Source organism: Pseudoalteromonas sp. 2CM39R, from assembly GCF_023161845.1.
Window position 1 is genome coordinate 154,411 of sequence record NZ_JALNTM010000006.1, and the last position, 52,981, is coordinate 207,391.

Here is a 52,981-nt window from a genome sequence, read left to right on the forward strand (position 1 = left end):
GTTCGAGGTTCGAGGTTCGAGGTTCGAGGTTCGAGGTTCGAGGTTCGAGGTTCGAGGTTCGAGGTTCGAGGTTCGAGGTTCGAGAAATTTAAAAACCTTGCGGTTAACATCGCAAGGTTTTTTTATACCTGTAGGCAATAAACCCGCTTAAAAAACCATATACACAAAGAGAAGCGAATGAGGAGTAAATGAGAAAACAGTAACCATTAGCCCAACTGATTAATTCGAGTCTCTAGGCCCGTAGCCCGTCGCTCGTGAGCCTTTCTAACCTTTAACCTTTAACCTTTAACCTTTAACCTTTAACCTAATATTTTCATACAAACATAAAAAAACCGCTTATTAAGCGGTTTTTTTTCTAACATTTACGAGCTATTTTATAACGCGTAAATGTGAGCCTTTTTTCTTTTCAGGCTTGGGAGCTGGCGTTTCATCAACTATTTCAGGTGATGAATCGACACTTTCAAGCTCTGGAGCAAAATCGTCTTCGTCCTCTAAAAACTCATCTGCAGTAAAGACCGTGCCTTCGCCATTTTCACGTGCATATATTGCAAGTACAGCCCCTAGAGGCACGTACACTTGCATTGGCTGGCCGCCAAAGCGCGCGTTAAAGCTAAGCTGAGTATTATCTAACGAAAACTGCGTAACCGCAGAAGGGCTTATGTTCAATACAATTTGACCATCTTGGACAAACTGTGTTGGCACTTGCACTGCAGGAAAGCCAGCATTAACCACTAAGTGTGGCGTGCATTCGTTATCAACAATCCAATCAAAAAAAGCGCGTAGTAAATAAGGACGGTTAGAAGTCATTATAAACGGATCTCACGCTCTGCTTCAGTTAAAGAAGCTTGGAATGATTCACGTTCAAATAAACGAATCATATACTCTTTAAGTTCTTTAGAGCCTGCACCATTTAGCTCAATACCAAACTCAGGTAAACGCCATAACAGTGGAGCTAAATAACAATCAACTAAGCTAAACTCTTCACTCATAAAGTAAGGCGCTTCACTAAAGATTGGTGCTATTGCAAGTAATGCTTCGGTAAGTTCTTTACGAGCTTGCGCCGCATCAGAGGTGTTGTTAATGATTTTTTCAGCTAGGCTGTACCAATCAGTATCAATACGGTGCATCATTAATCGACTACGACCACGCATGACCGGATATACAGGCATTAGTGGAGGATGAGGAAAACGTTCATCAAGGTATTCCATGATGATGTTTGCCTGATATAAACCAAGCTCACGGTCAATCAGTGTTGGCACTGTGCCGTAAGGGTTAATTTCGTGAAGTGCTTCTGGCAGGTTATCCTTTTCAGCCATATGAATATCTACACTTACACCTTTTTCAGCAAGTACAATGCGTACTTGGTGGCTATACATACAGTTAGCACCAGAAAAAAGGGTCATTACAGGGCGCTTATTGGCAGCTACGGCCATGCCTACCTCCATTAAATAACTAAAACAGCAATAGGGGCTTAAGCCCCTATTGCAAAATTACCTTTAAATATGTTCAAACTTAATGAACATCTCTCCAGTATTCTTTCTTCAGCATAAATGCCAAGATAAATAGAATCACTAAGAATCCAAGTACCTTAATACCCAGCGCTTCCGATTCGAGACGTGTAGGTTCACCTACATACTCTAGGAAATTCGTTAAATCACGAACTGCTTGGTCATATTCATCTACACTTAATTCGCCCGTACCATCTGTTTTTGTACCAGTAATATGAGTGGTTGTTTTACCATCTACTGTTACTTCTTCAGTAATTGCAGTAGGAACACCTTGCAACTCTTGAAGAACATGTGGCATACCCACCGATGGGAATAACGTATTATTTACGCCAAACGGACGAGAATCATCTTTGTAAAACGATTTTAAATAGGTGTAAATCCAATCGCTGCCACGCACACGCGCAACATTAGTTAGATCCGGCGGAGCCGCACCAAACCATTTTGCAGCATCTTCTTTTGCCATCGCGTTAAGGATATGACCACCCACTTTTGAACCATCAAAAATAAGTTGCTCTTGACCAATCTCTGTTGGAATACCAATGTCGCGGAAAGTACGTTCATAACGTTGATACTGCATTTGGTGACAACCAAGACAGTAGTTCATGAACAACTTTGCGCCACGCTGCAAAGAAGGTTGATCAGATATATCGTTACCCGCTTCCATTAGAGGAACTGACGGGCCTGCCGCCATTGCAGGTAACACGTTTACTGATAAAGCAAATAAACCTATTAATAGCTTTTTCATCATTTCGTTAACCTCTCAGGCAATGGCTTAGTTTTTTCATTCTTACTGTAAACAAATAACAGTACGAAGAACATAAAGTAAGTCACAGTACAGACTTGCGAAACAATCGTTTTAAAATCAGTTTGTGGTGTAGCACCAACCCAACCTAAAAGAACGAAAGTAACAACAAAACCTGCAATGTTCCATTTGTGGAAACCACAACGGTAACGAACTGAACGAACCGAACCACGGTCAATCCAAGGTAATAATGCTAGCACGACAATTGATGCACCCATTGCTGCAACACCCATTAGTTTGTCAGGGATTGCACGTAAGATTGCATAGAATGGCGTGAAGTACCAAACAGGGAAAATATGCTCTGGTGTTTTAAGTGGGTTAGCTGCTTCAAAGTTTGGCGCTTCTAAGAAGAAACCACCCATAGCAGGCATAAAGAACACAACCCAGCAGAACAAGATTAAGAAACCAACCACGCCCACAATATCTTTTACTGTGTAATAAGGGTGGAACGGAATCGCATCAATAATGTCTTTCTTATCTGTGTAGTATTCATGGAACTTAAATTTAGGCTTGTCTTCTTCAGCCACAGTTCCTTTTTTACGTTTGTTATCAATACCGTCTGGGTTATTAGAACCCACTTCATGTAGTGCAACAATGTGTAAAAATACTAAGATAACAATAACCAATGGCAGTGCAATTACGTGTAATGCAAAGAAGCGGTTAAGCGTTGCACCTGAAATTACATAGTCACCACGGATCCACAGTGTTAAGTCATCACCAATAACCGGGATAGCCCCGAATAATGAAATGATTACCTGTGCACCCCAGAACGACATTTGGCCCCATGGTAATAAGTAACCCATGAATGCTTCAGCCATTAGGGCTAAGAAAATGAACATACCGAATAACCACAGTAATTCACGTGGTTTCTGGTAAGAACCGTAGATCATGCCACGGAACATGTGCATGTAAACAACGATGAAAAACGCAGATGCACCCGTTGAATGCAAATAACGTAATAACCAACCGTACTCTACATCACGCATGATGTATTCTACTGATGCAAATGCACCTTCAGCAGATGGTACATAGTTCATCGTTAACCAAATACCGGTAAGTATTTGGTTTACTAGTACTAACATAGCTAGAGAGCCGAAGAAGTACCAGAAGTTAAAGTTTTTCGGTGCTGGATACTGTGCAATGTGCATGTTCCAAACACGTGTCATTGGGATACGGTCGTCTATCCACTCAACAATTTTACCAAACATTAGGCCACCCCTTGTTCTTCGCCCACTAAAATAGTGGTCTCATCAAGAAAAGTATATGGTGGAATTTCTAAATTTAATGGTGCAGGTACCGATTGGAATACACGGCCAGCCATATCAAACTTAGAACCGTGACATGGACAGTAAAAACCGTCATCAGTCCCTTCCACTTTCTCACCAAAGCCACCTTGTAAAAAGCTAGGTGAACAACCCAAATGCGTACAAATACCTACAGCGACAAAAATCTCTGGGCGTAATGAACGGAAATCATTGGTTGATGATTCTAATTGTTGTGGCTCTTGCGATTGCGGATCACGAAGTTGACCTTCATGTTCTTTCATCTGCTCAAGCATTTTTGGGGTCCGTGATACAACCCATACAGGTTTACCACGCCACTCGACACGTATTAATTGTCCTGGCTCAAGTTTGCTGATATCTACTTCTACAGGCGCACCCGCAGATTTAGCTCGCTCACTTGGATTCCAAGACGCAATAAAAGGAACAGCAGCCCCAGCCGCACCAACACCACCAACAACAGAGGTAGCTATGGTTAAAAAGCGACGTCGGCCATTGTCTACAGGCGCATTGCTCATCCACTTATCTCCACTATGATTCTCAACACTTGCTATATTGAGAACATCAGTTACAGCAGGTTAATTTTTCGAATTTTAAAAGAGAAACGATCATAATTAAAACCCTTGTTTAAAACAAGGTTATTCACAGCCTCCTGCTCGAATAAACCTGACTTGCTCAAATAGTTGATTAAGTAAGCTCGAGTATGAAACCAAATGACTATAGTATCGCTTCCGTAAAAACAATTTGTAAACAAGTACAATCTCACCAACTAAGTACAGTGACAACTGAATTTGGCGACATTAAACTCATTCACTTTATTTGCCCGCCAATTGTAGCAAAAAAATTCACCAATTAACTGATGGATTTAAACTAATTGCGATAATTATTTAACTTTTTTTGCGTTAGTCGGTCATTTTTAAGCTTTCGTTCAATAAATACGCATGCTTTGCCGATTATGATCAAGCTAATGTCGACATTAGTAGTAAAGGGAAAGGTTCGGGGTTCGGGGTTCGGGGTTCGGGGTTCGGGGTTATCGTGCACTTTTAATCATAGAGATTAATTTACCAAGCATTTTCCCAATGCTTTCACACTCATCTAAAGCGTATTCTGTTTGTTCATAATTAATATAACCTAACTCAAAAGCAATCATTAGCTGAGTTTTTAATTCACCGACAGACCCTTTAGCTACAGAAAGAAAGTAAGCTCTTTCTTTATCAGAGTAACGCTCATAACCCTCTGCAATATTGCTAGGCACTGAAACTGCGCTTCGACACATTTGATCTTTTAAGCCAAAATCCCTCAAAGCAGTAAAGGTTTGGTATACAAACAAACTTAATGAGAAAGACTTTTTCCATACATCTAAACTTTCATACCTCAAAACCATTCCTTAGCCTTAATCTCGCTTTCATCATAAATTATAGTAAACATATAATTTAACGCACGGAACTTAATCTCTTTAGCAGCTCGGTTCTCGTAGCCCGTTACTCGAAACTCATTATCTAAAAACAAAAAACCCAGCATAAGCTGGGTTTTTGAATTCTTGATAACGTAAAAATTAACGTTTTGAGAACTGTGGACGCTTACGCGCTTTCTTAAGACCCACTTTCTTACGTTCAACTTTACGTGCATCACGAGTAACGAAACCTGCTTTACGAAGTTGTGGACGTAGTGACTCGTCAAACTCCATAAGTGCACGAGTGATACCGTGACGGATAGCACCAGCTTGACCAGTAGTACCACCACCGGCAACGGTGATGTGAAGGTCAAATTTTTCAGTCATGTCTACAAGCTCAAGAGCTTGACGAACAACCATGCGTGCTGTTTCGCGACCAAAGTACTCTTCTAAAGAGCGCTTGTTGATTACGATGTTACCAGTGCCTGGGCGTAAGAATACGCGAGCACTTGAACTTTTACGACGACCTGTACCGTAGTATTGATTTGCCATGATAGTGCTCCTTAAATGTCTAGAACCTGAGGCTGTTGTGCAGCATGGTTATGCTCAGTACCCGCGTAAACTTTAAGTTTGCGGAACATAGCGCGGCCTAAAGGACCACGTGGCAACATGCCTTTAACAGCTTTTTCGATGATCATTTCAGGCTTTGCAGCTTGAAGTTTATCAAAAGTAGTAGACTTAAGACCACCTGGGAAACCAGAGTGAGCGTAGTACACTTTATCTTTGAATTTGTTACCAGTAACAGTAACTTTCTCAGCGTTGATAACGATGATGTAATCACCAGTATCTACGTGTGGTGTGTACTCAGCTTTATGCTTACCGCGTAGGCGATGAGCGATTTCAGTAGCGATGCGACCTAAAGTTTTATCTTCAGCGTCAACTACGTACCAGTCACGTTTTACTGTTTCTGGTTTAGCAACAAACGTTTTCATTTATAAAAATCCAATGTTTTTCAATTAAAACCACAGGTAGTTATTATTAACTACCGCTCTAAGTATGCTACAACCCCTTCGAGTTTTAGACTTTTTCGCCGCTCACAAGTGGCTAAACTATATGAGGACATAGAACGCAACGTGGCAGACGCGGGAGTATACCAGCACTTAAACTACATTGCTACCGGTCGGTTGTTTTTTCCGCAAAAAGTTTTAGGTTTTAGGTTTTAGGTTTTAGGTTTTATCAAAAATAACTATAAAATCGGTATGGGCAATTAAGAATAGCTTAAACAATTTAAATCTCTCAGATTCGTTCTTTAATTTTAGAGATTAGGCTCGATAGCATTTTTGATAACTCAGATGTTTCACACAACCAAAGTTGGCCGACATTCGAATCAATATAGTTTATATCAATACCTATATAAATTTGTGTTCTAGCTTCAGCTAAAGAAGAACGAGCAATATCTAAAAAACGCACTTTTTCTCTGTCACTATCTCGTGTCATTCCCTCAGCAATATTACTAGGTACAGACAATCCTGCGCGTGTTAACTGATCTCGAAAACCAAAATCTTTTGTTATTGTTGGATTTTTATATATATCTGCACTTAAACGAGCAGCTCGTTTCCATACCTCTAAACTTTCAAAATTCATCATATCTATTATCCTTAATGATATATTCTGAGCTTAGTTTTTATTTAATAAAATACAACCTAAATTTTGCTCTTAATCTCTACCTAACACCTAATGCGCGGCATAAAGCCCCGCATACGCTCAATCCTTGCAATGTACGTGGCTTAATATCTACCTAACACCTAAAACCTGCTCTTTTACCTTTAACCAAACACCTGCACGACATAAAGACCCACCTAAGTTTAATCCAAACACCGTGCTTGGCTTAATCTCTACCTAACACCTTTAAACTTTTGCGCCACAGAGTGCACAGAGGCGCCTCGCGGAAAGAGAGCGCCATAGGTTTGAGGTTTTCCTAGTACCTAACACCTAATACCTAACACCTAATTACTTCTGACACACCTCACAAAAAACGGTGCTGCGTTGCCCTAGACGAATTTCAGTTAGTTCGCTCTCGCAATTTACACAAGGCTGGCCTTTTCGGCCATACACTAATAGCTGCTGCGCAAAGTAGCCTGGCTTACCGTCACTTTGGGCAAAGTCTTTCAACGTTGTGCCGCCTTGAGTAATTGCTGCGGCTAGGGTGTCTTTTATAATTGGGATTAATGCTTGGTAGCGTTTAAGGCTTACTTTACCGGCTTCTTTTCGCGGATCGATACCCGCTTTAAATAATGATTCGTTAGCGTAAATATTACCAACCCCCACCACCACGGCGTTATTCATAATAAACTGTTTAACAGGCACTTTTTTATTGCGAGATTGCTCATAAACACGTTTAGCAAAAAAGTCATCGGTGAGTGGCTCTGGGCCTAATTTAGCAAGTAACTTATGCTCTTCATTGGGTGCTTGCCATAAACAGCAACCAAAGCGACGCGGGTCGTTTAAACGCAGCGCCTTATTATTCGCTAAAATAAACTCCACATGGTCGTGCTTTTTAAGTGGTTCATTGGCGTTTACAACCCGCAAGTTCCCCGACATACCTAAATGCAATATAGCCGAGCCTAACTCGCACTTTAACAATAAGTATTTAGCACGGCGCTCAATACTACTAACCACCAGCCCTTCAAGTTGATACACCTCATCTGGCACAGGCCAGCGCATACTGGCATTATGAATATTTACCTTAGTCACAACTTGGTTTAGCACATGGGGGGTAATGCCCATACGGCTAACCTCTACTTCTGGTAATTCAGGCATTAATAATACTCACTTATGAAAAGGTAAAACTTGGAAATAATTGTGTTGCAGTGGTTAAATCTAACAACAATAATCGCTGACTGGTTTTATCGAATAGATAATACTGACCATTCGCCTCAAATAATAAGTACACCCAAGGTAGGGGCTCACCGGCGAGTTCAAGCGTGGCTACCGATAGTGGCTTATTCATATCAAGTGCATCAGGTGTGGTGGTGGTCATCAGCGCGGTATTTTGCCATAAGTAAACTAGCTCACTAAGTTGCTGCTCTGAACCTTGCCAGCTAAGCGGTACATTTTTTTGCAAAGCAGTACTACGCCAACTAGTGCCAATACGCTCAATTTTTTGGTCGATAAATTTAAGTGTTAATACAAAACTTTGAGGAGGAAGTAGTGGCTGCAATTGCGCCTGTGTTTCATCATTCCCCATGTTTTTATGCAGTCCATTTAAAAAGAAGATCATAATCAACATCGAAAAAATAATAACATTGTTCCAACCTTTGCGGCCGAGTTGCATGTGGGTCTTCCAATTAATAATATCGATTTAAAGTGTAACCAAAACTTAATTACACTGTCTATATGTTAAAACCCAAAGACTTTGCTAGAATATCGGCAAATTTTAAGGAGTTTAGACATGTCAATGTATGTAGTGGGCCATAAAATCCCAGATTCAGATTCAATATGTGGTGCAATTGCACTGGCTTATTTAAAAAACCAAATTGATGAACCAGCAATCCCAACTCGCCTAGGTGAAGTGTCACCTGAAACACAATTTATTTTAGATAAATTCGGTTTTGAAGCACCTGATCTAAAACTTAGCTACGCTGGCGAAGACGTTTATATTGTAGACCACACAGAAAAAACCCAAGCACCTGACGATATTGATCAGGCTCGCGTAGTAGGCGTGGTTGATCACCATAAACTAGGTGATTTAACCTCATCGACACCGCTTGAGTGTTGGATCCGCCCTGTTGGTTGTTCAAACACCATTATTAAAATGATGTATGACTTCTACAACGTTGAGATCCCTAAAGACATTGCTGGCATTATGCTTTGCGCTATTTTAAGCGACACGGTTATTTTTAAGTCACCAACCTGTACTACTGCCGATATTAAATGTGTTAAAGCACTTGCAGAAATTGCAGGCATTGAAGACTTTAAAGAACTAGGCATGGACATGTTCCGCGTTAAATCAGCCGTTGAAGATACGCCAGTACGTGACTTAGTAATGCGTGACTTTAAAGACTTTAACATGAACGGTAACCTCGTTGGTATTGGTCAGTTAGAAGTTATTGACCTTGCGGTATTTGACGAGATTAAAGCCGACCTTGAAGCCGACATCGCGAAGCTTAAAGAAGAAGGCGGTCGTCATTCAGTATTTTTACTTCTGACCGACATTATGAAAGAAGGCTCACAAATGCTAATTGCATCAGACGATGCTAGCCTAGTTGAGCAAGCTTATGGTGAAAAACCAGAAGACGGTAAAGTATGGCTAGACGGCGTATTGAGCCGTAAAAAGCAAGTAGTGCCACCACTACAAGACGCTTTTAAGAGCTAAGTTCGAGGTTCGAGGTTCGAGGTTCGAGAAATTTAAAAACCTTGCGGTTAATATCGCAAGGTTTTTTTATGCCTGTAGCAGCGGGTTCACCCCGCGTCAGTATTAGGGTTTAGGTACGAGGTGATAGGTGCTAGGCCCTCTGCCCGCCGCTCGTGGCCCGTACGTTACGGTATAAAGCCCCTCCCACATTAAAATACCTGCTATATTTACCTATAAAATAAAGGCTTAGGCTCTAAGTGCTAGCTTCTGGCTGCTAGCTTCGAGCCGTTGCCCGCAGCGAAAACATAAGGACATAAAATGCAAATACTTCACCACGGAGCGGTAAATGGCGTAACAGGCTCATGCCACCAGCTGATAATAAACGATCAAAGCTCTTTTCTAATTGACTGCGGGCTATTTCAAGGTGAAGATTCTGTTGATGATCTTAATATTGAATTTAATATAGATACAGTCCGCGCGCTGATCGTCACCCATTGTCACATCGATCATGTTGGCCGAATCCCTTACTTATTAATGGCTGGCTTTAAAGGGCCCATATTTACCTCTATTGCATCGGCCAGTTTACTGCCACTAGTGATTGAAGATGCATTAAAGGTGGGCGTCACGCGCGATCAAAAAATAATAGATACCTGCCTAAGGTTACTTAAACAGCAAATTATTGAAGTTGATTTTAAAACCTGGTTTGAACTTCCTTGCAAAGGTGAACACATAGCCAAAGCCCGACTACAACGAGCAGGGCATATTTTAGGCTCCGCTTATGTAGAAATAGATATAAATAGACTAACTCGTAAAGCTAAAAACAGTCATCGGGTCGTATTTTCAGGCGATTTAGGGGCGCCCTATACGCCTTTACTACCCGCACCTAAAGCGCCCTATAAAGCCGATACCTTAGTCATAGAGTCAACTTATGGTGATAAAAATCACCAAGGCCGCAAGCAGCGTACGCAAACCTTAAAAAACGTGATTGAACGCGCTGTTGCCGACAACGGCATCGTTCTTGTGCCTGCCTTTAGTATTGGCCGCACGCAAGAACTGTTATACGAGCTTGAACAACTAATTCATGCCTCTACAAAAAACTCACCTTGGCGCACAATACAAGTAATACTCGACTCCCCCATGGCAGCTAACTTTACTCAGCAGTACCGAAAATTTAAATATTTATGGGATGAAGAAGCCAAACAAAAAGTAGCCAAAGGTCGTCACCCACTCGACTTTGAAAACCTCACTACAATAAACACCCATAGCGAGCACTTAGCATTAATAAATTACTTAGCCAGCCGCCAAACACCTGCAATTATTCTAGCAGCAAGCGGTATGTGCACCGGCGGACGGATAGTTAACTACTTAGAGCGATTTTTAACCGACAAAACCACCGACGTACTCTTTGTAGGTTACCAAGGTCGCGGTACATTAGGTCGCGACATACAAACCTACGGCCCAAAAAATGGCTATGTAGTTATTAATAATACTCGCATTAATATAAACGCCAAAATACACACCATAAATGGCTATAGCGCTCACGCCGATCAAGCGGGATTAATTAAATTTGTAACCGGTATGCGCAAAAAGCCCAGCCATATAAAAATAGTCCACGGCGATGATGACTCTAAAAATGCACTCGCAGCAAAATACAGGGAAGTACTGGGAGATGATGTAAAGGTTGAGATTGGGAAGGGATAGGTTCGAGGTTCGAGGTTCGAGAAACTTAAAAACCTTGCGGCTAATATCGCAAGGTTTATTTATGCATGTAGGCGGGAGTTTACCTCGCGTCAGTATTAGCATTTAGGCTCAAGGCTCGTCGCTCGTTACCCGAAGCTAGCAGCCCGTAACTTCCTCTAAAAGCGCAGCGTCTCTTAAACTCTTTGCGCATAAATATTTTAAGATCTTATTCACAAAGAGAAGTGAATGAGGAGTAAATGAGAAAATAAAACCATTAGCCCAACTGGTTAATTCGAGGTTCTAGGCTCGATGCCCATACCCCGTCGCTCATAGCTCGTTACCCGATGCCCGTCGCCCGTTACCCTTTAACCAACTTTTTCATATGCTCAGTAAACTCATCGCCTAAGCTTTTATCGCGCATGCTATATTCTACAATCGCTTTTAAATAACCGAGTTTATCACCACAATCATGCGAACGGCCGCTCATATGAAATGCTTCTACCGTATCAATAGCAAGTAATGAGTCAATAGCATCTGTAAGCTGTATTTCACCGCCTGCGCCTACATGAGTTTTAGCCAGTAATGGCCAAATATTTTTACTTAAAACATAACGCCCAACAACCGCTAGGTTTGAAGGAGCAACCTCTGCGGCTGGTTTTTCAACCATTCTTTTAATTACTGCACTTTCACCAGCAGTTAGCTTTACACCATTAATATCAGCAATGCCGTACTTACTTACATCTTCAAGAGCAACCGGTTCTAGCATAATTTGACTGGCTTTCGTTTGCTCAAAACGAGCAATCATCGCCGCTAAGTTTTCAGTTTTTTGATTTGCCGTATAAGCATCGAGGATTACATCAGGTAGCACCACCACAAAGTCATCATCACCAACGATTGGTTTGGCACATAAAATGGCATGCCCTAAACCTTTAGCTTCACCTTGGCGCACATGCATAATAGTCACATCTGCAGGGCAAATAGAGCGAACTTCGTCAAGTAAAGCGCGCTTAACCCGCTTTTCTAGCGTGGCCTCTAGTTCAAAACTGGTATCAAAGTGGTTTTCAATGGCATTTTTAGAGCTATGTGTTACGAGTACAATTTCTTTAATACCCGCAGCTACACATTCATTTACAATGTATTGAATAAGCGGTTTATCAACCAAGGGGAGCATTTCTTTAGGGATTGCCTTAGTCATTGGCAACATACGGGTGCCTAAACCGGCAACAGGAATTACAGCTTTCAAGGGTAGTCCTTTAATTAAATCATTTAAATATTTTTGTAAATTACCAGCTAAATAATATATCTGAGCTGAACATTTTTAATCTTTTTTAAGTAATGTTTGAGTAAAACAACATCATCAAAAAAAGAAAAAGACCGAGTTCAAATTAGGCTCGGTCTTTTTTAACGTTTAGTTATAACGTCTATTTTTTTATATCTTAATCTAAGCTTTATTATTTGTTATAAAAATCTTTATACCAAGTAATAAATTCGGCAACACCTTTTTTAATACCAACTTTTGGCTTGTAACCTGTTGCCGCAAATAAATCTTGGGTATCTGCATAGGTTTGGTATACATCACCGGGCTGCATTTCACGGAAGTTCTTTTTAGCCTCAATACCTAGCTCATCTTCAATGGCTTTTACAAAGTCCATTAAACTAATTGGTGAACCATGACCAATATTATAAACCGAATACGGCGCGGAGCTATTGGCAGGCGTTCCAGCTTCTACACTCCAATCAGCATTTTTAGCTGGTACTACATCTGCAATGCGTACAACACCTTCAACAATATCATCTACATGGGTAAAATCACGCCACATATCGCCATTGTTATTAATGTCGATGGTGTCGCCATCAAGTATTTTTTTAGTAAAAATAAATGGCGCCATATCTGGGCGGCCCCAGGAGCCATACACAGTAAAAAAGCGCAGCCCTGTAGTTGGTATATCGTATAAATGTGAGTAGCTGTGTGACATTAACTCATTGGCTTTTTTGGTTGCCGCATATAACGATACAGGATGATCAACAGAGTCAGATGTTTCAAATGGCACTTTGGCGTTTAAGCCATACACCGAGCTAGACGAGGCATAAATTAAATGCTTAACATTCGTTTGGCGACAACCCTCTAAAATATTTAGATGGCCTGTTAAGTTTGAGTCAGCGTAGGCATAGGGGTTTTCTAATGAATACCGTACACCCGCTTGTGCCGCCAAATGAATTACTCGATCAAACTGTGATTCCTCAAACAAGCTTTGCATCGCAACACGATCAGCCAAATTGACCTGCTTAAACAAAAACTGGCCATGCTCAATACGTTTGAGGCGCGCATGCTTTAAATTTACATCGTAATAATCATTTAAGTTATCAATACCTACCACTTCATGACCAGCAGAGGTTAGTTTTTCTACAACCGCACTACCAATAAAGCCAGCTGCGCCTGTTACTAAATATTTCATTTTAAACCTTTTAAAAAAAGTTTTAAGCCCGTGTCCCGAAGCTCAAATCTCGTCACCTTTAATCTTTATTTTAATCACTACCAAATAAATCACGTGTATATACTTTATCTGCAACATCACTTAGCTCATCAACCATACGGTTAGATACCACTACATCTGATATTAGCTTAAATTCGTTTAAGTTTTTTATTACACGCGAATGATAAAATTCATCTTCTTCAAGTACAGGTTCGTAAACAACAACCTCAATGCCCTTAGCTTTAATGCGTTTCATTATACCTTGAATAGCAGAGGCTCTAAAGTTATCAGAACCCGTCTTCATAACTAAACGGTATACACCTACTACTTTGGGGTTGCGTTTAATAATAGAATCTGCAATAAAATCTTTGCGTGTAGTATTAGCGTCAACAATTGCACCAATAATATTATTGGGTACATCAGCATAATTAGCTCGAAGCTGCTTTGTATCTTTAGGTAGGCAATAACCACCGTAACCAAATGAGGGGTTATTATAATGACTACCAATTCGTGGGTCTAAGCTTACACCTTGTATGATTTGTTTAGCATTTAAACCATGGCTTTGTGCGTAGCTGTCTAGCTCATTAAAGTAAGCAACACGCATAGCAAGGTAAGTGTTAGAAAAAAGCTTAATTGCTTCAGCTTCTGTTGAGTCACTAAATAGTACCTCTACATCTTGCTTAATAGCGCCTTGCTTTAATAAATCAGCAAAGGTTGAGGCGCGTTCACTTTGCTCACCGACAATAATACGCGACGGGTATAAGTTATCATGTAATGCTTTGCCTTCACGTAAAAACTCAGGCGAGAACATGACATTGTTTGTGGCAAACTTTTCTTTAACCGATTGCGTGTAACCCACAGGCACAGTCGATTTAATAACCATAACAGCCGTTGGGTTTATTTTAATAACATCGCTAATAACCGACTCAACACTATTAGTATTAAAATAATTAGTATCGGGGTCATAATCAGTAGGGGTGGCAATAATAACAAACTCAGCCCCAACAATTGCAGCCTGTTTATTTGTTGTTGCTGTAAAATTTAGTGGTTTCTTTTGTAAAAAATCACTAATTTCAACATCCAATATAGGTGATTTCTTATTATTTAAAAGTGCTATTTTTTTTTCGTCAATATCAAGTGCAACAACTTCATTATGTTGTGCTAATAGTATTGCATTAGACAGGCCAACATAGCCTGTGCCTACTACGGCAACTTTCATTTAAATTCCTTAATATGGGTTTGAGGTTCTAGGTGAGAGGCCAATTACACTTAGCTCGTAGCCCATTGCTAGTAACCCGCATCTCGTAGCTCGTTGCCCGCAGTCCGAAACCTTTAACCTCTTAACTTAACTACTTTCTTATTTGCAGGTGCAGTTTTTCTAGCATTCCATACTAAGTCACAAATCCCATCTGTAGGGTTGAAGCTAGTTGGAGCATCAAGTAGTAATTTACGAATCTTTTCATGATCAAAGTTATGACAAGCTGTATCTAGCGCGTCTATAAACACGTTAAGCTCACTAAGCGGTAACATCACTTCATTAGCAGTCATAATTCGCTCATGAGTAGTCTGGCCTACGTTATCACCTATTAATAGCTCTTCAAATAGTTTTTCACCTGGGCGTAAGCCTGTACAAAGTATTTCAATATCACCGTGCGGGTTAGATTCACTTTTAATTTCAAAGCCAGATAGCCTAACCATTTTAGTCGCTAAATCTTTTATTTTAACCGAGTCACCCATATCAAGTACGAACACATCCCCCCCTTTACCCATGGCACCTGCTTGTATAACAAGCTGTGCAGCTTCAGGTATGGTCATAAAAAAGCGGGTAATATCAGGATGAGTCAATGTTATAGGCCCCCCTTCTTTTATTTGGCGTCTAAATAATGGAACAACAGATCCACTTGAGCCTAGTACGTTACCAAAACGCACCATGCAAAAACGTGTATTATGCTTAGCGCCTTGTTCTTGAGCTAACCCCTGTAAAACAAGTTCAGCCATACGCTTGGTTGCTCCCATAACATTGGTTGGGCGAACAGCTTTGTCGGTCGATATAAGTACAAAGGTTTCTACTTTGGCATTTACCGCCGCCTTAGCCGCATAGTAAGTACCAAATACATTATTACGTACCCCCTCAACTACATTATGTTCAACAAGTGGCACGTGTTTGTAAGCAGCAGCGTGGTATACCGTTTGAACACCAAAGGCCATCATTACAGTTTCAAGTCTGTTAATACGCTGCACGGAACCCATTATAGGTATTAATTCTATCGAAAGTTGACCATGATCAATATATTCACATAGTTCTTTTTCTATTGAGTATAAAGCTATTTCGCTGCGTTCGAATAAAATTATTTTTAAAGGGTTTTGTTTAATAATTTGTCTACACAACTCAGACCCAATAGAGCCACCTGCGCCTGTAACCATAACCACTTTATTGGTAATATTTGCTGCCATTAAATCTGTTTTAGGAGTTACAGGGTCACGACCAAGTAGGTCTTCTATTTCAACTTCTCTAAATTCAGAAAGCTTAGCCTTACCTTCAACTACATCAGCCATACCAGGAATAGACAGCACTTTAATAGAAAGCGGCTCTAATTGGGCTAATACTTCTTTTCGCCTTGCTCTAGAGACACTAGGCATAGCTAAGAGAACCTTGGTGGCATTACGTTTCTCAATTAATTCCTGAACGTCTCTAAAAGCAATTACAGGGATACCTTGTACAATAGAGCCATGCTTGGCAGTATCATCATCTATAAAAGCACTTACAAAATACTCAGGGCCTGCATTTAAGCCAGTAGCTAGCTGCCGGCCTGCCGATCCTGCTCCATATATAATGACTGACTCTTTATTGTTGGTCATAAGTTTAGCTATAATGGCCCTCACTAAAATCCGTGAACCACCTACTGTAAGCAAACATAACCAAGCAAATATAAACGGCATAGTTCTAGGTATGTTTACACCAGTAAAAAAGGCTAACAACACTAAGCTAACTGTCGTTATTAAAGTACCTACTATAATTGCCCACAACGCTTGTGAATTCATATACCTGAGTACTGCGCGGTATAAACCCAACTTAATAAATGCAATCAAACTTGTTGGGATAAGCAACGCTAGCAACAACCAATTATTTATACTTTTAAGAGGCTCCAAGCTGTCAAGCCTTACAATAAGCGCCAACCAAAAAGCCAACATAATAAAAAGCGAATCAATACATAATGTAATTATTCGCTTCTTTGCACGTGAGGCGTTAATAATAGAACGGATAAAACTATCCACAACAAGTTCCTTTAATACAAGACTCTAGGCTCTAGAGCTATACAAAATTTATTTAATATCATAAGTACAACAAACTACACCTGAAACTGTTATTGCTATTTAGATGCAAGCTCAAATACTTCTTTTATTACTTGTGCCGTTTTAGCCATTTCGGTTTCAGTTAGTGAAGGGTGAACTAAAAACATTATTGATGTTTCGCCCAGCTCAACCGCATTAGGCAAACGCTTATTTGGTCGCCATGGTGTATTATCAAACGCTTTTTCTAGATAAACCTCAGAGCAACTCCCCTGAAAACAAGGAACGCCACGTTCAACAATTTCATTAACTATGCGATCTCGGCTCCAGCCATCAGCCAGCTGCTGAGGTTTAATAAACATATAATGTTTATATTCGGCATGTTTAGTATAGTCAGGTACTTCAACTAAGCGAATACAGCTGAAACCTTTTGCCGCCTGATCTAATAATGCTCCATGAGCTTGGCGTTTTGCAGTCCAATCATCCATTCGAGTTAATTGTATTCTACCTATAACAGCCTGCATTTCAGTCATGCGCCAGTTTGTGCCAAAACTTTCATGTAACCATCTAAAGCCTGGTGGATGCTCACGGTTATAAATAGCATCAAAGCTCTTGCCGTGATCTTTATAACTCCACATAGCCGACCACAACTCTTTAGAGTTAGTAGTTACCATGCCACCTTCGCCACCTGTAGTCATAATTTTATCTTGGCAAAAGCTCCACGCACCAATATGGCCTATACTACCTACTGAGCGGCCTTTATATTTAGCACCATGCGCTTGTGCACAATCTTCTATTACATAAAAACCATGCTCTTCACTAAGCGCCATTATTTCATCCATTTCCGCAGGCATTCCCGCTAAATGCACCACAATAACCGCTTTGGTCTTAGGTGTTAATACCGCTTTTATTGACTCTGCCGTAATAGCTTGACTGTTTAAATCAACATCTGCAAATACAGGCGCGGCTCCAGCCGTTACAATGCTGGAAGCCGACGCTAAAAAAGTACGGGGTGTGGTTATTACTTCATCGCCAGCACCTACACCGAGCGCCTTTAAGGCTATGTCGAGCGCTAATGTACCATTACCTAGGGCAACTGCATATTCACTATCAGTCCATGTAGCGAATTCTTTTTCAAATTCACGACCTTCAGTACCAGTCCAATAATTAACTTTATTTGAAAGAACAACACTGCTTACGGCATCGGCCTCTTGTTGAGTGAAGCTAGGCCAAGGAGAAAATGGGGTATTTAGCATATATTAATACTCAAAAAAGCCTTTTTTAGTTTTACGACCTAAATGATTAGCTCGAACCATTTTTCTTAAAAGAGGGTGTGCTCTGTACTTAGGATCGCCAGTTTCGTTATATAGAGTTTCCATAATAGAAAGATTTACATCATTACCAATTAAATCAGCAAGTGCCAATGGCCCCATTGGATGGTGAGCTCCAAATTTCATTGCTTTATCAATATCCTCAGCATTAGCAACACCTTCGGCCAAAATACTAACGGCCTCATTAATCATTGGTATAAGCATCCGATTTACAACAAAACCAGGAGCCTCTTGAACAACTACAGGCACTTTCCCTAGATTTTTTGTTAAAGTCTGTAACTGCTCAACTATTGCAAATGCAGTTTCGTGACCTACAATAATTTCAACTAATTCCATTATCGGAGCTGGGTTAAAAAAGTGTAAGCCAACTACATTTTTAGGATTTGGTAAAACGCTAGCAAAAGCAGTAATAGATAATGATGATGTATTCGAAGCAATAATTACAGATTCATTTATAAACTCTGCAAGCTTAGAGAAAAGCACCATTTTAGCTGTAAAATCTTCAACTATTGCCTCTATAATTAAATCAGAATTAACAACAGTAGCTAATTCAGAACAACAGTATAGCTTTTCTAGCGCAAAACTGGCTTGCTCCTCTGATATTTTGCCTTTTCGAACAAGACGAGAGATATTTTTTGCACAAGTATTTTTTGAGGCTAGAGCTTTTTCTTCAGTTCTCGCTATTAAATTAACTTTAGAAACTTCGTTACTTATACATAACACTTGAGTTATGCCTGTAGCCATCGTTCCAGAACCAATTATTGATACTTCCATTATTCAACAATTTCCTTCAATTTTTTTGCTGGATTACCCGCAAAAATCAACCGCTCAGGTATATTCTTAGTAAGAATACCACCCATACCTAACATTGAACCTTCAGCAAGTTCAAGACCTTGCCTAATAACAGCCCCAGTACCAACCTCAACTAGATACTGTAATTTAACATTACCTGATACTGCCACCATAGGTGCAATAGTAACGAAATCAGCAAATTCACATTCATGACCTACTGTTACATTCAAATTTAAAATATTATGTTTACCTAGCGATATATCTGCTGTGAGTATAGAGCCAGCACAAATAATAGAGCCCTCACCAATGCTAACCGTATTAGAAAGTCTCACACTAGGATGAATTAAGATGGCAAAATCAGGTTCCCCAAAAGTTAGCATCTTATCTAATACTTTTTTTCTTGTTCGTGGCGAACCAATTGCAATAATAAACTCGCAATCTTTATAATTGATCCAATTAGAAACATCACCTAAAACAGTAGCACCTTGCACTTGTGTATTATGCGTTTGAGCAGAGTCATCTAAAACGCCTCTAACCTTGCGACTGCAATCATTGGCGAGCCAAATAACTTCCTTAGCAAAGCCTCCACCACCAATAACTATCAAATCTTTCATTTTTTACAGCTCCCTTTAAAGCGAGTCATTGTAACTTCGCCTTCAGCACTTATACCTTCGCGTACGAATACCTTTCTTATGGTCAATAATAAAATTTTAAAATCCAACCATATACTTTGGTTATCAACATACCACACATCTAGCTCAAACTTTTGCTCCCAGCTAATAGCATTTCGACCATTAACCTGTGCCCACCCAGTAATACCAGGGCGTACATTATGCCTACGAGCTTGCTCTTTATCGTATAAAGGTAAATAATCTACAAGTAGCGGCCGAGGACCTACTAGGCTCATATCGCCTTTTAGTACATTAAATAATCCAGGAAGCTCGTCTAAACTTGTAGAGCGTAAAAAAGAGCCTAACTTAGTCATACGCTGCTCATCAGGTAATAAATTTCCCTGTTTATCTTTGGCATCTAACATGGTTCTAAACTTCATCATTTTAAAAATATCGCCATTTAAACCTGGACGATTTTGAGTGAATAATATAGGCGAGCCTAATTTAAAACGGATAACTACCGCAACAACAATTATTACTAGTGATAAAATAAGCAATGCACAAAAAGCAATTATAAAGTCAAAGAGACGCTTCATTTACTTAGCCCCATAAAACCCATTAACTCGGTATTTACTTTATGGACGTCAAATTTACACTCAACCATAATTCGACTTTCCTCAGCCATTCTTTGCCACTCTTGTGGATTCTCAACAAACCATGTCATGCGTTCAACTAATTGCTCTACATTGGCTTTTTCAACTAACCAACCATTTTCACCATCAACAACCGTTTCTCTACAACCTGGTACATTAGTAGTTAATATCGGCCGCCCTATAGCCATAGCCTCAAGAACAGTTCTAGGCAGCCCTTCGTGATACGAAGGTAATACAAAAACATTACAATTTTCTATATAAGGTCGAACATCATCAGTTGCGCCAAAGTATTCTACGGCTTTATTACGGTTCAATTGTGACAATTCATGTAATGATATTCCATCTGGTGAAGGGTCCTCAGGACCAACTAATTGAAATATAGCTTTGGGATATTGCTTTTTGACTCTATTTGCCGCAGTAATGTATTCACGAATTCCCTTGTCACCCAACAACCGAGCAATAAGTAAAAACGTTGGATTTTTGGATAAGGGCTTAACATCAAAGTGATTAATATCAACCCCTGTTCCATTAACAACACATGTTTTGTATTCTGGTACAATACCTAGTTCAATAAACACTTGCTGATTATCAGGGTTTTGAAAGATAACTCTGTCAGCTCTTTTTAACGCTGTTTTATATAAAAATATTACTAGCTTCATTAACAGGTTTTTTTTCCAATTTCCTTTTTGAAATGCAAAGCCCAAACCAGTTACTAAAGCATAAAAGCGACAATTAGGGGATATTCTTGCAGCGAAAGCTCCCCAGATAATTGGCTTAATTGTATAAGCTAAGATCATATCAGGCTGCTGTTTCTTAAAGATATTACGCAGCACTGCAAAGGTTCTAAAGTCTTGAACCGGGCTAAGACCGCTTCGTGTAACGGGATAATTGATATAAACAGCACCTAAAGCCTCTACTTCTTTTATATCATAATTTGACGCACCCGTAGCTAAAGCAGTCACCTCCAAGTTAGCACTTTTAAGATCTTTAAGCAGTTGCCCCCTAAAATTATATAAAGAAGAAGCGAGAGTCCCAATTACTGTAATTTTCATATTTTATTATGACCAAACATTATTATACTTTTCTACCATTACTTCAATACTATAGTTATCAACAATCCTAGTTCGAGCTGCTTCTTTTCTTTTTTGCCACGAGTTAAAAGTTGATGCCCTTTCACCTAAAGCCTTCACTATACTAAGTGTAAATTCATGAGGGTTTTTTATAGGAACAACCCAGCCTGTATCACCAACAATAATAGCGGCATCACCAACATCTGTAGTTATACAAGGTACACCACACGCCATAGCTTCATTAATAACATTCGGAAATGCCTCACTAGAACTAGATAATAAATGAATATCAAGACTGTTCATAATAGTAGGTATATCATTCCTGCTACCAACTAAAATCACCTCATTCTTTATATCATTTTCTTCAATCCATGATTGCAGAGTTTCATTTTCATTTGTGATACCTGCACCTACTAATAAACACTTAAACTTATAACCTTGACTTTTCAATAATCCTAAAGATTTTGTTAAATTTTCATGATCTTTAAAGGGATGAAAACGACTAACCATACCTAATAAGACAGTATCTTGAGAAAAATTAAACTCTTCTCTAATTGTTTTTTTTGCATCTTCAACAACATTAAATATCTTTAGATCATAGCCATTATTTATCACTTTTAATTTTGAGCTACAATAACCTATTTTTTTATGAACTTGCGCAGACTTTTCTGCACAAAAGATTATATTTTTGGGTATAAAAAAACTCAACAAGCCACATAAACGTGCAATATAAATAGTCGTTTTTTTTGAATCACCAGGAGTCAGGTTTGAATGATGCACACCCCAATTAACATTTCTGATGCCGGCTAAACGAGCAAAAACTCCGCCGACTAAATCAGCATGATACATCCAAGTTTGCACTGCATCAGGCTTTTTAATCTGTATTAATTTAAATAATTTAATAAGTCCATTTAACGTTACTTTACCTTGAGGCATATTTAATGTGTCTACAAAAAAACCTTCGGTTCTTAACAATGCACCATATTTACCATTACCCATGAGAGATATAACATGATGTTCATTTTCTTTATTTGCTTTACACAAATGGAATAAAGCGGCTTCAGCGCCGCCATCGTTTAAACCTGTAATTATATGTAAAACTTTCATAAAAAACCTAGACTCTTCATACAAACCACCCTAAACCTGGCTCCCCAACTCTAGGAGCCCAAGTAGCAAAAAAATAAAAAATAAAGTAAATAGATACCAAATATCGGTAAAGCCCTTTAAAGTCTACTGTGGATAGTAAGATAATTAAAAGCACGCTTTCATAAACCCTTGCTGTCACAGGTAAAAAGAAGTAACTCGATAAATATAAAAGTATAAAAAAAGTAGGAATTGCATGTAACTTTAAAAAAATTTTACTTTGCAGTGTAAACAATACAAAGAAACCACTCCAATAAATGAAAGCTAATCCACTTGCCGATGAACTCTTTCCCTGATAACTAGAACCCTGCCTAGCACCAAGAAGCTCCGCAAAATATAACCCAAAAAAAGCAATACAAAGACCTACGATAATGAATATTATACTTCTTAAACCATAAGAAAAACGCAAGTATAATAAAATGTTAACTCCAACAATCCCAACTAGCACTATCACAAAAGAAGAATGTATGAGTGCTGCGGATACAAAACATAAATATTTGGTCTTATAATTTAAACTAAACCACCCAACGAGAAATACTGCTACAGCAAGCCCCTGCCTTAGATGAATAATATTATTTTTTAGAACCTGTGGCAGCAAAAGAAAAAGCAAAGCTAAAACAAAGAATCTTTTATCAACATTTGATAAAACCAAATAAAAGGTTAAGAAAGATGAACAAAAAATTATAAACCTTACAACATTTTCAACAGAAAAAATTGTAGAAAGTATAATGTTAATTGTAAGCCAAAGCGGCTCATTAAAAATTAATTTTAACCACCCCGAGTTAAAGTTTCTTCCTAACACGAGTAGAGAGTCTTCTGCATATGCTAAATAACTAACCCTGTCAATATAAGCGTCCACTTGTAAGTTCGAGAGTAAAAGAGAGAAAGTTAATGCTACAAGAAAACAAATAAGCATATAGTATCTTCTATCATTTGAATTATAAGACATTTATGTTCTCTTTGATGGAATAAATTCTTCTAATATACTTTCCCAAACATTAATCACTTCGTTCAATCTATACTTACTAGAAGTTTCTCTTATTCTTTGAGGGTGTGATTCATTAACCAATATTTTCTCCATTTCTGAAGCCATCGACTTTACACAGTTTTGTTTAACTAAAACTCCATTGTTCGATGTTATTATCTCGCTAGGTCCACTTTTGCAATCATAAGCAATAACAGGTGTGCCCAGTGATATTGATTCTATTAAAACATTTGGGAAACCTTCATATAATGAAGTTAGTAAAGTGGCTTTTGCCTGAAGATAATAAGGTATTGTTTGATTTTGAAAGCCTTCAAAATCAACCTTATCTGAAACATTTAATTTGTCAGCAAGTGCTTTAAGAGAATCTTCAAGACTCCCTTTTCCAATGATTTTCAATCTGAGGTTCATATGCCTATTAGAAACAAGTGCAAAAGCTTTTATTGCATAATGGAATGCTTTCTGCTTCTCTAACCTTCCGATACAAAGAAAGTAGTCTTTTTTCTCTATTGTTGAAAAATCAAATCCTGCTATAAACCCCTCTACACTGCTATTTACAGGATTGTAAATAACATGACTTTTATTCTCTAAGGAGGGAATAATGTTTAATAAATCAACTTGCATTTCATTACATTGATTGATTATAAAATCACATTTACTATATGAGTATTTTAACAAGAAAAAATATAATTTTAATTTAATACCCTTATTATTTTTTGCAATCTCACTCATAGAGTTTATGTTGCGACTGAGCAGTAAATAATTTAACGAACAAAACCCCCTTAACATTTGCAGCACGATAGTTAACTCATAGTTAAATGCAATTACTATCTCAGGGTTTAACTTCTTAAGACATTTAAAAAGTGGAATAAATGCATATCTAGCATTTTTGGCTCCTACGACAATTAATTCTACACCTACGTTTAATTTACTTGTATGTACAGCATCATCAAGATTTAATACCACTAAAGTGACTTGCCATCCTCGCTCAACTAAATTATTTGCAATATTTACACACACACCTTCAGCACCGCCACCACCAAGAGTACTTATAGCAAAGGTAACTTTTTTTTTATTTTCATTCGTACTCACATTTTTTCCCACTCTAGACAACTTAAAACAAATGCTTTTAAAAAGTAAAACATCAAAACCTAACAACAACTAGTGGATCTCATTCATTATATTATTAACACGGGAATACCAAGAATAAGATGATACAAAATCTTTCAGTGCTGATTCACCTAAAGTCTGTTTTAATGCAGGGTTATCCCTGAGAGTAATTAACTTTTCAGCCCAATCAACCGGTTGATCAGCTATGCAAAGTAATGAGTTTTTTTTATCTTGTAATACTTCATGTAATACTGGGATATCCGATGAAAGTATTGCCTTACCGGCAGCCATATATTCGAACACCTTTAAGGGAGACATCCACTTGACTGTATTTCCTCCACCACCAGATACGGCAACACTCGCTTGATATGGAGCTAGTAAAACTTCACAACCCATTCGCATTCTTTCAGCCTCACTCGGAGATACAAAACCATGAAAAGTGACATTAGAAAGGTCGTTGGATAGCGCTTTCCAATAGTTTATATCTGACTCTTGCCCCCCAATAATATGAAAGTCTGCCCAGTCACACATAGAGGCTAATTCGATAATTATATCTACCCCTCTCCCAGGGTATAAGTGTCCAACATAACCAACCTGCATGCGGCTTTTATCATTTTTAAAGTCAAAAGGCTCTGTATCGGGAGCTATAGGATCAGCTCCGTCAGCAGCAACAATAATTTTACCTTTTAATTGCGGAAAATGAGCTAAGTAATATGCTTTAAGCGAATGCGTAATGACTACTAAATTTTTAAAGTTTTCCTTAGATATCATACTTCTAAACATACTAGGTTTTAAGCCTCTGGCATTGCTATCACAAATTGGAGTGTGAGATTCATAAACAACCTTTTTCCCCATTAAAGACGCGAAAAAAGCACCATGAAAATCCCTACAAAAAACTAAATCAGCATTCATTCTGTGGCTTTTTAAGGCTGCAAAAAAACCATAAAAAAGTGATGTTCCTTTCAAATAAGTCAGCCAAGGTAACTTGGCTATATTAAATATATTGCTAGTTCCATAAAACTCATAGATATCTGTTATGTCTTTTTCATAATTAGCTTTAACATCTGGTGCTAATAAGGTTACTTCGTGACCCAGCTCTGAAAAAGCCTGACAAACTTTCATTACATGAATACTATTTGCAGTCCTAGATGGGATTATAGAACTAGAGATATAAGTTACTTTCATTAATACGCCTTGAAACTTTACCTAATTGATTAAATTATGCTTTTTATTTAGCAACAATCTGAATTATTACTGATTAATAGCGGATAAGTTAACTTCTAAAGACGCTAAATTAATAATTGCATCTGAAAAAATAGCATTGTGGTTTTTATGGTTTCTTAATAGCTCAACTGGATCCAACTTTAAATTTAGATTACGTTTGGCTAACCTATGAAGAAGCATATCTAATAATTTATAAAGTGCTTTATCATCACAAATTCTGCGATTAAAATTTTGGTAGTTAATTGTTTTATCCCTCAACGAATTTAATCGATGGGCGCCTCGCCAAAGTTTAATCAAAGTTGGGTGAGTATTTAATTTAAGGCCGTAGTTATTTTTACAAGGAAAGTTAAATGCTGCGGGAAAGGCATTAATTAAGAATTCATTATAATAAGACTGCTCTCTTCGGCACTCTGTGGGTAAAGAAAGCATATGATTAAACCAGTCAGATTCGATAAATGGAGACTTACAATTTAATTGTTTTGGCATTACATGAGGGTGAACATACCTTAATTGCCTTACTTCAAAGTCTAAGTACTCGTCTTTAGTAATCTTACTTAAAATAAGCTCTGGAAACTTTACTATCTCATTTAAATTAGACGCTTCCAAATCATGCAAAGAGCAACTTCTAACCATTTGGTTTTTTGACAAAAATCTTTGTAATAATTGTGTGTTATCTACACTCACCACTTCTGGTAAATGAGAACCAGCTAAAGGATCCCCCATAAAACCAACAAGCACTAAATCACTGTTAAAAGTATTTTTAATTTCATCATATGGCGGGTGATAAAATAGTGTAGTTTGATAATCAAACATTGAAGCTGTATCATACAATGATTTTTCATCAAAGCTATACTCAGATAGTTCATAAGAGTTACATGTGACTCCTAACTTTTTACTTATACCTTTGCCTATCTCAAAATCATAACTGGATTTTGTACCGAAAGTATAAGTTTTAATTTTATCAGCACTTCGAAGCTCCAGAAGACCGGCCAATAAAGCTCTACTGTCGAGACCTCCACTTATAGGCACAACTATATCATCATTAGTATCACCTATACACCGCTCCAAACAAGACATAAATATATCTTTTGTAGTTTTATAATCAGGCTTTTTAGCATTGGAAGATATTTGTGAATAATCAAACTTAATACTTGGAGTGTATGTAATATCGTAACCAAAATTAAGAAAACTACCTATAGAAAGCGGGTTATTAATATCAATCATTGTTAAGTCTCAAAATATATATTTCACTATTTTCTCGATCCGAGATATAAATATTATTATTGGACACGTCAAGTCCATGTAATTCACCATCGACGCTATAGCATGCCTTCTCAAGGCCACTTGATATTTCAAAAATATGTAAGTTAGACATAGATATTACTGCAAGTAAGTCCTCTTCAATAACACATGCGCAAAATGGTTTAAAATTAACACTTGAGGGCTTCAATAAGATTTTCGAGAAGGTACCTAAATTGTTTAGCCTGTATACGACACCTATAGATTCTATACAAAATATAACTCCATCCTCACAAGGTGTTACATTTGCTAAACGACCACTTTCCGGTGGAGTAAACTCTTTTATAGGGTTTAATTTTTCATCTACAAAAGACAATACATTTCTATTTTTTTGAGTAAATATAAAGCCATTTTTGTACAGCGATACCCCATTGGGCTTATTAATATTGAAAAACCTTTTCGAAGTTAGCCTAAAAGAGGATGAGAAAAAGTAGGCAGCATTATGAAAAAAACTTGTTCTTACATTATGCTTGACACTATTTGGTTTGAAGTGAGTTTCTATATAAGAACCTGAAACACTCATTCCCTTTATAAATTTAGCGATATTTTTTATTTTCGATGATGTTGAAGCAAAAAAACCTAGCTCAGTAATATATTTATTATTACTGTACTTCAGTAGTCTATGATTATGCCAATCACTTACTAGCAAACAAACCTTTTCGCCCTCCTTAATAGCTTTTACATGTACAGGTTCTCTGAATTTATATCTACCATATCCACAACCTTCTCCAACAACCACCTCATCATCTAAAGTCGAAAGATTTAACTTAGATATAGAGTTCATCAAAGAGCTTGAATAATAGATCGAGTCATCCAAAATTGAGATACTGTTTACTAGTCTGTTCTTTAATTTTACTTTCCCGGTTAACTCTATTCTCATTTTAATACTTCCTAATTAACCCCTAGCCCCTAATTTATAACAAAGAAACTAATACCCATAGAAATGAGAAAAAACAAAATTGAAATGTAATTATTATAAGGAATATACTGATTTTTTTGAGCTAGATAATAGATGATAGCAAAGCTTGCTATCATACCAAAAAGGTAACCCACACCGCCAGCAATAACTCCAAGCTCACTAACAAACATATATGATAAGCATAAACTCACTCCTCCACCGGCAATAGTACCAAATGAGTTAACATAAGTTTTTCTTGACCAAGCATTACCAACAGCAATTATGTTTATTGCTCCTTGCCATAAATATCCAAATAAAATTAATAAGATTAAATTTCGATTTAAGGCTGCTTCATTAGCTCCTAGTAATAAAATTAGGAATGGAGATAATAAATAAATAAGTAAAATGATAAGGCTACCAAAGACCCAATATACATTTAAAGACTTTGCAAACATTAAATGGGAATTATTTTCGCCAAAAAGCCTCATACAGTATGGGTCCCAAGCTGTTCTAAATGCTTGCAACAAAACCATAAATACCATTGCAACCTTAAGCGATAAGCTATAAACCCCCAAATCAAAATCAGATGACTTGTCTGCAATAACCAAACGGCCAGATGATGCTAGCAACCAGCCAGCCAAGCTTGATATTGCGATTGGAACGCCATAATAAACTATTTCTTTGAGGTAATTGGATGGCGTACTCAAAGATACTAACTTTTTGAGATAAAGTGTAGATATAACTCCTAAAGCAAACTGAGCAAGAGCAATACCATACAAAACTGATAGGACGTTAGGCTCATAAAAATATATAAATATTATCCCTAACATAGCTGTTAGTAGCACACTTAACAAACTTAGAGCCACATATTGTTTTGCTTGATGCTCCATTCTTAAAATTATTGTATTTAATGCAAATAACTGCCTAGGAAAGATAGCTAATAAAATAGGCAACAAATAATCAAAGCGTATTTCGGAAATTTGGAGAGGTAGTAGAAATGTTATAAGAAACAGTATGAGTAGACAAACATAAGTCACTAGATATATTTTAATCGCTGAGCTTATGAGATCTTTCAATGTATTCGATTTCTTACACTCATAATAGCTTCTCATAACTCCAGAAACAGCCTGTGCTTCACATATAATAAACACAGCCATTCCAATTGTTATGTATAAGTCAAGAACTCCAAAGCCTTCAATACCTATTACATTGATATAAATAGGTATAACCAAAAGAGGAGCAAACTTTGATATAACGCCTGTCAATCCATATAGGATTGACTCCTTTAGCAACGAGCTTTTAACGATTTTTTTAATGCGCGACAAAAATTAGTTTCCTAACCAAAAGGTATAAAAAGTTACAGTTCAAGACTTCTTCCAAACAAACTTATTAACATAATCGGTATAACTAATAATTGTTCTTAAAACCTTATCTGATACATTAGGTGCTATATAATTATTAACTTTATTGATTAATCTAACCTTACCCCTAGGTTGATTTTCCAAAATATCTATTGCCTGTACTATGCGTTCCACATTCATGCCTGTAAACATGACAGCCCCCTCTTCGAAGCCTTCAGGCCGCTCTTGTGCATCACGAATGTTAATAGCAGGGAAATTTAATATTGATGACTCTTCGGTAATAGTACCGCTATCGCTTAATACCACTTTTGCTTCCATTTGAAGCTTTATATAATCACTAAAACCTAAAGGTTTCATTAATCTAACAAGTGGGTGGAATTCTAAATTAAGTAGATCAATCTTCTTTCTTGTGCGTGGGTGAGTAGAAACAATTATCGGGTATTTATACTTTTCTGCAATTGTATTTAATACTTGTACGTAACTATGAATATTTTTTTCAGAGTCTACATTTTCTTCTCTATGAACACTTACGACAAAGTATTCGCAAGCTGTTAAATCTAGTGTTGATAAAATTTCAGCATTAGTAACTTTTTCCTTGTAACGATTAAGTACCTCATCCATTGGACTGCCTGTTTTAACTATCAGATCAGGCTTTAAGCCCTCAGCTAGTAAGTATTCGCGAGCTATATCTGTGTAAGGCATGTTAACGTCAGAAATATGATCCACTATTTTACGGTTGATCTCTTCTGGTACGCGCATGTCAAAACAGCGATTACCGGCTTCCATATGAAATATTGGGATTTTCTTACGCTTAGCTGGAATAGCAGCCATAGCACTATTTGTATCACCTAATATCAAGACAGCATCAGGCTTAACTTCAGCAAACATTCCATCAGCTTTGCTTATAACTTGTGCCATTGTTTCAGCAGCTGTAGCTCCTGCACACTCTAAAAATATGTCTGGCGCTCGAATTTCTAAGTCTTCAAAAAATATCTGATTCAGCTCATAATCATAGTTTTGCCCAGTATGAACTAGTATATGCTCACAAAATTCATCAAGTTTTGCTATGGTGCACGACAATCTAATGATCTCAGGTCGAGTACCTACAACAGTAACAACTTTTAACTTTTTCATGCTTTATACCTTTTTTCGTAATCTGTATGCATATACTCAACAAGTTTGCTCCACGCAGGTGGGCTAAACTGAGTTAATTGTCTAAATTTATCTGAATTTAGAGAGCGATCTATAACTAGTTCTTTCGATTCAGAAATAGTTATGTTTTTTTGGTATTGCTCTGCTATCAATTTTAATAGCGTGTATTTATCAATGGGATCCACCGACAAGTGCAATAACCCCGAGATTTCTGGTTGTGGTAAAATATATTCAACCAGCAGCTTAGCTACATAACAAGTGGGCAAACCAGAAAATACCGCTTTAGAAAAGCCTTTAGCGCTTTCGCCTTGTGATAAAAACCAGTCAACTAAACTTACTGCAGTAGTAAGTTCGTGCCCTATAATTGAGGTTCTTAAAGTTAAGTGCTTGCCATAGCCCACTTCACCAAGGCACTTAGATTTACCATATAAATCGCACGCATCGGGTAATGAATCTTCGCTGTATAAACCTACGTCACCGGTAAATACACAGTCGGTTGAAAAATGAATCAATTTTGCTTTAACTCGATCGCAAATATCGGCAAGCTCATGAGGAAGTAACGCATTAATTTTAACAGCATCAATGTGTTGCTTTGAAATACCATGCTGTTTAATTAAACCTACACAGTTAATTACTACATCAGGGGCTACTGTTTCGATCGCGAGCTCCAGTGAGCTAATGTCATAGGCGTCAACACCAGTAATTAATTGCTGCTCTATATCGCTAAAAAATGACTCTTTACCATCAATACTGCGTACTGTGCCAAATACGGATAAGTTAGCGTGTTCATTTAAGTTGCATAACAGGCTATAGCCAAGCATGCCAGTAGCACCTAAAATTAATATTTTCATACTTAAACACCTTCAGGAACGATGATGTTTCCAGACTCGATTTCACGCATAAAATCAAGCTTACGTAACAGTTGCTTCATGCCTTCAACATCTAACTGCTCAGTATTATGAGAATTATAATCCTCTACTTTTGAAAGGTCAGACTCACCTTCTTCAAAGAACTTTGAATAATTTAAATCTCTGTTATCAGCTGGTACTCTAAAGTATTCACCTTGCTCTTGTGCGACAAACATTTCTTCACGGCTACATAAAGCTTCGAATAGTTTTTCGCCGTGGCGGGTACCAATTACGTTTACAACATGCTCGGGCTTTTTAAGCATTTCAAGTAAAGCTTTTACTAACACTTCAATAGTTGCAGCCGGTGCTTTCTGTACAAAGATATCGCCATTTTTACCATTTTCGAATGCATGTAAAACCAAATCTACCGCATCATCTAGCGTCATCATGAAACGTGTCATTGTTGGATCAGTAATAGTAATTGGGTGATTATTAACTATCTGTCTAATAAACAAAGGAATAACTGACCCTCGCGACGCCATTACATTACCATATCGAGTACAGCAAATAGTTGTATTGGTATCTTCTAGATTACGACTTTTCGCTACAATAACTTTCTCCATCATCGCTTTCGAAATACCCATGGCGTTAATTGGGTAAACCGCTTTGTCAGTACTTAAACACACTACTCTTTGTACGTTATTTGCAATAGCTGCTTCTAGCACGTTTTCTGTGCCTAACACGTTAGTTTTAACGGCTTCTAACGGGTAAAACTCACAAGAAGGAACCTGCTTTAATGCAGCAGCATGATATACATAATCAACTCCCCTCATTGCAGTTGCTACACTTTGTGCATCTCTGACATCACCAATATAAAATTTCAACTTTGAATTATTAAAAACTTTTCGCATATCATCTTGTTTTTTTTCATCACGAGAAAATATACGGATCTCTTTGATATCTGTATCTAAAAATCGACGTAACACAGCATTACCAAATGACCCGGTACCGCCGGTAATCAATAGTTTTTTATTTTTAAACACAAATACTCCTAAAAATTTTAAAATTAACAAACATTACATTTCAAAAGCTTTAATGAAGCTATTAACATTATTTTGAGATGACAATCTATCATTACTCCAATTACTAAATGCAGTTTTTTCTTTATCTGTAGCTTCCAGTAAAACCTGTACCTTCCTTGCCATTAATGCAAAATCTCTAACATCATCAACTTGGGCGACTAAATCTTGTGATTGAAATAATTGTGCATAATCCCCTATGTATGAGGAAGTAAGTATTGGTGTGCCTGAAGCAGCATACTCGCCAATTTTACCAGGCGATGCTACCTCGTTCATTAAATCATTATCTCTTAATAAAACGCATATATCTGCTGCATTATAGTAATTTACAACTTCTGAGTTTGGCACTTCTTTAAGAACTATCTTTTCATCCGGAAGGCTTAACTTAGACATAAACCCCTTTACTATGAACTGATCACTTTTATGTGTAAGAATAATAAATTTGGCATTAGAAGTTACATTCTCTAAGTAATACTTAAAAAAACAAAGTGTATTTTTTATATTTTGCCACGAATAATATACGTTTCCTGCATAGACAAATACATGTTCATTTTTAATGCAAAGTTTATTTCTAAATGCTTGACGGTTCTTTGCACTAAAAGTTAAACGCCCCTTGACAAATCCAGTAGACGTTACTTGAACTTTTTCGGCTTTGAGAAAGCTATGTCTTTTTAATAAAACTTCTTTAAATGCTTTTGACAAAACAAGCAATCCATCTGCGTCTTTTATTTTTTCAGCAAAACTATCGATACTAGCTTTAGCAGAGAATAAATAGTCATCATAAAACCCATTTTTATAGGGATTCCTTTGTAAATAATTATATTCAGATAGGCCATCACCTTCGACCTCAATATAATATTTGAAGTTTTTACCAAAAATAAACTTTGTTAGTCTCAACGGCCTTAACTCTACTTTTTTAGCTATAAGCCCCACTTTTTTATACTTGAGCATGTTAAAAAAGAGGTATATGGCTGTATAGAGCATATTTAATGTCGTATGTGGAGTTTTTATTACCTTTACTCCATCAAGTTTACTTACTTCTTTATATTCATTTATCTGTTTTTTTATTTGCTGCCGTGACATAACCGTGAACATTGTTACATCAACCCCTTTTTCTTTAGCTGCAGACACCCAGCTATAATAAAGATAAAAGTGGTTTTTTAAATTAGGCCTAAAAAAATATAATCTTTTCAATTCTATTTATTACCATTCAAAAACTTAACATACCAAGGCATAGCCTTACTTATACCTTGTAATATTCTATATTCAGGGGCATATCCCAAATTAGAGTTAGCCTTACTCACATTAGCTTGAGAATGACGAACATCACCAGCTCTAAAATCTCTATAAGTAGGACCTTTTTTAACATCAATTGAGCATTCACTCAGGGCTGCTTGAATAGCTTTATATAAATCATTTAAAGTAGTTCGATCACCGACAGCCACGTTATAAACATTATCTTTAGCATCGTCTGGCGCTGTAGCAGCTAAAATATTCATTTGTACCGTATTTTCTATAAAACAAAAGTCTCGACTAGTTTCACCATCACCGTTTATAAAAACCTCTTCACCTTTTATCATATCAGCAGTCCACTTTGGTATTACTGCTGCATATGCTCCATTTGGTTCCTGTCTCTGGCCAAAAACATTAAAGTAACGTAAGCCGATTGTTTTAAAGCCATAGGTCTTCGCATAGACCCCAGCATATAATTCGTTAACGTATTTAGTTACAGCATATGGAGATAGTGGATTGCCTATATTTTCTTCTACCTTAGGTAAAGCTGGGTGGTCACCATAAGTAGAGCTACTTGCAGCATAAGTAAAACTTTTAACTTTAGCCTCTTTTGCGGCCTGTAACATATTTAAAAAACCAGTAATGTTAGCTGAATTAGTTGTTACTGGATCAGCAATTGAACGTGGCACAGAGCCCAGGGCTGCTTGGTGCAATACATAATCAATGCCATTACCGTTATTAGCTAATACTATTTCGCAATCTTGAAAATTTCGAATATCACCTTCAATAAAACTAAAACCTTCCCATTGCTCAGAAGTAACCAAACCTTTTACTTCATCAAGGTTATGCTGATGGCCTGTTGCAAAATTATCAAGCCCTACTACTTTTTGGTTTAATTTTAATAAGTGCTCTAAAAGGTTTGAGCCAATAAAACCAGCAACACCTGTAACTAGCCAAATTTTCGGTGATACCAATAATTCTGCTTTTATTTGTTCGTAACGAGTCATGATTTTCCTTTAAAAAATTAGGTTCTAGGTTCTAGGTTCTAGGTTCTAGGTTCTAGGTTCTAGGTTCTAGGTTCTAGGTTCTAGGTTCTAGGTTCTATAAAAGTATTAAAACATTTACTTTACCGTCAAAGATTTTCTAGCTTTACTTCTAGTGCCTTTATCTTCCTAGCGCCGAGTGCCTATGGCTTTACAAACGCATATCTACACTTTGTTTCGGTAGTACGTATTTTAAGTCGTAAAGTACATGATCTACTTTGCCTAGCCTACGAATTTTATCAGCCCCCATTTCTTTAAATTCGTTATGCCCGACTGCAATTATTATTGCATCATAGTTATTTTTTTTATACTCATCGGTTAAGCTCAAACCATATTCATTTTGTGCTTCCTCGTTTGAACACCAAGGATCTACAATATCTACATTTATATTGTATTCTTTTAGCTCTGTAACGATATCTGTCACTTTTGTATTACGTAAGTCAGGACAATTTTCCTTAAATGTTAGTCCCATCACTAACACGTTTGCACCATCTACATGAATACGCTTTTTAAGCATGCTTTTTACAAGTTCAGATACAACATGCTTACCCATACCATCATTTAATCTTCGTCCCGCTAAAATCATTTCTGGGTGATAGCCTACAGTCTGCGCTTTGTGAGTTAAGTAATACGGATCCACACCTATACAATGCCCTCCAACTAAGCCTGGTCTAAATGGTAAAAAATTCCACTTTGTACCTGCAGCCTCTAAAACCTCAAGAGTATCAATATCCAATTTATTAAAAATGATTGATAGTTCATTAATTAAAGCAATATTCACATCACGCTGAGTGTTTTCAATTACTTTAGCTGCCTCAGCAACTTTAATTGAACTTGCCTTGTGAGTACCTGCAGTAATAATTGACTTATAAAGCTGGTCAATTTTTTCAGCTATTTCAGGAGTTGAACCTGAAGTTACTTTTAATATGTTAGTTACGCGGTGCTCTTTATCTCCTGGGTTTATACGCTCTGGTGAATAGCCCGCAAAGAAATCTTTATTAAATACAAGGCCTGATACCCGCTCAACTACCGGTAAACAAGCCTCTTCAGTAGCACCAGGGTATACTGTTGACTCATAAATTATAACGTCGCCTTTTTTTACTACCTTTCCTAACATCTCACTGGCTTTTATGAGCGGTGTTAAATCTGGTTGTTTATGTGCATCAATAGGCGTTGGTACAGTTACAATATATACATTATAATTTTCAAGGTCTGATATAGTATGTGAGAAGTTAAGTTGTGGGGATTGTTTAAGTTCTTCATCACTTACTTCAAGTGTTGTATCGTGGCCTTCCTGCAATTGTTTAATACGACATTGATTAATATCGAACCCTAAAACTGGATATTTTTTCCCAAACTCAACAGCTAGTGGTAACCCCACATACCCTAAGCCAATGACTGCTATATTTATATTTTCAAAACGGCTATTCATATTTTCCTCAGCGTTGGTAAATATTTACTAGGACACCCGTAAATATTTTTAATATTTGGCTTATTAAAACCTATTTATCACTATGTTTTTTTGAAAAATGCTTAAGTAGAACAACCATAAGTGACAGCATCATTCCAAGTAAAACGCCTATAACGCATATTACTGCGCGTTTTGGTTTGAACTTAACCTCAGGTACTAATGCTGGATCAATAGTCTTAAAAACATATTCATCACGTACATTGGCAAACATGATGATTTTAGCTTGCTCTTCTACCAATTTATAAAGTACTGCACGAATATCTGCTATTTTAGTATTTTCTAATTGGTTCATTAAAAACTCAGTACTTTTATTAGCTTCAACCACGTCTCGCTCTTTCATTGTTTTATTCAAATCAACGACTAGCCAATCTACCCACTGTTTTGCAATATAGGGGGATAAATGCTCAATTGAAATCGAAACCATTCCGCTCTCTTTACTTACATCAGCATTTACAACCTGTGAAAACACTTTAAAAGCTTCCTGCATTGAAGGCTTAGGTTTAAAAGGAGACTTTACTTTTCGTAGCCATTTATTTTCAGCTTTGTTATAAACTTCTTGATTATAAATAATTGTGTTTTTTTCACTTTCCCATGACTTAACAGCCATTAAATCTGGCAAAATATTGTGCTTTTGAATAAATTCACTGGTAAATTTACGCGATTTAAGTACCTCAAGCGCCATTTGTGTTTTATCAATCCCACCACCTGAACCTAAGTTAACTCCAGCTAAACTTGCAAGCCCACCAAACTGGCCCGAAAGAGCGCCCAATCCACCAGCTTTATCTTGCTCAGCAGGGGCAAGTAGCGCCTCAGACTTATATATATTAGGTTGGTTAATGGCATAAAAAACAGATGCCACAGCAAATAAGGTAGTTACAGCGATAATAATCCACTTGCCTTGCCAAATAGCAGTAAAGAGCTCGCGTAAGTCTATTTCGTCATCGCCAATGTTGTTTTGCAATGGTGTATTTGCCTGATTTTGGTTGTTTGAGTTGTTTTCCATTTAAATCTCATAAGTTCAGCTATCAGCTATCAGCTATCAGCTATCAGCTATCAGCTATCAGCTATCAGCTATCAAAAAGTTGTATAACAAGAACATTAGGTCAAGTTATTGTTTTAGGTTTTAGGAGTTTTAGCTCGTCCTTCGTAACACCAAACCTGCTGCTACATTTACGCGACATAAAGCCACTCTTTAAAAATAATATGCACAAAGAGAAGTGAATGAGAGAATATGAGAAAACATACCCATTTTATTTATGTCTTCCTCTTAAGCGGGGCGCTCTCTTAACCTCTTTGTGAATGTATCTATTGTTTTTAACGCGAGATAAAGTCGCTGCTACATTTGCGCGGCATAAAGCCCCGACTTCTTTAAATCCAAACACTGTGTTTGGTTTAATCTCAGTCTAAAACCTAGTTCCTAAAACCTCGAGCCTTAGAGCAGCTGCGGGATAAACCCGCACTGCATTATATTAAATACCACTTATGGCTGCTACTGCTACACCTAATTGATATAGAATCTGTGTTGCGGTGCTCCAAAGCGTTAGCTTATCCATATGGCCTGCATCTAGTGGGACAACAATGGTATCGCCAGGTTCAAGTTGGTTTGAGTTATTAACTGCAAACCAGTTGCCGGTATTTGGTATTTTTACTGAGCCGTTGGCTTTTATAATATAAATACGATCATCCGCTGCGCGCTCTTTTAAACCACCGCTTAGGTCTATGTATTCGTCTACGCTTATGCCTGCTTTATATAGATGCGAGGTAGAGTAATTAACCTCACCTATTACACTGATTGAGTCGCGTTCACTAGGCACATAAAGTACATCGCCATCTTGCAGTACTAGGTTTTGCTCATTGTTAACAATAAGCGGTAAATCTATAACTAAACGGCCTACGGCATCAACGTTAGCAAGGTCCTTCAAAAGCTTATTCATTTCATCGTAAGTAAGTGTGTTGCTACTTACTGAACTTTGAAAGCTTTTAGATGCTATATCTCGACGAAGTTCGGTAGATAAACGCGCTAGCTGTTGTTGCTCTTGCTCTTTAATTGATTGGCGAGTAAATACAGCGGCATTGGTTGCAGCAAACTCAGAAAAGCCACCGGCGCGCTTTAATAAGTTACTTAAGGTTTCACCGCGGCGAATAGTATAGGTGCCCGGAAATTTAAGCTCACCCTTTAGCTCTACTTTTAAGTTTTCTTGCCAATTTGGTATAGCAAATATATTTACGCTGTCTTTACTTTGTAATGAAATATTAGATGCTGTTTTACCTTGCATGGCGCTTTTAAGGTCAAACTTAATATGCTCAATATTTGATACATCATTAGTGGCAATTCTTGTTACTTCTGCTTGTTGTGTGTAAGCCGACTCTAACAAGCCACCTGCGGCAGTAATTAAGTCTTTTACTTCACCGCCTTCCATTAACGGGTAAATACCTGGGTACATTACACTGCCAGTAATTTCAACAATCTGCATAGCCTGCAGTACACCGGCCTGCTGCTCTAACTTAGCAATTACAGGCTTAAGTAAATTATGTCGGCTAAATAGTGCAAAGCTTTTAGCATCCTCTTCTTGTTCTTTTAGCTTTTTCTCAAGCATTTGAGCCATACTTAAATTTGGGTTTTCTTCTTCTGGCTCTGACTCTTCAGTTATTACACCAACGTATTTTTCAAACTCTTTTTGTTGGTATTCATGCCATAGTTCTGCTTTGCGTTGCTGTTCTTGCTGCTCTTTAGTTAACGCTAAATTTGCAAGCGCTATATCTTCTAAAGTTTTTTCTTCAAAACGACTGAATACAATAATTTTATCGTTAGGGCTAAGTTGCAAGTTGTTCTCAGTATTTTTTGTAATGGCTTTTGCTAAATCGAATTGATGAATCTCAATATCACCATTTACGTTGGTTTCACGCACTACTAATGCATAATCTAAATCAGCCTGTGGTAATAAATCACCACGCACAGAGCCTAAAATATCTGAAATGCGTTTACCCTTGTACCACTGGTAATTACCAGGTCGTACTACGGCACCAATTAAACTAATTGAAGTTTGGTATTGTTCGCCAATGGCGCTAAAGTGAATCCGATCGCCATCTTGTGGAATGTAGTTAACTTGCTCTTTGCCAAAATCTACTGAAAGCACTTCTTTGTGTTGATTATTAAAGCGCTCAACAACCACACTTTTGGCATAAGCATTAGGTTTAATACCGCCGGCCATTTTTAATAAATGCTCTGCCGTTTCACCTTTTTTAAGCTCAAAAATAGCAGGACGCTTTACTAAACCGTCAACTGTTACTTGCTCTCCTACCGATGGAATAAACACCACATCGCCAGGCTTTAAAATAATATCGTTGCTGCTATCACCACGAATAAGTAAATCGTATAGGTCAAAATTAGCAACAAGTTTACCACCGCGCTTTACTTGAATATTACGCAGTGAGGCAATATCAGACACGCCACCACTTACAAATAATGCATGTGAAACAGTAGTTAGCGACGACACACTATAACTACCGGGCTTGTAAGCCTCACCTAAAACCAAAATACGAATACTGCGAAGTTTGCCAAGCGATACAAACGCTTTAACACCAATAACTTCTTGCTCTACTTTTACTTTAATTAGTTCTTTAACTTCAGCGAACGTTAAACCCGCTACTTGTACAGGGCTTAAATCGGGAATATTAATGCGGCCTTCACGGTCAACAATCACTTCAAAGCTTTCACTTTCTTTACCGTAAAAGTTAATTAATAGCTGATCGCCACGCCCTACTAAATACGTATCAGGAACGGGAGCGCTTTCATTAGGCATAAATGTGGTTGGTTCGCCTGCAAATAGGTCATAACCGAATGGCTTTACTGATTTATCTTCTGGCTTGAATCGCTCTTCATCTGTAAAAGCTCGTTCGTCGGTGGTATTACGCTCACCTACTGTGGGCTTGTCTTGTTCGTTATTTTTGCCATTAGTGCTACCAGCACCTTCAAGGCTTGAAATATCCACGCCATACTGCTTTGCCAGAGCCTGTTGTTGTGACTTAGGTAATTTTTGAAACTGCTCTAGTTGAGCGGCTGTTGGCGCAAATGCTAATGTGCTAAAGCTACATATAAGTACAAAAGTACTTAATAAATATTTAATAACGTTCACGAGTAGGTATTTCCCTAGGTCTACAACCAAAAATTGGTGGGTATCATACATTATTTACGAGCAAATAAAAAAGGGACTTTAGCCCCTTTCATAGTTTTATTACAATTTATTTACTACTTGATGTTAAAAGCTGTAAACAAGTGTTAATGAGGTCTCTGTATCAGTTGCTTCTTTGTCATCAGCCACGTCTGAGTTGTTGGTTATATTGTAGGCCACTTTCATTTGTAGTGAGCCATTAATTTTAGTCAGAAGAGCGGTTTCTGAGCGAGTTTTAGTATTGGTATCACCGTATTCCACAGATACTAACTGAGTAAAACGCGCGTTGTCTGAAATTTTCCAGCTAAAGTCTACTTTACCTAAGGCAATCACTTCGCCTTCGTATTCACCCGCTAATGAGTTGCCGTTTTCATCAACCTCTTCGCTAATATCTGGATATTTAAAATACTTATAACCCGGACCAATTTCAGCGTTTAGTTTCATGTTTGACTCGTTTAATAAACGTAAACCATAACCCGCTGAAATAACCGACTCGCTTCGGTATGCGCCAAAGTAATCAGATACGTGCGACCCATAAATAAATAAATGAGCGTGCTTTTCGTTTAATTTGTAATTACCCTGCGCTGAAATAGAGTACTTTTCGTTAGTACGCTGCTTTTCTTTAGTACCGTCGTCGTTTTCTACTTCATCTTCTTTGTAGATGCCGTCTAACTTATACTCGTTATTCCAACTTTCTAAGTTATGCAATACTTTAATACCGCCTTTTAAGGTCGTTGTTTCGGTATTACCGCTGGTAATGATAGCGCCCACTTCACTGGTTACTTCCCAGGTTTTTTGTTCTTCTTCTGATGCAAATGCACTGGTTGTAGCTGAGGCTGCTACTAAAATTGATAAAAGCTTAAGTTTCATTAAAAAATAACCCTGTAAAAAATATTCATGCTCTTTAAAGCAGCGCGCACGTTAGCAAACCTAACGTGAGCATTACCTTAATAACTTTTTAAAAAATTAGTCTTGCTTGTGCAAATGCACATCCATTTGTGGAAATGGAATAGTAATGTCGGCGTCGTCTAACGCTATTTTAATGTTTTCCATTAACGACCAGTATGTTGGCCAGTAATCTTCTGAGTTAACCCAAGGGCGTACGATAAAGTTAACGCTTGAATCGGCAAGCTCAGAAACCGATACGTTGTATGCAGGATCTTTTAAAATGCGTGATTCGTTATCTAGTACTGATTTAAGTACTTCTTTTGCTTTACGTAAATCGGCGTCGTAGCCAACACCAATCACAAGATCAACGCGACGCGTTGCTTCGCGCGAGTAGTTAATAATTGCATCTGACATTATTTTTGAATTAGGCATTACAATAACTTTGTTATCAGGAGTGCGCATTTCTGTTGAAAATATTTCGATTTTTTTAATCGTACCAGCTTTACCGCCGGCTTCAACGTAGTCACCAGATTTAAATGGGCGTAGTAAAATAATTAGCACACCAGATGCAAAGTTAGATAACGACCCTTGCAGTGCTAAGCCAACCGCTAAACCTGCAGCACCTAAAATCGCAATGAATGACGTGGTTTCGATACCGATTTGTGACAGCGCCATTAAAATAGTGGCTGCAAATACAATGGCATACACAATACTAGATACAAACGATGAAACCGCTACATCTACTTTCTTCTTGTCGAATGCTTTAGCGGTTAAATTTGCACAAAACTTGGCAATTCGGCCACCGAGTAAAAATATAACAAGCGCTATAACTGCTTGAATACCATAGTGTAAAATTAAGCCTGAATTTTCATTCAGCCAATTGAGTATTGAATCCATATTAACTCCTGATAGTGTTATTAAGCAGTTTAGCGATATTGTTTGTAGTATTGTAAATCTTTAATAGGTGTTTGCAACAACGTTTTACTAAGGGGTTAGGGATTTAAGCCACGAGTGTAGAGGTTCGAGGTTCGAGGTTCGAGGTTCGAGGTTCGAGGTTCGAGGTTCGAGGTTCGAGGTTCGAGGTTCGAGGAGTTTAAAAACCTTACGGTTAATATAGCAAGGTTTTTTATACCCGTAGGCGGGAGTTTACCTCGCGCAGGGTTTAGGCGTTAGGCCCGTTGCCCGTTGCCCGTTGCCCGTTGCCAATAAGCTTAAATTTAGAATACTTATAATAAGTTTAATTTTTTTTGATTTTTTGCTTCACAAGCATAGGGATATTATGTATTATGCGCGCCACACCAAACAAGGTGTATGTAGTGGCGGTTGTAGCTCAGTTGGTAGAGCCCCGGATTGTGATTCCGGTTGTCGCGGGTTCGAGCCCCGTCAATCGCCCCACTATTTTCTAAGTCCTCTCAGTAATATCCAAAGTTAATTTTTTAGTTATATCTAGTTCTCATAAAGCCAAACATAAAATAAAAAGTACACTCTTATCTGTAGCCGCCGGTTTCCCCAGCGTTGATTTATATCGTTATTTGGTGCTTTTGATAAAAGCCTGATGCGACATGAAGTCACTGCTAAATAAATATTAAAAATAACACCAGTAGTAGCAGGTTTTCCCCGCACCACACAGCCCGTTGCCCATATTTGACGCTTTAGGCGCGCTGAGAACATGTTATATTCTCAGCGCCTCATACACTTGGGTATTTGCTGCCCTTGCTTAAGTTGTTAACCTACTTTAAAAGAAAGACCTAGTGACGCTAATGCTTTAGAGTGTTTTTCAATCGCATCAGACTCTGTACCTACACTATGCGCTTGGGCTAAGTTTTCTGAAGACGCACTACTAATATTTGAAATATTACGGCTAATTTCTTGCGATACCATGCTTTGTTCTTCCGCAGCGGTTGATATTTGCGTTGCTAAATCAGAAATATCAGTAATTGCAGCATATACTTTTGAGACGATATCTTGGCTATTGCGGGTTTCTTTAACACAGCTCTCTGCCGCATTCTTACCAGCTTCCATTGTTTTTGACCAGTTGAGTAACGTAGACTGCATTTCAGATATAGAAACTTGAATTTGCTCTGTAGCGGTATGCGTTCTACTTGAGAGTGCTCGCACTTCATCAGCAACAACCGAGAACCCTCTACCATGCTCACCGGCACGCGCAGCTTCTATAGCCGCATTAAGTGCAAGTAAATTTGTTTGATCGGCAATCCCTTGTATCTCTTGCATTATGCCACCAATTTTTTCAGCCTCTGTTGCTAGCTCGCTCGCTGAACTTGCCGAGTTATCCACCTCGTTGGCGAGTAACGATACTTCACGCATGGTGCCTGACATCGCTTGCGTTGCGCTTTCGCAGTCTTGGTGAGCTTGTTGCACTCGTTGGTTAGTTACTAAAGTATTTTTTGCTACTTCATCAATTGAATGCACCATTTCCTCAACGGCAGACGACACTTGATGTAATTCAGACGCTTCTTTTTCAACACCGGCCTGCGCAGCTTCAGCACAAGTTTTAAGGGAGTCAGCACCTTTACTCAGGCTTAAAGTACCATCAATAATACGGCCAACAATGGTCGTTACTTTACCCTCAAGTAATTTAATCTGAAAATCACTATAGCTAAGGCTGTCGCTACCAGAATAAATATGCCGAGATACGCTATCTGGACCTGCTTTGGTTTTTTTGATTGTGCTTTGCGAACGAATTAACTCTTCATAAAAAATAACAAAAGGCAGAGGAACAAACAGTAAACATAACCAGAACATATAACTTGTTAACCAAGCAATTAAAGCTGCACAGCCAATAAATAGAGGAAGTTTAAATGCGGCTAATTTTTCAGTTAAAGGGACAATTGATTGACCGTTGTTTAAACGTTGGTAAAGCTTTTCTGCGCGGCTTTTATATTCTGGAAGGAGTTGTTGGCGAACTGATTGATAACCTACTTTTTTACCGTTTTCGTAAATAGGGGTAACAAATGCATCAACCCAGTAATAACGCCCATCTTTACATCTATTTTTTACAGCTCCTCGCCATGCGGTATCGCTTTTTAAATTAGACCACATATCACCAAATGCCGCAGGTGGCATCTCTGGGTGGCGAACCATGTTATGGTTTTTCCCTTTTAACTCATTAATGGTATACCCTGAAACTTTACAAAAGCTATCATTTGCATAGGTGATAACCCCTCGTAAATCTGTTGTAGAAACTAACTCTTCGTCAATGCCAAACGAAACTTCCTGGTCTACCGTTGCTTGATTTCTTCTACTCATAGTGGGTGCTTCATTATTTTTTAATGGATGAATTTGCGGAATGTTAATTTATAAGTGTATAAAACACAATTATACATTTTTACTATATGTTAATAGTATTGAAACTACTGAAACTTTATTCTACTCATTCACACACCAAAAATATACATTTAAAAACATACAGTTACAAATGTTCACGCGAATTAAAAAGAATTACTCTTTCATAAAAGCCTACTTTTAAAAAGGATATAAGCAGAATAGCATCTAACTAAGAATAGTTTAGACCTACAAGGAGGAAGTAGCCAAAAACCTCTCCTTAAAAAAGGGCAAAAAAATGCCACCAAAATGGTGGCATTTACACACGGGGGTATTTCTACTTATAGAAATTTTTTACTTTTTGTTTACTTAAACATTTTTTTGAAAGGTAGCATTTACACCCATTTCAAGCAACTTAAAACGCTAAACGGTTAACTCATCGGAACAGTTTATAGAGTTAAACTCTAATACATACGTATTTTTCTTCTAGGTATTCATCTAAACCTTGGTGACCCCCCTCTCTTCCAAGACCTGATTGTTTTACCCCACCGAACGGTGCTACAGGGTTTGATATAACCCCCTCATTTACACCTATCATGCCAAACTCTAACCCTTCGCTTATACGATAGATTTGTTTAATGTTTTGGCTATAAAAATACGCAGCTAATCCATAAGGGACATCATTAGCAAGTGCAAGGACTTCGCTTTCTTCATCAAATGGGATCACCGTTAATACAGGGCCAAACACTTCTTCGTGATAAATATCCATTTGTGTAGTGACATTAGTAACTATTAATGGGTTTTGAAAGCTGCCACCTAAATTACTGTTATCTCCAATTAGCGTAGCGCCATTATCGAGAGCATCTTTAATCAGTTGTTGCACTTTCTCTTTTGCTTTGGGATAAATAAGCGGGCCTATGTCGGCATTTTCATCAAAACCGTTTGCAACGTTGAGCGCAGCGACTTTGGGTGTAATTTTTTCAAGCACTTCATTTAATATACTGCGCTGGATGAATATACGGTTTGCCGCTACACACGCTTGGCCACTGTTTCTAAATTTAGCTGCCATTAGGCCATCAATAGCGTCATCAATATCGGCATTATCAAAAATAATGAACGGCGCATTGCCACCTAATTCCATTGATGTTTTTTTAATTGTCTGTGCACACTGTGATAGTAACTGCTTACCTACACCTGTAGAGCCAGTAAAGGTAAACTTACGTACCACCTCTGAGTCAGTCAACATTTTACCAACGTCTTTAGCGTTTTGTGATACCAACACATTAAATGCGCCTTTCACAAAGCCAGCCTGATCAGCTAAATACGCTAAAGCAATAGCACATAGTGGTGTATGTTCAGAAGGTTTTAAAATGAAACTACAGCCAGCAGCATAAGCAGGGGCTACTTTTCGAGTTACCATAGCCACAGGAAAGTTCCATGGTGTTATACCGGCAACCACGCCAATAGGCTGTTTATAACTGGTTAGGCGATGCTGATTGTCGGTTGCAGGGATCACATCCCCATAGCTACGTTTAGCTTGCTCAGCAAACCACTTAATAAAGCCGGCGCCATAATCTATTTCACCGAGAGATTCTTTAAGTGGTTTCCCCTGCTCTTTGGTCATAAGTGTAGCTAATGTGTGTTTATGTTTAATCACCAACTCATACCAGCGCATCAGAGTTTCACTTCGCTCGGTTGCATTGGTGGCTTTTAATTTTACAAACGCGCCTTTTGCCGCATTAATAGCTGTTTTTACACCTTGCTCGTCAATGTCACTTACATCAACAATACTTTGTTCGGTGGCGGGATCATCAACGCTAAAGCGTGTGCTGGTTTTATAAAATTCACCGTTTATAAACGAGTCTGAAAAAATAAGATCACTCAAAATACACCTCCGAAATGGGTTTTGGGTTTTGGGCCTTGGGCCTTGGGCCTTGGGCCTTGGGCCTTGGGCTTCGGGCTTCGGGCTTCGGGCTTCGGGCTTCGGGCTTCGGGCTTCGGGCTTCGATAAATTAAAAAGCCTTATGGTTAACACTACAAGAGTTTTTATTTTAATTTACCCGCCGCTAGTAACCTTTAACCTTTAACCTTTAAAAAGACGCGGGGTAAACCCGCTGCTACTTAATACAAACAAAAAAGCCGCTGTATCAAACAGCGGCTTTTAATATAATAGTCGTTAATTAAAAACTAGTGTTCTTCATTAACGATATTGAGATTGTACTTAGGTATTTCAACCACTAAGTCTTCATCTCTAATGATTGCTTGGCAACCTAAACGTGACTCAGGCTCTAAACCCCAAGCTTTATCTAGCATGTCGTCTTCTAGGTCGTCACTTTCATCTAATGAGTCAAAACCTTCACGGATCACTAAGTGACAGGTTGTACATGCACATGACTTTTCACAGGCATGAGGAATGCTAATGCCATTTTTAAGCGCGATATCAAGTACCGTTTCGCCAGCGGGCGCTTCTATTGCTGCACCGTCAGGACACAACTCCGGATGGGGAAGAAAAACAATTTGTGGCATTCTAATCTCTCTTATATATTGTCTACTGACTGGCCTGTTAAGGCTTTTTTAATTGATGCATCCATTCTACGCGCGGCAAAATCACTACTCGCATTGTCCATTTTTTCAATGGCTGCTTTAATTTCGCTTGGCTCTTGTGCACTCTCGCGTACTTTTGCAAGTTCGTTTATTTCCACTTTTAGTGCCGCTAGTTGCTCAGGCTCAAGTAAATCGCCATCAGCAGCTAAAGAGGCTTCCATTGCTTCTATTACTCGAAGCGCTTCAACTTGTTGCTCTTTAAGCATACGCGCTTGCATGTCGCCTTTAGCGTTACTCATCGACTCTTTAAGCATATTAGCAACTTGGTCGTCAGACAAACCAAACGACGGTTTTACTTGTATTTCTGCTTGAACGCCAGTTGATTTTTCCATGGCTGATACGCTTAGTAAACCATCAGCGTCTACTTTAAAGGTAACGCGAATATGCGCCGCTCCCGCCGCCATAGGTGGAATGCCTTTTAAGCTAAATTTTGCCAGCGATCGACAATCGTCAACCAGTTCACGCTCACCTTGTAATACATGCAACGACATAGCCGTTTGACCATCTTTAAACGTTGTAAATTCTTGCGCACGTGCAACTGGGATAGTGGTATTGCGTGGAATGATTTTTTCAACCAAGCCACCCATGGTCTCAAGTCCTAGCGACAACGGTAACACATCCAGCAATAACATGTCTGAATCTGGCTTGTTACCAATTAATACGTCAGCTTGTAATGCTGCACCCAGTGCAACAACACGATCAGGATCAATTGAAGTAAGTGGTTGTTTATCAAAAAACTCGCCAACTTGAGTACGTACCAACGGCATGCGGGTTGAACCGCCAACCATCACCACTTGTAGTACTTCTTGGTTTTCAATACCGGCATCTTTTACTGCACGACGACATGAGCGGAGCGTTTTTTTAACCAGTGGCATAGCCAGCTCGTTAAACTTCTCTCGCGTTACTTCAACCATGTATTTTTCATCGTCAAACTCAAGGCCAACATTCACTTTTTCGTATTGGCTGAGTGCTTCTTTACAGGCTTTGGCTTTATTTATAAATAAACGTAATACCGAAGGAGATAAGCCCGTTACGCCGGTTTCTTGTTTTAGGTAATCAACTAATAATGAGTCAAAGTCGTCGCCGCCTAGGCTTGAATCGCCACCAGTGGCCAATACTTCAAACACGCCTTTATTTAAGCGCAGTATAGAAATATCAAATGTTCCGCCACCTAAGTCATAAACAGCAATTATGCCTTCTTGGCCTGAGTCTAAACCATAAGCAACGGCAGCCGCAGTTGGCTCGTTTAATAAACGCAGTACATTAATGCCGGCAAGTTCAGCCGCATCTTTAGTGCTTTGGCGCTGTGCATCATCGAAATAGGCCGGTACGGTGATAACCGCGCCTAAAATATCTTGATTACCAAAGCTTTGTTCTGCACGTGCTTTTAAGGCACCTAAAATATGACTTGATGCTTTTACTGGGCTGATTTTTCCGGCTTCAGTTGCTATAGCAAGTGCACCGTTATCATCGCAAAACTGATAAGGCAGTTGGCCATAGCTTTGTTCTATTTCGGCTTGGGTTTTACCTAAAAAGCGCTTAACTGAAATGAGTGTATTAACCGGATCGAGTGTAGCCGCTTGCATTGCGTCTGCACCTACGGTTATACCACCAGCTTGGTAACGCACTACAGACGGTAACATTGCTTCGCCTGACTCATCAGTAATAGTACGAGCTTCGCCGCTTTGTACGGTTGCCACTAATGAGTTTGTAGTACCTAAATCAATACCAATTGCTAATTTATGTTCATGTGGTGCCGCGCTCTGCCCCGGCTCAGCAATTTGCAATAATGCCATAATGCTCTTTAAACTCGTGTTGCTCGCTTTGCAGCAAGTGAATTAATCGTCAAATAAACTATCTTCAATGCGTTCAAGCTCGTCGCGTAACTTATAGACAAACTTTAGCTTACGGATACTGTCCGCTGCTTGTTGATATTGCTGTTCATCGTTACTTGCTAACTGCTCTGCCAATTGCGCACTGTATTGCTGATCAAGCTGTTTGATTTGTTTTTCAAAATGGGCAATAGCAGAATCAGGATCGCTTGCGGTCGCTAACTCTTCAAGTTCTTCTCGAAGCTCCATTTGCTGCATTAAAAACATGGGATCTTGTAATGTTTGCTGCTCAGCGCGAATATCTACGCCTAGCTCGCTCAGCATATATTCTGCACGTTTAACGGGGTGCTTAAGTGTTTGCAGTGCATCATTAATTTCGGCAGTACTTTGTACGGCCATTAATTTATCACGACTGCTAGCATTAGCATGGCGATCAGGGTGAACAGCACGTTGAAGTTCTAAGTAGTGCTTGTTGATCGTTGCTAAATCAATATTGTAGTCAACGGGAATTGCAAATAACTCAAAATAACGCATAACTTCTCACAAATGACAAAGCCCTACATTAATTGGCAGGGCTTAGTTATATCAAAACAAGTTTGAGCTTAAACGGTAAAGCTTTCGCCACAACCACACTCATCAGCTTGATTAGGGTTGTTAAATTTAAACCCTTCATTTAAGCCTTCTTTAGTGTAGTCGAGCTCAGTGCCGTCGATATAAACTAAGCTTTTAGCGTCAACAATTAAGGTAACGCCTTTGGCCGCAAATGTTTCATCGTCATCGTTTAGCTCATCAACAAACTCTAATACATAAGCAAGACCTGAACAGCCCGTCGTTTTAATGCCAACTCGCAGGCCTATGCCTTTACCACGGTTTGCTAAAAATGATTGTACGCGGTTTGCTGCCGCATCTGTCAATGTCACTGCCATGAATATCTCTTAGTTTGTATGTTTGCTTTTGTAATCTGCAATTGCTGCTTGAATTGCATCTTCTGCTAAAATTGAACAGTGAATTTTCACTGGTGGTAATTCTAGCTCTGCGCTGATATCGGTATTTTTGATAGTAGACGCTTCGTCTAGTGTTTTGCCTTTAACCCACTCTGTTACCAGTGAAGATGAAGCAATTGCACTACCACAGCCGTACGTTTTGAATTTTGCATCTTCAATCACGCCTTCTGCAGACACTTTAATTTGCAGTTTCATTACGTCACCACATGCTGGTGCGCCTACCATACCCGTTGCCACTGACGGATCGTTTTTATCTAGAGCACCTACGTTACGTGGGTTTTCTACGTGGTCGATTACTTTATCACTGTAAGCCATAATTCTATCCTCACTACCTGCTAGGTATGGGCTCCACTAATTAGTGGTGCGCCCATTCAACTGAATCTAAATCAACACCTTCTTGGTGCATTTCCCAAAGAGGAGACATTTCACGTAAACGGCCAATCGAGTTTTTCATTAGCTCAACGGTGTAATCAATCTCTTCTTCGGTGGTAAAACGGCCAATACTAAAACGAATTGAACTATGTGCTAATTCGTCGTTGCGGCCTAATGCACGTAATACGTAAGAAGGTTCTAAACTTGCAGATGTACAGGCTGAACCTGACGATACCGCAATATCTTTAACGGCCATTAGTAACGACTCACCTTCAACAAAGTTAAAGCTGATATTAACAATACCAGGTACTGATTGGTCTTGTGTGCCGTTAAAGTACACTTCGTCCATATCTGTTAAAATGCCGTCGATTAGGCGTTTACGTAACGCACTGATGTGTGCGTGATCTTTTTCAAAATCTTGTTTTGCAATTCTAAATGCTGCGCCCATACCTACTAACTGATGGGTTGCTAATGTACCAGAACGCATACCACGTTCATGGCCGCCACCGTGCATTTGTGCTTCTAAACGTGCACGTGGTTTACGACGAACATACAAAGCACCTACGCCTTTAGGGCCGTATACTTTGTGCGCCGAGAATGACATAAAATCTACTTTGGTTTGTTGCACATCGATTAAAACTTTACCTGCGCTTTGTGCTGCATCTACGTGGAACATAATTTTACGTTCGCGACACATTTCACCAATAGTGTTGATGTCTTGGATTACACCTAGCTCGTTATTTACATGCATAATGCTTACAAGCACGGTGTCGTCACGCATCGTATCTGCTAATTTTTGCAGATCAAGTAGGCCGTTTTCTTCAACGTCCATATAAGTTACTTCAAACCCTTGACGCTCAAGCTCACGACATGTGTCGATAACTGCTTTGTGTTCAGTTTTAGCGGTAATAACATGCTTACCTTTTTTCTTGTAAAACTGAGCTGCACCTTTAATAGCAAGGTTATTTGATTCTGTTGCACCCGATGTGAATACAATTTCACGTGGGTCTGCATTAATTAAATCGGCAATGTCAGTACGTGCTTGGTCAACGACTTCTTCAGCTTGCCAACCAAAACGGTGTGAACGCGATGCTGGATTACCAAAATTACCGTCCATAGTCAGGCACTGCATCATTTCTTTGGCAACTCGTTCGTCAACGGGCGTAGTTGCTGCGTAATCTAAATAAATCGGTAACTTCATTTCTCTCTCCGCTGCAGGTCAACCTTAAAGTTGACAGCTTACTTGAATATTTTCCAACTGCTTAATTGCATCATTAACGCTGTTTTCTTGGCGAAGAGCGACCGCTTTAACGTCCGACTTTTCGACCAGTTCAGCTAAGGTAATATTATTTAAAAATTCTTCAATTCGTGCGCTTAAGTCTGACCACAATGTATGGGTTAAACAACGCATACCACTTTGACAACCAGTATTGCTTCGCTGACACCGTGTAGCGTCAACAGATTCATCTACCGCATTGATAACATCGCCAACTGAAATTACATCAGCCTCACGTCCTAGTAAATAGCCCCCACCAGGACCTCGAACAGAACTCACTAGCCCATTCTTACGTAAACGGGCGAATAACTGCTCAAGATAAGACAAAGAAATTTCTTGGCGCTGCGAAATATCTGCAAGCGCTACAGGGCCTATATTTGCATGTAGTGCAACATCCAGCATGGCTGTAACGGCATATCTGCCTTTTGATGTTAACTTCATAACGCCCCCCGCACAAAAGAGTGCAAATTTTAATTACCAGAGTAGATTAGTCAAGTATTATCCTGATTGGCTAGCCTCAAATGGCTGCCGATAAACTTGAAATACCCGACTGTTTTGGTCAAGTATTGGGTCTATTGTAATTACCTGAGTAATTTAGTCAAGTATTAGTGGGGTAATAAAGGGCGCTATTTATAACTAATTGCTATTTTATAGACTTATTAATTGAGGTAAGAATACCTCGTAATATGTTCATTTCAGCATCTTCAGGGCGAGCACGATTAAACAGGCGACGTAGCTTAGTCATTACCATGCCTGGGTGCTGCTTAATGATGAAGCCTGTTTTAAACAAGGTCTCTTCAAGATGTTCGTAAAACAGCTCTGTTTGTTTAGACGATGGATATAGGGTGTCGTCTTCTTCTTGTTCCGCTTTAGGCTGTTGATTTAAAAATGCCATGCGCGTTTCATAACATAAGGTTTGTACTGCCATGGCTAAATTTAGCGAGCTGTATTCTGGGTTAGCAGGAATACACACATGGTAATTACACAGTTGTAATTCTTCGTTTGTTAAGCCACTGTTTTCACGACCAAATACAAGTGCTACAGGGCCATTTACAGCTTCGCCAACAAGCTTTTCACCACATTCACGCGGCTCAACCATAGGCCACGACAATGTACGCGAGCGAGCGCTAGTACCAATAGTTAATGCACAATCAGCAATGGCATCGGCAACCGTATCAACAATAACCGCATTACCAAGTACATCTGTAGCACCTGCAGCCAGTGCGCTGGCATGACTATCTATTTCACAAGCAGGATCTACAAGGTATAACTTTGATAATCCCATGGTTTTCATGGCACGTGCCGCAGAACCAATATTGCCAGAATGTGAGGTATTAACTAAAACGATGCGGATATCATCTAAGATCATTACAGTGCTACTTATCGAGTACAAAAAAATTGCGCAAATTCTAGCATGAAAACGCGCTGAGATCCTATATTCAATAGTCGAGATCTTAAAGTTCAGTTCG

49 protein-coding genes and 1 tRNA gene are annotated in these 52,981 nt (G+C 38.5%); 3 read left to right on the forward strand and 47 right to left on the reverse strand.

Features of this window, described 5'->3' with window-relative positions:
- Positions 1-369 precede the first annotated feature (369 nt).
- From MTF66_RS15200 to MTF66_RS15250, 11 genes are all read right to left on the reverse strand, one after another.
- On the reverse strand, positions 370-807 hold the full coding sequence (locus MTF66_RS15200; protein ID WP_248527595.1) for a ClpXP protease specificity-enhancing factor: 438 nt from the start codon (positions 805-807) through the stop codon (positions 370-372).
- Positions 807-1,433, reverse strand: coding sequence for a stringent starvation protein SspA (gene sspA / locus MTF66_RS15205; protein WP_008110861.1), 627 nt, complete (start codon positions 1,431-1,433; stop codon positions 807-809). The genes MTF66_RS15200 and sspA overlap by 1 nt, the downstream gene beginning before the upstream one ends.
- Positions 1,434-1,512: 79 nt before the next feature.
- Positions 1,513-2,256 (reverse strand): cytochrome c1, encoded by a 744-nt coding sequence (locus MTF66_RS15210; RefSeq protein WP_248527596.1) that lies wholly within the window; start codon positions 2,254-2,256, stop codon positions 1,513-1,515.
- On the reverse strand, positions 2,253-3,518 hold the full coding sequence (locus MTF66_RS15215) for a cytochrome b N-terminal domain-containing protein (RefSeq protein WP_010390662.1): 1,266 nt from the start codon (positions 3,516-3,518) through the stop codon (positions 2,253-2,255). Before MTF66_RS15215 ends, MTF66_RS15210 begins: the two co-directional genes overlap by 4 nt.
- A complete protein-coding gene (petA, locus tag MTF66_RS15220; protein WP_010390661.1) occupies positions 3,518-4,108 on the reverse strand; it encodes a ubiquinol-cytochrome c reductase iron-sulfur subunit in 591 nt (196 codons plus the stop codon). The genes MTF66_RS15215 and petA overlap by 1 nt, the downstream gene beginning before the upstream one ends.
- Before the next feature lie 512 nt (positions 4,109-4,620).
- Positions 4,621-4,974, reverse strand: coding sequence for a four helix bundle protein (locus MTF66_RS15225; RefSeq protein ID WP_308200019.1), 354 nt, complete (start codon positions 4,972-4,974; stop codon positions 4,621-4,623).
- Between the two features lie 171 nt (positions 4,975-5,145).
- Entirely contained in the window at positions 5,146-5,538 is a 393-nt protein-coding gene (gene rpsI / locus MTF66_RS15230; protein WP_024600778.1) for a 30S ribosomal protein S9, read from the reverse strand.
- An 8-nt stretch (positions 5,539-5,546) separates the two neighbouring features.
- Positions 5,547-5,975 (reverse strand): 50S ribosomal protein L13, encoded by a 429-nt coding sequence (gene rplM, locus MTF66_RS15235; protein ID WP_008110876.1) that lies wholly within the window; start codon positions 5,973-5,975, stop codon positions 5,547-5,549.
- Between the two features lie 304 nt (positions 5,976-6,279).
- A complete protein-coding gene (locus MTF66_RS15240) occupies positions 6,280-6,627 on the reverse strand; it encodes a four helix bundle protein (protein ID WP_075170549.1) in 348 nt (115 codons plus the stop codon).
- 366 nt (positions 6,628-6,993) lie between these two features.
- Positions 6,994-7,803 carry a bifunctional DNA-formamidopyrimidine glycosylase/DNA-(apurinic or apyrimidinic site) lyase gene (gene mutM / locus MTF66_RS15245; RefSeq protein WP_248527598.1) on the reverse strand — a complete coding sequence of 270 codons (810 nt, stop codon included), beginning with the start codon at positions 7,801-7,803 and terminating at the stop codon, positions 6,994-6,996.
- Between the two features lie 13 nt (positions 7,804-7,816).
- The gene (locus tag MTF66_RS15250) at positions 7,817-8,317 is read right to left on the reverse strand and encodes a hypothetical protein (protein ID WP_248527599.1); all 501 of its coding nucleotides are present in this window, start codon (positions 8,315-8,317) and stop codon (positions 7,817-7,819) included.
- A 117-nt stretch (positions 8,318-8,434) separates the two neighbouring features.
- Between MTF66_RS15250 and MTF66_RS15255 the strand changes: the two genes are divergently transcribed.
- Positions 8,435-9,358 (forward strand): manganese-dependent inorganic pyrophosphatase, encoded by a 924-nt coding sequence (locus tag MTF66_RS15255; protein ID WP_248527600.1) that lies wholly within the window; start codon positions 8,435-8,437, stop codon positions 9,356-9,358.
- Positions 9,359-9,655: 297 nt separating this feature from the next.
- Entirely contained in the window at positions 9,656-11,038 is a 1,383-nt protein-coding gene (locus MTF66_RS15260; protein WP_248527601.1) for an MBL fold metallo-hydrolase RNA specificity domain-containing protein, read from the forward strand.
- A 337-nt stretch (positions 11,039-11,375) separates the two neighbouring features.
- Here the strand turns inward: MTF66_RS15260 and galU are convergent, their stop codons facing one another.
- From galU to MTF66_RS15390, 26 genes are all read right to left on the reverse strand, one after another.
- Positions 11,376-12,260 carry a UTP--glucose-1-phosphate uridylyltransferase GalU gene (galU, locus tag MTF66_RS15265; protein WP_248527602.1) on the reverse strand — a complete coding sequence of 295 codons (885 nt, stop codon included), beginning with the start codon at positions 12,258-12,260 and terminating at the stop codon, positions 11,376-11,378.
- A gap of 208 nt (positions 12,261-12,468) precedes the next feature.
- A complete protein-coding gene (locus MTF66_RS15270) occupies positions 12,469-13,473 on the reverse strand; it encodes an NAD-dependent epimerase (protein WP_248527603.1) in 1,005 nt (334 codons plus the stop codon).
- Positions 13,474-13,543: 70 nt separating this feature from the next.
- Entirely contained in the window at positions 13,544-14,710 is a 1,167-nt protein-coding gene (locus tag MTF66_RS15275) for a nucleotide sugar dehydrogenase (protein WP_248527604.1), read from the reverse strand.
- A 113-nt stretch (positions 14,711-14,823) separates the two neighbouring features.
- Positions 14,824-16,767: a nucleoside-diphosphate sugar epimerase/dehydratase gene (locus tag MTF66_RS15280; RefSeq protein ID WP_248527605.1), complete on the reverse strand. Its 1,944-nt coding sequence runs from the start codon at positions 16,765-16,767 to the stop codon at positions 14,824-14,826.
- A gap of 95 nt (positions 16,768-16,862) precedes the next feature.
- A complete protein-coding gene (locus tag MTF66_RS15285) occupies positions 16,863-18,038 on the reverse strand; it encodes a DegT/DnrJ/EryC1/StrS aminotransferase family protein (protein ID WP_248527606.1) in 1,176 nt (391 codons plus the stop codon).
- Positions 18,039-18,041: 3 nt separating this feature from the next.
- Positions 18,042-18,887, reverse strand: a complete 846-nt coding sequence (locus tag MTF66_RS15290; RefSeq protein WP_248527607.1) for a 3-hydroxyacyl-CoA dehydrogenase family protein — start codon at positions 18,885-18,887, stop codon at positions 18,042-18,044.
- The gene (locus tag MTF66_RS15295) at positions 18,887-19,519 is read right to left on the reverse strand and encodes an acetyltransferase (RefSeq protein WP_248527608.1); all 633 of its coding nucleotides are present in this window, start codon (positions 19,517-19,519) and stop codon (positions 18,887-18,889) included. Before MTF66_RS15295 ends, MTF66_RS15290 begins: the two co-directional genes overlap by 1 nt.
- Positions 19,516-20,112 carry a sugar transferase gene (locus tag MTF66_RS15300; protein ID WP_248527609.1) on the reverse strand — a complete coding sequence of 199 codons (597 nt, stop codon included), beginning with the start codon at positions 20,110-20,112 and terminating at the stop codon, positions 19,516-19,518. Before MTF66_RS15300 ends, MTF66_RS15295 begins: the two co-directional genes overlap by 4 nt.
- The gene (locus MTF66_RS15305; RefSeq protein WP_248527610.1) at positions 20,109-21,221 is read right to left on the reverse strand and encodes a glycosyltransferase family 4 protein; all 1,113 of its coding nucleotides are present in this window, start codon (positions 21,219-21,221) and stop codon (positions 20,109-20,111) included. The genes MTF66_RS15300 and MTF66_RS15305 overlap by 4 nt, the downstream gene beginning before the upstream one ends.
- A 6-nt stretch (positions 21,222-21,227) precedes the next feature.
- A complete protein-coding gene (locus MTF66_RS15310) occupies positions 21,228-22,346 on the reverse strand; it encodes a glycosyltransferase (RefSeq protein WP_248527611.1) in 1,119 nt (372 codons plus the stop codon).
- Between the two features lie 16 nt (positions 22,347-22,362).
- A complete protein-coding gene (locus MTF66_RS15315; protein ID WP_248527612.1) occupies positions 22,363-23,331 on the reverse strand; it encodes a hypothetical protein in 969 nt (322 codons plus the stop codon).
- Positions 23,332-24,456: a glycosyltransferase gene (locus MTF66_RS15320; protein WP_248527613.1), complete on the reverse strand. Its 1,125-nt coding sequence runs from the start codon at positions 24,454-24,456 to the stop codon at positions 23,332-23,334.
- Between the two features lie 69 nt (positions 24,457-24,525).
- Positions 24,526-25,659 (reverse strand): glycosyltransferase family 4 protein, encoded by a 1,134-nt coding sequence (locus tag MTF66_RS15325; RefSeq protein ID WP_248527614.1) that lies wholly within the window; start codon positions 25,657-25,659, stop codon positions 24,526-24,528.
- 66 nt (positions 25,660-25,725) lie between these two features.
- Positions 25,726-26,922, reverse strand: a complete 1,197-nt coding sequence (locus tag MTF66_RS15330) for a hypothetical protein (protein WP_248527615.1) — start codon at positions 26,920-26,922, stop codon at positions 25,726-25,728.
- Entirely contained in the window at positions 26,915-27,877 is a 963-nt protein-coding gene (locus tag MTF66_RS15335) for a hypothetical protein (protein WP_248527616.1), read from the reverse strand. Before MTF66_RS15335 ends, MTF66_RS15330 begins: the two co-directional genes overlap by 8 nt.
- Before the next feature lie 29 nt (positions 27,878-27,906).
- Complete coding sequence (locus MTF66_RS15340; RefSeq protein ID WP_248527617.1) at positions 27,907-29,220, reverse strand: lipopolysaccharide biosynthesis protein; 1,314 nt, start codon at positions 29,218-29,220, stop codon at positions 27,907-27,909.
- A 39-nt stretch (positions 29,221-29,259) separates the two neighbouring features.
- The gene (gene wecB, locus MTF66_RS15345; protein WP_248527618.1) at positions 29,260-30,390 is read right to left on the reverse strand and encodes a non-hydrolyzing UDP-N-acetylglucosamine 2-epimerase; all 1,131 of its coding nucleotides are present in this window, start codon (positions 30,388-30,390) and stop codon (positions 29,260-29,262) included.
- Positions 30,387-31,259: an SDR family oxidoreductase gene (locus MTF66_RS15350; RefSeq protein WP_248527619.1), complete on the reverse strand. Its 873-nt coding sequence runs from the start codon at positions 31,257-31,259 to the stop codon at positions 30,387-30,389. The genes wecB and MTF66_RS15350 overlap by 4 nt, the downstream gene beginning before the upstream one ends.
- A 2-nt stretch (positions 31,260-31,261) precedes the next feature.
- Positions 31,262-32,299 carry a polysaccharide biosynthesis protein gene (locus tag MTF66_RS15355; RefSeq protein WP_248527620.1) on the reverse strand — a complete coding sequence of 346 codons (1,038 nt, stop codon included), beginning with the start codon at positions 32,297-32,299 and terminating at the stop codon, positions 31,262-31,264.
- Positions 32,300-32,332: 33 nt separating this feature from the next.
- Positions 32,333-33,466 carry a glycosyltransferase gene (locus tag MTF66_RS15360; protein WP_157600336.1) on the reverse strand — a complete coding sequence of 378 codons (1,134 nt, stop codon included), beginning with the start codon at positions 33,464-33,466 and terminating at the stop codon, positions 32,333-32,335.
- A gap of 65 nt (positions 33,467-33,531) precedes the next feature.
- Positions 33,532-34,575 (reverse strand): NAD-dependent epimerase/dehydratase family protein, encoded by a 1,044-nt coding sequence (locus MTF66_RS15365; RefSeq protein ID WP_010390603.1) that lies wholly within the window; start codon positions 34,573-34,575, stop codon positions 33,532-33,534.
- Between the two features lie 187 nt (positions 34,576-34,762).
- Entirely contained in the window at positions 34,763-36,043 is a 1,281-nt protein-coding gene (gene tviB / locus MTF66_RS15370; RefSeq protein ID WP_248527621.1) for a Vi polysaccharide biosynthesis UDP-N-acetylglucosamine C-6 dehydrogenase TviB, read from the reverse strand.
- A 70-nt stretch (positions 36,044-36,113) separates the two neighbouring features.
- Complete coding sequence (locus MTF66_RS15375; protein WP_010390601.1) at positions 36,114-37,085, reverse strand: Wzz/FepE/Etk N-terminal domain-containing protein; 972 nt, start codon at positions 37,083-37,085, stop codon at positions 36,114-36,116.
- 466 nt (positions 37,086-37,551) lie between these two features.
- Complete coding sequence (locus MTF66_RS15380; protein ID WP_010390600.1) at positions 37,552-40,218, reverse strand: SLBB domain-containing protein; 2,667 nt, start codon at positions 40,216-40,218, stop codon at positions 37,552-37,554.
- 123 nt (positions 40,219-40,341) lie between these two features.
- The gene (locus MTF66_RS15385; RefSeq protein ID WP_248527622.1) at positions 40,342-41,124 is read right to left on the reverse strand and encodes a YdiY family protein; all 783 of its coding nucleotides are present in this window, start codon (positions 41,122-41,124) and stop codon (positions 40,342-40,344) included.
- 96 nt (positions 41,125-41,220) lie between these two features.
- On the reverse strand, positions 41,221-42,039 hold the full coding sequence (locus tag MTF66_RS15390) for a mechanosensitive ion channel family protein (protein WP_010390598.1): 819 nt from the start codon (positions 42,037-42,039) through the stop codon (positions 41,221-41,223).
- 422 nt (positions 42,040-42,461) lie between these two features.
- Between MTF66_RS15390 and MTF66_RS15395 the strand changes: the two genes are divergently transcribed.
- A tRNA-His gene (locus MTF66_RS15395) sits at positions 42,462-42,537 on the forward strand.
- Between the two features lie 330 nt (positions 42,538-42,867).
- Here the strand turns inward: MTF66_RS15395 and MTF66_RS15400 are convergent.
- The 10 genes from MTF66_RS15400 to trmJ form a co-directional block, all read right to left on the reverse strand.
- Complete coding sequence (locus tag MTF66_RS15400) at positions 42,868-44,409, reverse strand: PAS domain-containing methyl-accepting chemotaxis protein (RefSeq protein ID WP_248527623.1); 1,542 nt, start codon at positions 44,407-44,409, stop codon at positions 42,868-42,870.
- A 472-nt stretch (positions 44,410-44,881) separates the two neighbouring features.
- Positions 44,882-46,309, reverse strand: coding sequence for an NAD-dependent succinate-semialdehyde dehydrogenase (locus MTF66_RS15405; protein ID WP_248527624.1), 1,428 nt, complete (start codon positions 46,307-46,309; stop codon positions 44,882-44,884).
- Between the two features lie 302 nt (positions 46,310-46,611).
- Positions 46,612-46,950 (reverse strand): ISC system 2Fe-2S type ferredoxin, encoded by a 339-nt coding sequence (gene fdx / locus MTF66_RS15410; RefSeq protein ID WP_008113929.1) that lies wholly within the window; start codon positions 46,948-46,950, stop codon positions 46,612-46,614.
- An 11-nt stretch (positions 46,951-46,961) separates the two neighbouring features.
- Positions 46,962-48,824, reverse strand: coding sequence for a Fe-S protein assembly chaperone HscA (gene hscA, locus MTF66_RS15415; RefSeq protein ID WP_054202354.1), 1,863 nt, complete (start codon positions 48,822-48,824; stop codon positions 46,962-46,964).
- Positions 48,825-48,866: 42 nt separating this feature from the next.
- Positions 48,867-49,394 (reverse strand): co-chaperone HscB, encoded by a 528-nt coding sequence (hscB, locus tag MTF66_RS15420; protein WP_138623799.1) that lies wholly within the window; start codon positions 49,392-49,394, stop codon positions 48,867-48,869.
- A gap of 68 nt (positions 49,395-49,462) precedes the next feature.
- Positions 49,463-49,786 carry an iron-sulfur cluster assembly protein IscA gene (iscA, locus tag MTF66_RS15425; protein ID WP_008113924.1) on the reverse strand — a complete coding sequence of 108 codons (324 nt, stop codon included), beginning with the start codon at positions 49,784-49,786 and terminating at the stop codon, positions 49,463-49,465.
- Positions 49,787-49,795: 9 nt separating this feature from the next.
- Positions 49,796-50,179, reverse strand: a complete 384-nt coding sequence (gene iscU, locus MTF66_RS15430; RefSeq protein WP_054202356.1) for a Fe-S cluster assembly scaffold IscU — start codon at positions 50,177-50,179, stop codon at positions 49,796-49,798.
- 40 nt (positions 50,180-50,219) lie between these two features.
- On the reverse strand, positions 50,220-51,437 hold the full coding sequence (locus tag MTF66_RS15435) for an IscS subfamily cysteine desulfurase (RefSeq protein WP_008113922.1): 1,218 nt from the start codon (positions 51,435-51,437) through the stop codon (positions 50,220-50,222).
- Positions 51,438-51,461: 24 nt separating this feature from the next.
- The gene (iscR, locus tag MTF66_RS15440; RefSeq protein ID WP_008113921.1) at positions 51,462-51,953 is read right to left on the reverse strand and encodes a Fe-S cluster assembly transcriptional regulator IscR; all 492 of its coding nucleotides are present in this window, start codon (positions 51,951-51,953) and stop codon (positions 51,462-51,464) included.
- A gap of 202 nt (positions 51,954-52,155) precedes the next feature.
- A complete protein-coding gene (gene trmJ, locus MTF66_RS15445; RefSeq protein WP_248527675.1) occupies positions 52,156-52,881 on the reverse strand; it encodes a tRNA (cytosine(32)/uridine(32)-2'-O)-methyltransferase TrmJ in 726 nt (241 codons plus the stop codon).
- Positions 52,882-52,981: the final 100 nt, after the last annotated feature.

Coding starts and splice junctions, on each gene's coding strand:
- MTF66_RS15200 (WP_248527595.1), bottom strand. CDS start 807: ATGACTTCTAACCGTCCTTATTTACTACGCGCTTTTTTTGATTGGATT.
- sspA (WP_008110861.1), bottom strand. CDS start 1,433: ATGGCCGTAGCTGCCAATAAGCGCCCTGTAATGACCCTTTTTTCTGGT.
- MTF66_RS15210 (WP_248527596.1), bottom strand. CDS start 2,256: ATGATGAAAAAGCTATTAATAGGTTTATTTGCTTTATCAGTAAACGTG.
- MTF66_RS15215 (WP_010390662.1), bottom strand. CDS start 3,518: ATGTTTGGTAAAATTGTTGAGTGGATAGACGACCGTATCCCAATGACA.
- petA (WP_010390661.1), bottom strand. CDS start 4,108: ATGAGCAATGCGCCTGTAGACAATGGCCGACGTCGCTTTTTAACCATA.
- MTF66_RS15225 (WP_308200019.1), bottom strand. CDS start 4,974: ATGGTTTTGAGGTATGAAAGTTTAGATGTATGGAAAAAGTCTTTCTCA.
- rplM (WP_008110876.1), bottom strand. CDS start 5,975: ATGAAAACGTTTGTTGCTAAACCAGAAACAGTAAAACGTGACTGGTAC.
- MTF66_RS15240 (WP_075170549.1), bottom strand. CDS start 6,627: ATGAATTTTGAAAGTTTAGAGGTATGGAAACGAGCTGCTCGTTTAAGT.
- mutM (WP_248527598.1), bottom strand. CDS start 7,803: ATGCCTGAATTACCAGAAGTAGAGGTTAGCCGTATGGGCATTACCCCC.
- MTF66_RS15250 (WP_248527599.1), bottom strand. CDS start 8,317: ATGCAACTCGGCCGCAAAGGTTGGAACAATGTTATTATTTTTTCGATG.
- MTF66_RS15255 (WP_248527600.1), top strand. CDS start 8,435: ATGTCAATGTATGTAGTGGGCCATAAAATCCCAGATTCAGATTCAATA.
- MTF66_RS15260 (WP_248527601.1), top strand. CDS start 9,656: ATGCAAATACTTCACCACGGAGCGGTAAATGGCGTAACAGGCTCATGC.
- MTF66_RS15270 (WP_248527603.1), bottom strand. CDS start 13,473: ATGAAATATTTAGTAACAGGCGCAGCTGGCTTTATTGGTAGTGCGGTT.
- MTF66_RS15275 (WP_248527604.1), bottom strand. CDS start 14,710: ATGAAAGTTGCCGTAGTAGGCACAGGCTATGTTGGCCTGTCTAATGCA.
- MTF66_RS15285 (WP_248527606.1), bottom strand. CDS start 18,038: ATGCTAAATACCCCATTTTCTCCTTGGCCTAGCTTCACTCAACAAGAG.
- MTF66_RS15290 (WP_248527607.1), bottom strand. CDS start 18,887: ATGGAAGTATCAATAATTGGTTCTGGAACGATGGCTACAGGCATAACT.
- MTF66_RS15295 (WP_248527608.1), bottom strand. CDS start 19,519: ATGAAAGATTTGATAGTTATTGGTGGTGGAGGCTTTGCTAAGGAAGTT.
- MTF66_RS15300 (WP_248527609.1), bottom strand. CDS start 20,112: ATGAAGCGTCTCTTTGACTTTATAATTGCTTTTTGTGCATTGCTTATT.
- MTF66_RS15305 (WP_248527610.1), bottom strand. CDS start 21,221: ATGAAAATTACAGTAATTGGGACTCTCGCTTCTTCTTTATATAATTTT.
- MTF66_RS15310 (WP_248527611.1), bottom strand. CDS start 22,346: ATGAAAGTTTTACATATAATTACAGGTTTAAACGATGGCGGCGCTGAA.
- MTF66_RS15315 (WP_248527612.1), bottom strand. CDS start 23,331: ATGTCTTATAATTCAAATGATAGAAGATACTATATGCTTATTTGTTTT.
- MTF66_RS15325 (WP_248527614.1), bottom strand. CDS start 25,659: ATGAAAGTAACTTATATCTCTAGTTCTATAATCCCATCTAGGACTGCA.
- MTF66_RS15330 (WP_248527615.1), bottom strand. CDS start 26,922: ATGATTGATATTAATAACCCGCTTTCTATAGGTAGTTTTCTTAATTTT.
- MTF66_RS15335 (WP_248527616.1), bottom strand. CDS start 27,877: ATGAGAATAGAGTTAACCGGGAAAGTAAAATTAAAGAACAGACTAGTA.
- wecB (WP_248527618.1), bottom strand. CDS start 30,390: ATGAAAAAGTTAAAAGTTGTTACTGTTGTAGGTACTCGACCTGAGATC.
- MTF66_RS15350 (WP_248527619.1), bottom strand. CDS start 31,259: ATGAAAATATTAATTTTAGGTGCTACTGGCATGCTTGGCTATAGCCTG.
- MTF66_RS15365 (WP_010390603.1), bottom strand. CDS start 34,575: ATGACTCGTTACGAACAAATAAAAGCAGAATTATTGGTATCACCGAAA.
- tviB (WP_248527621.1), bottom strand. CDS start 36,043: ATGAATAGCCGTTTTGAAAATATAAATATAGCAGTCATTGGCTTAGGG.
- MTF66_RS15375 (WP_010390601.1), bottom strand. CDS start 37,085: ATGGAAAACAACTCAAACAACCAAAATCAGGCAAATACACCATTGCAA.
- MTF66_RS15385 (WP_248527622.1), bottom strand. CDS start 41,124: ATGAAACTTAAGCTTTTATCAATTTTAGTAGCAGCCTCAGCTACAACC.
- MTF66_RS15390 (WP_010390598.1), bottom strand. CDS start 42,039: ATGGATTCAATACTCAATTGGCTGAATGAAAATTCAGGCTTAATTTTA.
- MTF66_RS15400 (WP_248527623.1), bottom strand. CDS start 44,409: ATGAGTAGAAGAAATCAAGCAACGGTAGACCAGGAAGTTTCGTTTGGC.
- fdx (WP_008113929.1), bottom strand. CDS start 46,950: ATGCCACAAATTGTTTTTCTTCCCCATCCGGAGTTGTGTCCTGACGGT.
- hscA (WP_054202354.1), bottom strand. CDS start 48,824: ATGGCATTATTGCAAATTGCTGAGCCGGGGCAGAGCGCGGCACCACAT.
- hscB (WP_138623799.1), bottom strand. CDS start 49,394: ATGCGTTATTTTGAGTTATTTGCAATTCCCGTTGACTACAATATTGAT.
- iscA (WP_008113924.1), bottom strand. CDS start 49,786: ATGGCAGTGACATTGACAGATGCGGCAGCAAACCGCGTACAATCATTT.
- iscU (WP_054202356.1), bottom strand. CDS start 50,179: ATGGCTTACAGTGATAAAGTAATCGACCACGTAGAAAACCCACGTAAC.
- MTF66_RS15435 (WP_008113922.1), bottom strand. CDS start 51,437: ATGAAGTTACCGATTTATTTAGATTACGCAGCAACTACGCCCGTTGAC.
- iscR (WP_008113921.1), bottom strand. CDS start 51,953: ATGAAGTTAACATCAAAAGGCAGATATGCCGTTACAGCCATGCTGGAT.
- trmJ (WP_248527675.1), bottom strand. CDS start 52,881: ATGATCTTAGATGATATCCGCATCGTTTTAGTTAATACCTCACATTCT.